Raw genomic sequence first — 57,671 nt, 5'->3', positions numbered from 1 at the left:
ATTCAGCAAGGGTTAAGCCAAGGTCAACCGGTCAGCGACATCATGAAGTCAATGACCGGCACAAAAGCGTTTAAATACAAGGATAGCGCAGTACAGCCTATCAAACGGCTTGCTGAAACGATTATACGAACAGGCCGACATCATATATCCAGTTTTGTGCAGCTTGCGGTTTACGAAGCGCTGGGTATCAAGGAAGTGATATGGAAGGCGCAACTGGAATCCTCAACCTGTAAGTTGTGCGCAATCCGTGATGGAACCATTTACCGTGTTGGTGAACGATACCCAAAGCCACCAGCTCATCCCAATTGTAAATGTGCGCTCATCCCTCTGTTACCCGGGGAATCATGGAGTGACGATAAAACACCTTCCTTTACTGAATGGTTCCGACAACAGGGAGCAACTTTTCAGAAGAATTGGCTTGGGATTGCACGTTATAAGTTGTACACGCAAGGAAAATACACATTGGATAGATTTGCAGATCCATCCGGCGAGATTTATACCCTAGATGAATTGAGGGAAATGGATAAATCGACGTTTGATACGATATTGGGTTAAAAATTTCATACATAACCACCTTCGGGTGGTTTTTTTATGCCTGTAAGGCAGGTTAATTCATCCCAAGGGGATAACAATGGCAGAAGAGAATCAGGAATCACAAGTCAACCTTGAGGACCCGACAATACAGGCGGCCATCCGTGAGGCGGTAGATGCTGAAGTTAATGGTTTGAAAAGCAAGCGGGACGAGCTGTTGGGTAAAAATAAACAGCTGGCTGAAAGTCTTAAGTCATTCGAAGGGTTTGATCCAGAAGAGTACAAAGCACTCAAACAGCAACATCAAGAAGCTAATGATAAACAGCTTATTGATGAAGGAAAAATTGAAGAGCTGGTATCTCAACGCGTCGAACGAATGAAGACGGGTTTTGAAAAGCAGCTACAGGAAGCGAATGATAAAGCGAGTCAGGCATCTGCATTTGCTGACCGTTTTCGTGGTCGAGTATTAAGCGATGAGCTACAAAAGGCAGGTTCTGAGCTTCATCTTTTGCCACATGCATTACAAGACGCCATCTATCGAGGGAATGACATTTTCACTGTAGATGATGAAGGGAATGTCATACCAAAAGAAAATGCTGGGCTGGATGCCAAGGGTAATGCCCTGACACCCAAAGCTTGGTTGGAGAGTATGCGCGAAACTGCGCCACATTGGTTCCCAGTACCCAAGGGGTCTGGTGCAACTGGAGCAAATGGCGGCAAGGCCAGCCTGAAACGCTCAACGATGAGCGCCTCAGATAAACGAGAGTTCATCGAGAAAAACGGGCAATCAGCCTATTTAAAACTTCCTAACTAGGAGAAAAGCCGCCATGGCTACCACCGTTAATTCAGATATGGTCATTTATAACGACCTTGCACAAACTGCCTATCTTGAACAGATTCAAGATGTTCTTCAGGTTTTTAATGCGGCATCTAATGGTGCCATCCTTCTTGATAACGAGCTGATCGAGGGTGATTTTCGTCAGCGTGCGTTTTACAAGATCGGTGGCGCCATTTCTCACCGAGATGTCAATTCGACAGACTCGGTCACCGGGCTGAAGATTGGTTCTGGCGAGATGGTTGGTGTCAAGGTGCCATTCAAATATGGTCCCTATGAAACTACCGAAGAAGCATTTAAACGCCGTGCGCGTTCCACAGAAGAGTTCTCTGTTCTTGTTGGACAGGATTATGCCGATGCACTAATGGCAGGGCGTATTCAATATGTGGCTGCCGCGCTCAAGGCTGCTATCGGATCAAATGCTAACCTCACGGTTTCGGGAAGCATTGAAACCGATGGCAAAAAGGTGCTGACACGTGGCCTTCGCAAATTTGGTGATCGTTTTAACCGTATCGCGCTATTTGTGATGGATTCTGCCAGTTACTTTGACATCGTCGATCAAGCCATTGCTGACAAGATTTATGGTGAGACCGATGTTGTCATCTATGGCGGTCAGCCTGGAACGTTAGGTAAACCAGTATTGGTATCCGATGAAATGCCGGCCAACACTATTTTTGGTTTGCAGGCTGGTGCTGTCACACTGACCGAGTCTCAGGCTCCCGGGTTCCGCTCATATCAGATCAATGATCAGGAAAACCTTGCCTTGGGTTTCCGTGCTGAAGGCACATTTAACCTCGATCTTCTGGGTTATTCGTGGAAAGAAAGCGCTGGCGCAAATCCTGACATTACTGCTATCGGGAGTTCCAAAAACTGGGCTAAGTATGCCACCAGCGATAAGTCTACTGCCGGTGTCATGATTAACCTGACGGGGGATTCCGGTTCCGATACTGGTGATCAATCAAACCCTTAACAGCCTCGCCGGGGGATAACACCTATCCCGGCGGGGAATCGTTCCCAGGTGATGGAGAATAACCATGGCTTACGAACAGCAAACATGGAAGGACGGTAAAGATGGCGGCACACCGATTACTGCTGATCGTCTTAACCACATGGAGGCCGGGATTGGTGCAACAGTTGGGCCGCAGGGGCCAAAAGGTGATACAGGTCCTGCAGGTAAGGATGGTGCAGCGGGGCCAAAAGGCGATAAAGGAGAAACTGGACCCGCTGGTAAAGACGGCACTACGCCTGATGCGGGTACAGCCGATCTTTTGAATGCTGGTACTGATACTACCTTGCGGTCATGGTCGGCAAAAATGATTGCGGATTATGTAGCATCGAAAATATCCGCAGCGAATAAAAGCAGTTGAAAACAGAGGGCGTCATGATTGAAGTCACTGAAGCACAAATTAATGGCGTCCTCGGTTCTAACTGGGCGTCAGGAGACGTTGCCACAGATGTGATGATAGCCAATTCGTGGCTCAATTCTCGTATTAAGGGATACATTCCCACCCCAACACCCGATCCTATCGTAAGAGCTGCTGCTTTTATCGCAAAAGACGCAGATTCCGGCCTGTTCAACCAGTCGAAAGAGCGGGAAGTAACTTCTGAAATGGCAAAGGCTGGCAGTGTGCAAGTGCAAACCAATTACACAGAAGGGTCTACCGATCTTACCGCAGGGGAATATCAGGCTCTGATATTAATTGGACCATGGGTCAGTAACGTTGGGTGCACGTTTTTATGGAGAGTGTGATGGGGTTGCGTGATCGAGTACAGGGACGGCTTGCCAAGGCTTTCGCAGGTCCTCTTGCTGATGCAGTTGAGGCTTTCACAGGTGAGCACAAAGACCCTTCGGCTGGGCACTATGATCCAGTCACAGAAACGTATACGGGTGGAACTACCACATACAAGGGGCAGGGCGTCTTCGACAATTTCGCGATCACCACGCTCGATGGCGTCAATCTGAAAGCGGGCGATCAGTTGCTTATCGTTCTCGCTAATCAGGTCGAACGTAAGCCAGAGGTCGGCGATACTATCAATGGCTACGACGTGAAAACAGTCAATGAAGATCCAGCAGCTGCGCACTATGAATGCCTGTTGAGGAAAGCATAATGGCCTTCGATAAAAACCTAATGGGTTTTATTGATGATGTCACTGATGACATTACAGAGCTTCAGCGCGTTATCTCCATGCAGGTTCTGGCAGAGGTGGTGTCGCTATCGCCTGTAGGTGATAGGACGTTATGGAAGATCAACAAAGAACGCGAGAAACGTGGTTTAAAAGGACTTCTTCCCAAAGGCTACATAGGTGGTGCTTTTCGCGCAAACCATATCGTCAGTCTTGGTACGCCGGACAATAGCTATAACGTTCAGAACAAGGACGAGGTAGGCAACAAGACGATTGCTGCCGGCAACGAAAAGATCGCAGAGAGCAGGCCGTTCACTGTCATCTACATTCAGAACAACATGCCCTATGCCGTAAGGCTAGAACAGGGATGGTCAACACAGGCACCTGCTGGATGGTTCATGACTGCGTTCGATAGGGTTGCGGAGGCTTATGCATGATGACATTCGAGCAAATCCGGCAAATTATTGCCGGACACATGGAAACGTGGGCGGGATTGCCAGCTGATTGTATCGATTATCCGAATGCTCCTACGGTTTTTGATCCCTCTGGAAAGAAGATATGGGCACGGTTGAACAATATTCCCACGGTATCGAGCGTCAGTGAGATTGGATCACGGGTATGTATTCGACGAACCGGTAATATCGTGATCCAGCTTTTCGCGCCAGTACATTCTGGGGTAAAGGCTTTATCTGAGGCAGCGAGCACCATTGCTGATCACTTCGAATACTACTCCGAGTCTAACCTGGTATTTACGACTGCCAATCTGGATGACTTGGGCCCAGATGAAAATGGGTATTATCAAATCAACGTAACAATTGGATACACAACGGTGTAATCCTTTGAAAATCACTACAGGCTGCCTTCATGGCGGCCTTTTTTTATGCCAGGAGAAAAGTATGTCCAATCCTTTCTATCGAATTCTTGTGCCGTTTTATAACCCTGATCCTCAGTATGTTTTCAATGACGCTAATAAAACTGCAGAGCAGAACAAAGCGGATGCTGTGGCAAAAGTCACCGACATGTTGAACCAGAATCCATCTCTTCAGCCATTGCTGGAGGAAGTCGATCAGGTCTGGCAGTACAAGGCATCGGTACAGGTATCTGCATCCCAACCCGATGATGACTCGGATACAAGCTCTTCTGGTTCATCTGACTCATCGTCTACTACGGATTCCACTGACAACTCATCTGATTCTGGCGCAAGCAATTCCAGCCAGTAGCTTCTGAGTTGTAACCAAGTTAAGCAATAAGCCGCCACAGCATGGCGGTTTTTTTTCGCCTCAAGAAAAGGAAATAGCCATGTCAAGCGGTGCTAAGGTCACAACGCTTTATGCGCGTGAAACGACTGTCGGACAATTGCCATCAGGACCATTCAATGTTTTGCGCCGAACCTCATTCGGCGTTAAGCCTACTCATAACACAACGCAGAGTACCGAAATTGGTTTGGATAGAATGTCAGAAGGAAACATTCTGACAACGACTGATGTGGGCGGTGAAGTCGGTACATTGTTCCGCTATGGTGCATTGGATTTGATGTGGGCGTCATGTTTTGGCTCTGATTGGAACAACGACACCCTAACTGTTGGTGATGAGCGCATTACTATGGCGCTTGCAAAAAGCTTTGATGACATCAATGTCCAGGGTATTGCACTCGGTCAGCAAGTTACTCAGATGCAATTGACGGTGCCGGGTGACGGTCAAGTTACCGTCAACACGACTTTTGCGGGAACGGGATGGCAAGACAATAAGGACGGCTCATTCAAGCCACAGGTGAACGATGATGACGACAATCAGAACTACATGTTCAAGGATGTCACCCTCCTGACCATGGATGGCAAGACACTTGCTGGTGTGGCATGTGTTGAAACGTTCAACCTGACATTCGCCAATAGCACAAACACCCAGCGCTGTATTGGGTCAGATAATCCAGGGTTCCCCGGTGCGATTATCGTCGGTGAGTTTAGCGTAACCGGCTCGGTACAAATGGCTTGGTCGCCGACATCATACGACCTGTGGCAGCACTCCAAAGACCTGAGCACCGTTGCATTCCAGTTCACCATTGGAAATGCTGCTGGTGACTATACGTTTACCATCCCAGCAGTGCAGATCCTTGGCGATTGGCCGGATGCGGGCAAGAACGACATTGTGCAGGTGACATTGAACCTCACTGCCGCGAAGCAGAAACCCACCATCACTCGTAAGGCTGTCTCCCGCTCCACAGGTGGTTCGTCTTCCAGCACTGCTTCACACGATTCTCAAAGCGGAACAACACAAGCAGCCGCATAAAACAAAACCCCAGTAGCGCGGGAACGCTATTGGGGTCTCTGTCTCCACCTTGTCTACCCAAGGAAGAACATGTGTTCAATTTTACTCTATTGGTGAGGCTAATGGAAACGTGCATTGAGCGGTATGGGTTGTTTAAAACCGTCGCGTCATTCGTCTGCTGTTGCCTAGCTATTTCACTGGTCGCCTTTGTATGGCGCCTGCCCGATATTATTACTGCCTTACATTGAGGTCATCATGGCACTTAAACTTTCAGCAATTCCCACATTTAACAAAGACGGCCACGAATGGGTTGAAATAAAACTCAGCGATGATGAAAGCTTCAAGCTGCTCGTGGGCTCCACATACTCTTCTGAGTTTCGCAGTGCACAAGCCTCCCTGAGTCGTCACATCAATGCTGTATCAGCCGGTGAATTTATTGGTAGCAAGGATTTTAGCATTGAGAAAGCCAGTCAGGATGGCCTGGTTGAGGACGACCTATTGCGAAGCCTTGTTGCCAAGTGCCTAGTATCTGATTGGGTAGGAATTGTGGACGACAACGATCAGCCAGTTCCGTACACACCTGAGAAGTGTGAAGAACTACTTCTGGCATATCCTGACGTGTTCAATAAGGTCGTTTCTGCCGGGCGACAACTTGCCCAGAAAAAAGCCGAACAAGTGGCTGATACGGTGGAAAAGTAAAGGCCCTCGCGCAGTGGCGTATTGATGTCGGCGACGAAAAGAAACAATGGCAGCGTGAACAGCTCAATATGCCCTCGCTGGATCGGCCAGAGAGTAGCGCTGTCGTTGATTTCATAGACGGGTGCTACCATGGCATTGCCCGAATGCGGCGCTACGCTGAGGGCTTCCCTGTGCCGCTATCGCTGATCGAGATTGACCGGTACGTTGAACGCTTCCCAATCCTCATTGATCGCGACGAGTTCGATTCAGCGATCTATGCCATGGATGAAGTGATGCTTGATAACATGCAAAAGGAAAGGGATGAAAAAAGCCCCACTTAAGTGGGGCAGAAATGGTCAACGATTATATTTAATCGTAATCGAATGACCCAAAGTATTCTCAATGCCATTCAGAATGGTTTTAAGATAGCCTCTATAGTCTTGCAGAGCTGATCGGATGGCACTGAATTCAGCTAAACATGCATCTACCACATAGCCAGCAGATTCAAGTTTGCGTAGGGCGAGAAGAGTGGGTGAATATTGGTTGTCCATGGTGATTGTCATAGCTGGATTTATCAGCATCTGATCCGGTGGAAGAAAATCCTGATATTTTTCAAAGAATGGATGATCTTCACGCTACTTTGAAATCGGGAAATGAATATCCAGTTCAGGTTTGGGTTGCGCCTCAATCCACTCTCCTTCGAGTGGTGCAGCATGAACAGCGGCAAGCGCTTGGGTGTAATCACGATCAGGAATGTCTTTGTAGCTTCCGACCTCAAACCTATTCTTCAGGTAGCGATGGATGGCTTTGAATGCTTTAGGTCGATTTGATTCATCTTTTACGCATTCGTAAACCCTGACACCGATTTCTTTTTGAATACCCAGTTGATGAGCTGGTGTGAGTGGTGATGGTAGGGCTTGTTGTTGATCTGCTTCAGCTGCTTTCAACTTACCCATTCGGTAATCGAGAAATACTTGATTCACCTGCAATTGGAATTTTGGGCTGATCCAGCCAGCATAGGAAACTGCAAGGAGATCAATGGCGAATGTTCCTGGATGGCTCCCGCCGCGGTATGCCTCAACTGGAGCAAAGCTGGAATTCCTGCTTTGGGATGCAACCTCATTAATCAGTTCTTTGGCTTGCTTGTTCTGCATCCACATAGATGGTCTATTTTTCGCTTCCCCTCCAGAAGCCTTATGTATAGCATTGAGGTTAAATCGCCCATGCTCATCAATGGCGATCTCATGACCTGCTATTACAGGTAAAACGTTGCTAGAAGTTTCAACAGTGGTAGAATTGCTCATGTCAGTTATTTCCTTGGTAGGGTTTATCTGATTTGAAGCCTCAACGGTTGCCGCCGCTGGGGTTTCTTCGTTTTTAGAAAATGTTTTTTTCATAACGTTCTCTATACTTGAAACCATCTTCGACTAGAAGAATTAATTCGGAATTAAGACTTCTTCTTGATTTTCCAGCCATCCTTTCAACTGTAGATCTCAAACCATTCGGTAAACGTAGAGGATAAGGATGAACTTGTTTGTTATTACTCATATATCGCCCTCCTTGATGGGGTAGATTCATTTTGTATCTATTTTTGTGTAGAGTCAATATGAATCTTTGATTCTTTTTGAAACTGAGTGCATGATCCTTCCAAAAGGAGGGATTGATATGAGTGACAATAAGCAACAAGCTAGGCCGTATCCGATTAGAATGACGGAAGAGATGCGCAGCTATTTAGAGGAAAGGGCTTTCTCAAATAAGCGTTCTTTGCATGCGGAAATCATGAAAAGGATTGAAGACTCTATCGATAGAGAGAAAATGATTGAGGGAAGTTACCAATATGAAGACATAGATGAAGATCATTTTGATCATGATTTCAACGAAAATTTTGTTCTTGATATTGATGCTAATCATTTAAAAAAAATAATTGAAAAATCAAACAAAAAAATATTACAAGAAATAACTGAAAAATATGGAAGGAAGCCAGCAGAAGGTGAATTTGACTAATCTAAATCGATAGCCCCTATTATTCTTACTGAAATATTGAATGGAACCCTACGGGAATGAAAGTATTAGGCATTATTTTAACTATCATCGGTGTAATCACTATTATTGCCAGTTGCTCTATGGATACTTCGGTACCTGTTGGATTGACGGGGGAGCGCGTCAACAATATTGGTCTTATGCGCGATCAGAGCAATTACATGCTGATCGGTGGCATTTCATTTATTGCAGGGATAATTCTCTGGTCTATAGGTTCTTTCAGAAGAAAAAAATCGATACATTATGGAGCTAATGCCAATGCAGAATATCTGATTGCCCTTGGTAAATTGGCAGATTTGAAGGATAGAGGAGCCTTAACCGATGAGGAATTTAAACAGCAAAAGAAAGAGTTATTAAACAATCAAATCGCTTCACCTGAAAAGCTAATAGAAAATAAAAAATCTGGGATAGAAGAAAGAAATAAGTTGTCACCGCAGGAAGTTAAGAGTGTAAGAAGATCGGCCGGAATTGGTGTAGCTATCATTATATTTATAATAGCAATAGCCATAATCGCATTGACAGTCATCCATTTTAATAGCTCACAAGACAAAACTATAGCAAGCAATACCAACCCTGTATCTAAAAAAATCGATGGCCATATGTCATTCAGCGCGATGTGTAAAAAAGCGGTGATGGCTGGGAAAGCTTCTGCTATAGATGGCAAACATTCTCCAGATCATAGCTTTATAACATCTGTGGGTGATTTATCTGCCAATGACAATTACGTTTCTACGTTAGAGCTTTATGAGCTACAAGCCTTCAATGATCAGAATCAACAACCGAAGAAACAAGGTCAAAAAGATACTTCTCTTGGCGATGAAGTAAAAACATGCACTTCAGATATGTCAAATATGTAGATCATTGCCAGAGACTTAGAAAATCGACTAATTCCCGCTTCGGCGGGTTTTTTATTGCCTAAAAAACGAAGCCCCGAAGATGCGCGAACATCGTCAGGGCCAAAATAGAAACCTTGCTAACTCAAGGAATCATGAATGGATTTTAGCAAAATATTGGAGGTGTTGCACAACATGTCTGCAAATCCTCATTCTCGACGACTGGCATGGGGCGCAGTAGCCGTCGCAGCTATTTGGGCCGTAGCAAAACTGATAGCTGCTATAGCGCCCTCTGGCCTTATCCACTAGCCATAAACATTCGCATCACATCCACCGCCATTGAGCGGTTTTTTTTCGTCTGGAGAAAAGTAGATGACTGTTAAAGAATCCCGTCTCTCTATCGTTATTGATTCGATGAGTGCGCAGCAGCAGATTGACGGATTGCGGGCTCGATTAAAAACGCTCGAAGAGGCGGGATTAAGTGTCTCTCAGTCGATGAACAGCGCTGGGTCATCAACCGGCAATGCCGGGCAAAAAGCGCAGTCAGCATCAGTGGAAATGAATAAGCTTGTTGCTGAGATGAGAGCGAATGCAGCAGCTACAGCAGAGCTGACAAAAAATGTTCTGGGCATGAACAACTCGATCGATAAGCTAGCTACAAATACCTTGCGTGAAAGTCAGCGCCAAACAAAAATGTACACGGATGCTATTAACAGCCTCAATAAAAGCAGCCGCACAACATCAGTAACTACAGCCAACGCTAACGATTCGCTGGAAAATCAAAGCGAAGTTTTTAACCGGTTAGTAAACCAAATTGATCCAGTTATTGCTCGTCTTGATAAATTGGATCAACAAGAAGAGCAACTGCGCGTTCATTTCAAAAATGGGATAGTGGATACTGAAACATTCGACACTCTGAAAGCAAAAATCGACCAGTCACGCGAATCGCTTGGACGCTTTGGTAATACCAGTCGTTCGGTAGCAAGTGCAGAAAGAACACTGGCGCGTGAGACCGAAATGGTGGCACCTCAGCTTACAGATATTTTCACTAGTCTTATAGGTGGTGAGCCGGCTTACCTTGTTGCAATCCAGCAGGGCGGCCAGTTGCGTGATATGTTCGGTAGTATCGGAGAGGCTGGTACAGCCACAGCGCGTGTTATTGGAAGCATGGTTAACCCTTATACTTTAGTCGCCGCAGCTATAGGAGGATTAGCAGTTGCAGCCTATAAGGGCGCCAATGAAATGGATGGTCTTAATAAGGCCATAATTTCGACAGGACAGGGTGGTATTGGAAGTTCTGATGTTTTATCTGGTATGGCTGACAACATCGCCAAAATATCAGGTGTGACTCGTGGGGATGCTATATCAGCCCTTACTCAAGTGGTTCAAACAGGAAAATTTGCCCAGAACCAGTACCAGCAAATTGCTCAGGCAGCCGAAGAGTACAGCAGGGCATCAGGTCAATCAATACAAGACATTGTTTCCCAGTATGCATCCCTAGAGGGAAATCCAGTTCAAGCAATACAGAAGCTCAATGACCAATATCATTTTCTAACCACTTCTCAATTTGAAGAGATTGATGCCCTGCAAAAATCAGGCGATGCCATGGGAGCCACGCAGGCCGCCATGAATGCATTAGAGCAGGTTCATGAACAACGCTCCAAAGAGATGCAGCAACAGGCTGGGTACGTTGAAAGAGCATGGGAAGGTGTTGCAGGAACAGTTTCTAGCGTCTGGGAAAAGATAATGGGGTTGGGTAGAACGACACCCCTTACCCAGCAAATAGCTAGTGCTCAAGCTAATCTAGCTGCCACAACCCAAGAAATCCAGCGGATGAGGAGTGTTGGTTATTCAGATAATGGCAGCTCGGTAGGTATATTCAATCCACTAGGAGCGCAATTGAGATATGCCGAGCAGGAAAGACAGCAAATTGAAAACCTCCGGAGGCAACTTAATGTTTCAACCGGATATGATGCTTTTACTCAGAATCAAAAAGCGCTAAATGACATTAACATTAATGCCATTAACACATGGGATAAGCTATCAGAAAGCACAAAAACATATGCCCAGCGAGTAGCCGACGTAACTAAGCAAACTCGCGAACAAATAGAATTGGCACGTAACGCTGGGAAATCAATATCAGCAGCCCAAGAGCGTAATGCAATCAATGCGGCTGTCGGTAAGGTTCCGGGAGCCCCACATCACACACGCTCCAGCCACTCAGCAGTTAACCAACAAATCGAACAGATGATGCGCGAGCGTCAGACAATCTCAAGTCTGATCACTCCTTACAACGCGCTGGATGTCGCACAGGCCAAGTATCAAGGCCAACTCGCTGATATTAGCCGTGCCGTAAAAGACGGTAGCAGTAACGAGATTGAGGCCACTGTTGCCCGGGTAAATGCCGCTGCGTCGTATCAGAAAGTCGCCGACTCCATCCATTCTACGTCAGATAGGTTGAAAGAGTACCAAGCCACACTTGATGCCCAGCGTACGACACAGCAACAGCAGAACATGCTGCAAGTGGCAGGTGTTGGGATGGGTAGCCAAGAATTTCAACGCGCTCAGCAGCTTCTTCAGACACAGCAGCAATTCCAGCAGCAGGTCACTCAGCTTGAGCAACAACGTTCGCAGACACACAATCTGGATCAACAAAATTACATCACTGGTGAGATAGCTGCACAGCGCAAAATGATGGAATTGACGCTTGGTGATCAGCAGGACATGTACAAGCAGTTGGATGCCATGCAGGGTAATTGGAAGAATGGTGCCAGTTCGGCATGGCAGGATTACCTTGATCAGGCGAAGAATACTGCTGACATGACCAAGTCGTTATTCAGCAATGCGTTCAGTTCAGCCACCAACGATCTAGCAAATTTTGTTGCCACTGGAAAACTAAATCTTGCTGATTTTTCACGAGAGATTGTTTCTGACTTTGCCAAAGTAGCAATTCAGCGTTCAGTTCTAGGATTGACCAATCTCTTTGGTGGTTCTTCAGGCGGTGAAAGCATTTCTTCTGGCGCATTTAAAGGTATATCGGATGTAGTTGGGCACTCGGTCGGCTTCTCAGCTGGCGGCTATACCGGTCATGGCTCGAAATACCAACCCGCTGGTGTCGTTCATGCGGAAGAATACGTTATTCGCTCGGAAGTCACCCGGCAGCCCGGTATGCGTAACTATCTTGACAACCTCAATCGTGGTTATGCCAACGGTGGCTATGTATCTCCTAGAACATATTCATCTGCGCAATCAGCTCAACCTTCAGATAATTCGAAAAACGGCGATGTTCATGTCCATTACTCGCCTGTTTTACATGTTGATGCGCGCGGTGCCCATGATCCTCAAGCAGTACAACAAGCTTCTTACAATGGGGCAAAGCTAGCCTATCAGCAGATACAGCAGGATATCAGAAGTAACGGACCAATCCTTCAATCAATCCGTAGAGGAATCAAGTAATGGCAATATTTACGTGGCCTCTTGATTTTAGGCCACAAAGCCAAGTGTGGCGGATGAACTACAACAACTTTGCGTTTACGTCTGTGCTGTCAAACTCTCAGGATGTGTACGGTTACCCTGGCTCATATTGGTCATGTGATATGACGTTCGACACCATGAAGCAAGACGTCGAGCGTCGCCTTACTGTTATGCTTGGCCGCCTACAGGGTATGCAAGGAACTTGTCTCATCCCTGACTTTGTTCGCAATCGTAAGGCGCAGGACTTGGGGAAAGTTACCGTCACTGACGGCAAGGCACAATCCGTCAATCTTGTTGTGACTGGACTACCAAAGAGTAAGGCATGTTTTCAGGCAGGGGATTATGTGAGCGTGAATGGCGAAATGTTTGAGATATTGGAAGATATTGCAAGTGGTAACGATGGCACGGCCAATTTGCCTCTTAACCGCCGCTTGCGGGCTAACATTGCCTCTGGGCAGCCAGTGGAATATTTCCGTCCGGCAAGTGAAATGCGGCTCACCACTGATCAGTATTCAATCAATCGGCAACCGATCATATCGTCAACTACGATCACCTTCAGGGAGGCGTTCTAATGCAATATGCGCCTTTTTCCGAAAGCGTTCTACAGCTTCTCAGCACGGAATCGCCACTCATTGCCATGGCTGCAGAACTGGATTTTCAGGATGACCCTGCTTACCTGCATACTGGTACTGGTGAAATCATTGTCGATGGTAAAACCTACTACGGAGTAGGGCAATTCGGCACGATAGATGCAGCGCAGGAGTCGTTTTCCGACCAGTCGAGTAAAACCATCAATCTGACCATATCGGGCTTAGACAGTCAGATGATTCGATCAACTATGGTAGAAAAGTGTCGTGGTCGCTTTGGCCGCCTGTTGATTGTTGTATTCGATAAAGATGGAAATTATGCCAGCGATATTCTGTTTTCTGGCCGTATGGATGCCGCTAAATACGAATATGGCGGTAATCAGGGGGACAACAAGATAACAGTCCCTCTTGTGGACCGCATGGCAGAGTGGAACCGGACAGGAACCGAGAGATGGACTGATGAAAGTCATCGCGCCCGTCATGACGGTGACCGGTTCTTTTACGCAGTGGCACAAATGGCAGACTGGCCCCTTTATTGGGGACAGAAACAGGATGCACAACCCTTTAACTATTCAAACTAATGCGCAGGCCCACATGGGCCGCTGACCTTCATACTTACCTTTCTTCGCATTTAGACACACCTTTTCAGTGGGGCACCTTCGATTGCTGCATCTTCGCGGCAGGCATCTGCATGTCTATATGTGGTGTAGATCCGATGAAACCCTACTACGGAAGATATTCAACCGAGTATGAAGCAAAGCGGCTTATCCTCAAAGAACCAGGCTCATTAGAGGCAGTTTGGGACGCTTGTTTCACCCGCATTAATCCCCTTAACGCACAACGTGGCGACATTGTGGCCTTTAGAGGACCGCAAGGACTGTCCATGGGCGTTGTATGGGCAAACAGTATCTTCGCCACATCGGATAGTGGCATCACGCGAATAAATGTAACGCCAGTTATGGCGTGGAGAGTAGAGTAATGGGAAAGGTCGTAAAATCAGTTGCAAATATTGCAGTCTCTGCAGGAGTAGGTTTTGTTGCGGGAGGCCCTTGGGGCGCTGTCATTGCAGCCTCTGCTGCAGCATTCAATGATTTTGAGAGCAGCAAGCTTTCCAATAATGGTTCTACGCCGAGCGCCCAAACTGTTCGTTCATCTAAAGCGCCCATCCGTTTTATCCTTGGCCGCGCCTCTACTGGTGGTGTACTTGCATGGGCACAGGAAGACCATACTGTCTCTTACAAACACGAATGGCTGCACCTGGTTTACGTATTGAGCGAAGGCGAGATAACGGGTGTAGATGAAATCTATCTGAATGAAAAACTCATCACTGAGTATCCATCAGAAGATTACAGCTATGAAGTTCGTATCAATGAAACAGAGCCAGACCAATTCCTTATGGCACGCTGCCCCGATTGGAAAGATACTCAGATTGGTCGCGGCATCAGTTACCTTCGTCTATCTCTTCGCTATGACCCTGAAGTATTCACAAGCATTCCCACTGTGCGGTGTGTTGTTCGTGGTCTACCTCTATATGATCCTCGAAATGGTAAAACTGAGTACAGCGATAATCCGGCGCTTATGACGCTCTGGTATTTGCGTAATCGCTGCAATGTACCTGATGACGAAATCATCATGGATGCATTCTCAAGCGCTGCCAATGTGTGCGATGAGACTGTTACCAATCCAGATAAGTCAACCTCAAAACGGTACACCGCTGCTGCCGTTATTGGAGCTGACGAAAAGCGTACTGACGTGCTGCAAAAGCTTGAAACCACAATGGCAGGTAATCTGATCCTTTCAGGGGGGCGTTGGGCGCTTCAGGCCGGCGCCTATTATGGACCCGCTACATTTACAATTACCGAGCCAATGGTGGTCGGTCCCGTTTCGGGCAGTACTGAGGTTGATAATGCAGACGCCGTGAATGTCATGACCGGCACTTTTATTGATCCCCAGTCTAGTTGGGCACAGACAGATTTTCCCTCAGTCTATATGCAGGATTGGATCACTGCCGATGGAGGAGAGCAATCTTCATCTCTTACGCTGGACTACGTGACTGATGCTTATCAAGCACAACGCTTGGCAAATATTGCGCTGAAAAAGAACCGTGGTGCCCACTCTATCAGCATGACACTGAATTTGAGCGGCTATGCCTGCCGCCCTGGAATGATTGTCACTCTTGATCTGCCAAGTTTGAATATGACGTCCGGAGAATTTGTCGTTAATGACTGGAAATACGATCCTAGTCAGGGGATTTCCGTCACACTGCAAACAACCGATAGCGGTATCTGGGATGATGCAGTCGGGCAGGCATATAACCCCTTCGGATATATTTCTTTGCCGACTGGTGGAATGGATATTCCTACAGACCTGAAATGGTCCGTTCAGACCTATGGCGATAGCGTTCAGGGCGTCCTTTCATGGGGTGCTGTAGCTATGGCTGATAGTTATGTCATCCATGTGCGCACACAGTCTGAAAATCCCGCCGATGTCTACTCTGTTGACGTTCCGGCGACATCCACCCGTGTCCAACTGCATGGTCTTGTGGCGGGCAGATACAACATGTCCGTGGCCGCAAAAGGAGGAAGTTACACATCCGGTGAGGCAACTATCGGGGTTGAAATCAATGTGCCGCCGGTACCCATCAGTGTCAATGTCTCGACTGGTAACTATGAAGTGTCACTAACCCCTGTGCTTGGCGATGATCAGACGCTGGGGGGCGGCACGTGGGAATATTATTACGACCAAACCGGATCGATTGCCGATAGTGAAGTTGCGGGTAAAGCAACGTATTTGGGGCAAGGTCTCAGCTATACCCAGGTTGGGCTTGAAGCAAACACAATTTATTATTACTGGGTGCGGGGTCGCAATGCATATGGTGTGGGTGACTGGTACAAACTACAGGCCCAGACACAGAACAATGCTGACCAGATCATGCAGGTGATCTCCGGTAAGATTACCAATTCTGACCTGAATAAGGATCTTCAGTCCGACATTGGGAAAATATCGGGCGATGGTGACGGCTCAGTAAATCAGCGCATTGATGATGCAAAGTCTGATCTGAATCAATCTATAGCTTCAGCTGATAACGATGCCAAAACAGCACAGGCAGCAGCAAATAAAGCCCAAACAGGGGCAAATAATGCCCAAAATTCGGCAGATAATGCTCTGAATGCCGCTAACAAGGTACAGAGCAATCTTGATTCTGCAACAACTCAGATCGATAGTGATGTTCAGAAAGCACAAACATCAGCCGATAATGCGCAGAAAACAGCTGACAAAGCCAGCTCAGACCTGAAAGACTCCACCGATTCATTGAACATTGAGGTGCAGCAGGCCCAAGCCTCGGCTGACAAAGCGAATACTGATCTCAAGTCTGCCACAGAATCTCTGAACAACGATATTGATGGCTTGAATCAGCAGGTAAGCGCAAATAAAAACGGTATCACTACTCTGACCAATACCGTTAACACTAATAATACTGCGACAAATAAGCGTATTGACGGTTTGAACAGCACTGTCGGTAGCGTATCGTCTAACCTTGCTTCAGAAGAACAAACCCGTGCGAACGAGGATTCGGCACTCAGCAAACGTATAGACACAACCAATACCAGCGTTGGCAATGTATCAGCAGCCTTGAGCCAAGAACAGCAAGCACGCGTGGCGGGAGACTCGGCCAGTACGAAAGCTATCAGCAATCTTGAGGCATCGCAGACTACTGGTTACAACCTGATTCCGAATCCAACCTTTAGCAATAATGCTTATGGCTGGTCAACACAGAACGGCAGCCTGGGTATTAGCACTTGGAAAGGACAATTTTCTCTTAATGTAAATAGGGCAAGCAATAGCGGCGTCTGCCTAGTTGAGACCCCTCTATTTAATTTGAGTGCGTTTGACTCCTTTAAAGCTTCTGTCGATGTTCGTAATACATCAGATAAAGATATAACCGTATATTTCGATCACTACGTAGTGATCGATACCACGAATAAGAATAAACAAGAAGCTTCAGGCGGCACTAATGCAGTTGTACCTGCAAATTCATGGAAAACAATCACTTTCACAGGAAGCGATACTGATGACTCCTCCCAAGGCTTGATCCGCGTATATTGGTATGACACTTCTGTTCAATCTCTTCAAACAAATAACTGGAAATTTGAGTATATAGGTCCAGCTACGCAGGCCGCCGTATCTGAAGAGCAGCAGGCACGAATTGATGGAGATGAGGCAAATGCTTCTGACATAAAGAAACTGGATTCTCGTATTACGCAAAACAGTGCAAATATCACTGATTTCGAGCAAACACAGGCGACTACTAACAAGTCACTTACGCAGCAAATTTCAACGGCCAAGAGTGCTGCAGATAACGCGCAGAGTACTGCTACACAAGCACAACAGACTGAAGCTCAGCATAACAGTGCCACCAATAGTCGTATCGATGGGTTGGCAACGACTGTCGGCGACAACAAGGCGAACGCTGACCAACAGTTCAAAACCCTCTCTACGCAGCAATCTGCTCAAGCAAGTGATATAAAATCACTTACGGCGAATACTCAAAAAAATGCCAGTGATATTCAATCTCTTAGCCATGTGCAAAGCACCGACAATGAAGCTCTATCCCAGAAAATAGAAGATGTCGCAGCATCTTTCGGAAGTGGCTTTAACCTGGTCCCTAATTCGAATTTTTCAAATAATGCACTCGGTTGGTCGAGTTATGGTGGAGTAAGCATTTCAGCAGTTGAGAATGCGCAAGGTGAGTGCATACAAGGTACTGGATTTGGTGGCAGTAAATGGCAGGGGATTCAGTCAAAACGCTTTGCAGTGACTCAAGGTCGTAAATTCAGCGCAGCTATTGCTGTATATTTTGATTGTGATGATACTGTACTTGCCTCTTTGGAGTTGTATACCTACCCAAATGCTACTGATATTAATGATGTAGCCGACATCAATAAGTATGCGTCTATCCCACCTCGCAAATGGGTATCCATGGGACTGTCGGGCAACATTCCCGATGGGGTATCTGCTGCCCAACTGTGGCTGACAACGACGAACGCACCCAATGGACTGAAAGTACTGACCACAAACTGGCAATGTGAAGTACAGGGTCCTGTCCTTGATGCTGCGATACAGAGTGAAGCTACCGCTCGGGCAAATGATAAAGAAGCCCTGACACAGCAGATCAATACCGCAAAGTCAGCAGCGGATAATGCACAGAGCACGGCGACGCAAGCACAAAATACAGAAGCGAGTCATAACAAGGCAACCAATGACCGTATTGATGTTGTTACGACAAAGGTTGATAACAATTCCACAGCTATTACCCAGGAAACCAGCGCTCGGCAGGAGGGGGATACTGCAAACGAGAAGGCCCTCCAGCAGCTATCGGGTAAAGTTGAGGGAAATAGCTCCGCCATCACGGCAGAGGCTTCTGCACGCCAGACAGCAGATAGCGCCAATACCAAGGCGCTGAATGATTACAAGTCCCAGACTGATAAAAGCTTGAGCGGCATTATAAGCCAGCAGTCAACCCTGGCCGATGCCCAAAATGCCCAGGCCAACAGTTTGAAAGACTTGTCGGCTTCTTTCGGTTCTGGTTCCAATTTGATACCCAACAGTGTTTTTGATGACAATGCAAGAGGGTGGACAACTCAAAGGGGCACGCTCGCGGTATCGTACTGGAATGGTCAACAGTCCCTCAAAATCAATCGTATGGATGTGGGGACTGGGTCTTCTGTTTGCTTGGTCGAATCGCCACTTTTCAATGTTACTACAGGGCAATTCACTGCCTCTGTTGATATCCAGAATAACGGGGATTCGGCGGTCACCGCGCATTTCGACCATTACATTGTTGTTGACCCTAACAATAGCAGTAAACAGCAATCAGTAAACGGAACAAGTGCGGTTATCCCTCCCAATAGCTGGATGACGTTAACCTTTTCTGGACAAGAAAGTGATAGGGGCTCTCATGGCCTAGTTAGAGTGTATTGGTATGAACAGCGAGTATCTTCCATCAATACTAATAACTGGAAGTTTGAGATTATGGGTCCGGCTACAAATGCCGCGATCCAAGATGAAGCCACGGCTAGGGCAAACGACAAGCAAGCTCTGACGCAACAGATTCAGTCTGCACAATCGACAGCTTCCAACGCTCAGAGTGCTGTTATATCGTTACAAAATACCGAAGCGCAGCACAATAGTGCCACGAACAGTCGTATTGATGGCTTGAATACCTCCGTCAATAACAACAAGGCTAATGCTGACCAGCAATTTAAAACTCTATCCAGCAATCAATCTGCTCAAGCGACTGAGATAAGCAATGTCGCTGCATCCTTTGGAAGTGGCTACAATGCTGTCGTCAATCCTACGTTTGCCAATAATGCTTATGGATGGTCAACACAGAATGGGACTCTGAGCGTTAGCACATGGCAAGGGCAATTCTCTCTCAATATAAATAGGGTCAACAGCAGTGGGGTGTGTCTGGTTGAGAGTCCATTGTTTAATTTGAACTCGAATGACGCATTCAAGGCTTCAGTTGATGTGCAAAACACCTCTTCAAAGGCTGTAACTGTCAATTTTGACCACTATGCTGTCGTTAACACTATTAATACCAGTAAGCAGCAACCGGTGAATGGAACAAGTGTAGAGATACCTGCCAATACTTGGAAAACCATCACTTTTACGGGTACAGAAACCAACGATTCTTCCCGAGGTCTCATCCGCGTATATTGGTATGACACTTCTGTTCAATCTCTTCAAACAAATAACTGGAAGTTCGAGTTCCTTGGCCCAGCAACTTCTGCTGCGATTCAAAGCGAAGCCACAGCTCGTGCAAATGACAAGGAAGCACTGACTCAGCAGATTCAATCAGCGCAATCGGCAGCTTCCAATGCCCAGAGCTCAATTACGTCTCTGCAGAATACAGAGGCGCAGCATAACAGCGCTACCAACAGCCGTATTGATGACCTTTCAACAACCGTGGGTGAGAACTCATCCAAAATTCAACAGGAGTCGCAGACTCGCACTTCGCAGAATGCCGCGGTGACGAAACAACTCAATCAGCTTTCCACAACGGTCAGTAATAATCAGTCTGTCGTGCAAAATGATTATTACACGAAGTCACAGACAGACAGTGCCGTTGCAAATGCAAAACAGACCGTACAAGCCTCTTCAAATAAGAACGCCAGTGATATTGCATCTACTCAGCAATATCTGAATGCTGGGGTAAAAGACGGCAATGTATGGGCAGGCTATACACTTAAGCTGAATGCGAACGGACATGCTACTGGGTTTGGACTTTACAATAATGCCCGCTCGACACAGGCAATATTTGACGTAGATAGTTTCGCGGTGGGTTCAGGCCAGACTGGGGATACCTACCCATTCATGATTAGCGGCAACACCGTTTACATCAAGAGTGCGATGCTGGGCAGTGCTGAAATTACCAATCGACTGTGGTCTCCTAACTACTGGTGGAATACGGACACTGATTGGGGCGGAATGTGCCTGATGTTTGACCAAGGGAAAATTTTCTGTGATCAGGCGTACATAAAAGGGCAAGTTCACGCAACGACTTTCAGCGCCTCATCAGGAACTTCTGGTGCGAGAACTGAAATGACTGAGCGGGGCACTCGGGTTTACGATGAAAATGGACAAATAAGAATAAAACTAGGGAATCTTTCATAATGTCATATGGACTTGAAGTTTATGATGCCCAGGGCAATCTCATAGTAAGTCCCGACATAAACATGTCCATCATCCTCGGATACATAACTACTGGTACCGAGGATGGTAGCCACACCGATGGCAATCTGAATATGTCTAAGGGCTTTGCCGTTTCTTGCGGTTATACACAAAATGATTCCGATCCGGATTATTTAAGGAAAAACCCTCCTCACATCACCGTCGATGGAGATACTGTCAGTTGGACGTTTGGAAATATGGCTACTGAGAATCGGGCCAACATCCAAGTAATGTATGGAGTATGCGGTCTATGAGTTACGGGATCGAAATTTACTCTAATACTGGAAAGTTACAAATATCGGAAAACTTCAAAAACTTAGCGCTCATAAGCAAAGGAACTTTGAATTTTTCGAATAATGGCGGCCAGTACCAAGCTACTGTTAAAAAGGTTCAGGGACAATTTGTTGCGTTCCGTTGTAATGCAAAATCCATTATTGCAAACAATGGCGAGAATTGGATTGTCTCATCCTTTAACGAAAAAAATGTCTCCATTGGTGGTGAATATTGGGTATTTGGTGATCCCAGCCAAGGACAACGATACGACAATTCGAATTGGGGGCTTGAGGTTTTAGGCGCGGGAGGTGAGATTTGTTTCGACTCTCGCATGAAATATATGCGAGTAGTAGATTTCATCTCGAAGAAGCTAGGCGATTCTGACGAACAGGTTTTCTCATCATACGGCAGGACGTATGCGATGGCAGTAACATCAACCTGGTATATACAACAAGCGGGCGCAGATCCCTCTGGGCATTACATGCAAGTTATTAGTGCTTGGGGAGCATTTCAAAACGAAGGGATTGGTGTGAAATATACTACATTCAGCACCGGTCAAAACGTGGATGGCACTTCCGCAATGCTTCCCGCACTTCCGAGTGACTATGAGTTCTCAGGAATCGTTATCGATGTAACAAACCTCTAGCTTCGCCAGGGCAGCGGCCTAATAAGACGACCCGTTTTGCCGGGCTTGCAGTGTCTCCACACAGCTTGCCCAGTTCGGTGGTGATAAAAATAATCAGGCGTGCCCGGTGTATTTATCTTCGTGATATCACGCTCTGCACGTCCTGAGTGGAGTTGGCCTCTATAGATGGCATGATATTCATACATGCCTGTAGCGGGAGGCTTGGCTCGGCTATAGCTGATCCAGCCTTTGCGCTCCATGCTTTTCCGCCATTTGATAGCGAGGTATTCGTCATCCATGTGGTTGCTGTTTGGTTGCTGACTCATTCGACTGAACCCAACTGTATAGACTCAATAGAATATGCCAAATCCACTAACATCGCTGTATCCCGCGGTGCAGGCGCGGTAAATATTTACACGTTAGTGGATTCAAAATCCACCGGAGTGACATTTGTGCCAGTTCGAGTCCGGCCGCTGGCACCACTCTTAGGTCTTGAAAAGACACTCCCCTTCTGTAGACAAGCTTACTACTCGGCATCAGTCGCCTGTAATATCCCCTTTTCCTGCCTCATACATGAATTCTTGTGATTGCTCTAACATAGCCAGATCTGCTCTATAATCGTAGCATCCCTGAATCCTCCTTAACTCATTGAAATTAAGGCATAATTTTGAGCTATTCCGGTTTCAACGCTTATTGATGATTTGATATTCTTACGCGCTTTTTTAATATCAAGGGATCATAATAAGTGAAAAAAATCATTGCGTTGGCTATGTTGTCTTCTTCAGCGTTATTGACAGGGTGCGCCTCTATTGTGGGAGACGAACAACAAAATATTGCCATTACCAGTTCGCCCTCACACGCACATGTCACTATTACCGATGAATCCGCGAAAGATATTTTCGAAGGAGATACGCCAACCACCGTATCACTTGAAAAATCTACCGGGCATTATTGGGGTAAAAAGAGTTATAAAGTTGTTATCTCCAAAGCTGGCTTTACATCCAGAACGGTTGAGATAACAGCACATGCGAATGGTTGGTATCTGGCGGGTAATTTGGTATTCGGTGGTCTGATCGGGTGGTTTGTTGTTGATCCATTCAATGGAAAAATGTACACGTTGAGCCCTGATCATATTGATGCAACATTGGGAGAAAATGTATCACGTGTCGATGGTAAAACATCTGGAATGCATATTGTTCTTCTACAGGATGTGCCGTCGAAACAACGTCAGCATTTGAAGTATATCGGCACCGCCAGTTAAGAAAGGTGCTATTCGAAAACGCCAACCCTGATCAGGCTGGCGTTTATTTGTAGTTATCATTTTTCTGTCGTTATTGTTTTTCTACAGTCATCACTCTTTTTAATGCATGCAAACCCACGTCGGACATACACCAAAAAGCCCTGACCCTTACAGACGACTTTTGATCATCTCTGCCAGTTTCTCTGTGTCTCTGTAGAAACCATGAATACCCGCCGCCAGTTGCGCATTGGCCATTGCATCTGATGCATGCTGCCAACGGAACTCGGCTTCGGTCAGACGGGGCGGTTGAGGTTCCGTCGCTTTGGGTGAAAATACTTTTTGCTCAACACTGCCTTCAGTCTCGTACAGCTCATTCAACAGGTCAGCAGAAATGGTCAGGCGATCCAGTCCGGCTAGCGCAAGCACTTCCTCTTTATTGCGGAAACTGGCGCCCATGACAACCGTTTTGAAATCATGTTTCTTGGCAAAATCATTTACGCCACGTACGAAAATCACACCCGGATCTTCTTCGGCAGTGTACTGTTTACCTGTCTGTTTACTGTACCAGTCCATGATACGCCCCGCATAAGGGGAGACCATTGTCACGCCCGCCTCAAAACAGGCTCGCGCCTGAGCATCACTGAACAGGAGTGTCAGGTTGGTTTGAATACCTTCTTTTTCAAGCTCTTCTGCTGCCTGAATACCTTCCCAAGTGGAGGCAATCTTGATAAGTACCTGATCACGCGGAACGCCGGCTTTTTCGTATAGGCCCACCAGCTTGCGCGCCTTTTCGATATTTTTGGCTTTGTCATATGAGACATGCACAGCCACTTCTGTCGACATGTATCCCGGTAGGTATTTGTGTATTTCTACACCCATCGCGACAGACAAGCGGTCGATGATATGTTCCATCTGACCTTCGCCCGTAACTTCCGAGGCCGCTTCCTTGATGGTAGTGCTGATCAGTTCTTTATAAGCAGGTAAATCGAAAGCCTTGAGGATAAGAGAAGGGTTGGTGGTTGCGTCGACAGGTTTGAATTTTTTGATGGCTTCAAGATCGCCAGTATCAGCTACCACTTTGGTCAGCTCTTTCAATCCCTCTAACTGAGATGTCATTCCCGGTCTTCCTTATGAATAGTTTTAAAGTGTTTTCCGATCATTGTGACTGATGGGAGGACTTACTATTTGCCAGCTCGTTCAGGGATCACCTGAAGACGGCGTGCATAACTTCATTGTGTGAAGGTAATGCATGAATTGGGAAACAGACTCTGGTTTGAGAGGAAGTGCTCTTCTCACCAGGCGATTGAATTACGTTCCCAGCTTTAGATTCGTTAGCGGTCTGCTCTGCTGGCTAACTCTGATTAGAGACTGCAAGCAGTTATTAGAAGTATCTGTAAAATGTAAAAGTAGAAAGAGATGAAATGTATACGGTTTCATTCATTTAAATGCTTCATAACAAGATCCTGTTTTATGGTACGCCTTCAATAGATGGGTTGAACTAGACCTTTGTCTGAGTGAGCCTTCAATTCAGTAGCGCACGTCAAACATTTCCTGCATTGAGTGTTTCTGTATTTATTTCTCTCTCACGGGCAGCTTACAGACGTGCTCAGCGTGATATGATTTTCAGTCACTCATGTCGTTCCTATAGGCGCGAATAGGCGACAAAATAATAATGGTTAATCATTATCATGTTGTGATGGCTTCGCGGGGCTCCTGATGGCAATAAGTACAACGCTCCGGATTAGACGCGTCTTTTATCTCATCTTGAGAAGTGGCACACAGCGAGTGAGTGCTATAGGTGCACTTTCTTGGTTGGGATGTCACTTATTGTCAGTTCATGGTTGTAAATAACGTAGGTAAATATATGCAGTCTCCACAAGGCTCTCCCGAATTCATGATCATTGCTATTATCGCCGGGTTAGTGCTCGCTCTACTCGGCTATCTTCTTGCGATGGTGTTACAAGGACGTAAGGTTACTGAATATCAGGGGCGATTGCGTCAACTTGAAGAAGCTTTAGCCGATACCCATGCCAAAAACCAGCAACAACAGGAAGAAGTCACTCGCCTGAATAATGCGCTACACACCCGGCAGTTGTCGGAAAGCCGATTACAGCAGCACGTCGAAACAGCACAGCAAACCGAACAACGTTTGAATGCGACGATTGCCGAATACAGGCAGGAACTCCAGAGCCGGCAACAAACTCTTGAAAATGCCCGGAATGCATATCATCAGACGGTGACACAGCTGGAAACAGTACAGGCAGATCACCGCGCGACAAAAGAGCGGGTAGAGGAACTTTTGGAACGTCTGACAAAAAGCGAACAAGTAGTTCAGCAGGAGCGGGCATCCATTCATCAGCTCAATGAAAAACTGGCTAATGAGGGCAAAAAAGCTCAGGAACTATGGGCTTCCAACAAGGATGCACGTGAGCAACTTCTGGAACATAAACAGGCATTCGACGCGAAGGTGGGGCAACTTGAGAGTCTGCAAAAGCGCCACCTTGCATTGAATAATGAGTACACCGAGCTTAAAACCACGCTGCAACGCAAGGAAGAGCATTTCAAGGAGCAGATGCAGCAATTGGGTGACAGCCGCCAGTCGTTGACCAAAGAGTTCGAGAATCTGGCCAATAGAATTTTCGAGGAGAAAGGCAAAACGTTTTCACAGGCGAGTCAAAGTAGTCTTGATCATCTTCTCAAGCCTTTCCGTGAACAGATCGAAGGATTCCAAAAACGCGTAAACGAAGTACACGATGCTTCACTGCGTGGTAATACCAACCTCAATGCCGAGATCCGCAAAGTACTGGATATTGGTATGAAGATGAGTAAAGAGGCGAATAACCTGACCTCTGCATTGAAAGGGGATTCCCAGCAACGAGGGGCCTGGGGTGAAGCACAGCTACGGCGCACGCTTGAAATGAGTGGGTTGATGGAAGATGCTCATTATGAAGTACAAAGCGCGTTCCGGGATGCTGAAGGAAAACAAAAGCAGACCGACTATCTGATCAAGCTACCGGATGGAAAGCACATCATCATTGATAGCAAGGTGTCCCTGAATGCCTATGATCGGGTTGTGAGTGCAGAAACGCCGGAAGCGTATAATCTTGCCTTGAACGAACATGTCCGAGCGGTCAGAAGGCATATTGATGATCTGGCGTCGAAGGATTATACCAGTGTCGTAGGGCGCAGCCCGAATTTTGTGCTGATGTTCATGTCCATTGAGCCTGCTTATATTGAAGCGCTCAAAAATAACAGGGATCTTTTCGAATACGGTTACAAAAAGAACATTGTGCTGGTATCCCATACTACCCTCATCCCTATTCTGCGAACGGTATCCAATTTGTGGATGATCGAAAACAGTAACGCAGAAGCGCGTGAAATCAGCGAAAAGGCCGGGGATATCTACAACTCCGTGTGTACGGTGGCGGAACGATTAAGCAAGTTGGGCGGTACATTGAATACCGTTAGTAATCACTACAACAGTACTGTAAAAGCGTTGGCGGGTCAGCAGGGGCTTTATGGCAAGGTAGATCGTTTTAGTCAGCTTTCTTCTCGGGCAAGCAAAACATTGCCGGTCATGGAGGCATCACATGTGGATTTTGAAACCGAGCGTTTGTCTCTGATTGTGGAACCGATCGAAGAGCCCGCTGATGATGCGTCTATCCGCTCTCTGTCCGAATTACCCGAGGAAGATGAACCAGAACATCATCCAGATAAAGGTCAGGATAGCATCTCTTGAATTCCGATATCCTGGAGGTTGGGTATTTGGAGTTGAGCGCATTACAAAAAACGCCAGCCTCTAAAAAGAGAGCTGGCGTTTTTATTATAGCCTCCTGCCACGGCATTATTCCGTGAGAGATTCAGGAGGCTGGCCGACGTTTTACTTCTGACTATCCTGTGCAGCCTGAGGTGCAGGTTTGCCCATCATCGGCGCGCCGGAAATGTGCAGGCGTGCATGGGGAGCAGGGCGTGTCAGGCTCTCGAACGCAGCGACCTGTTTGGCATTCAAGACTTTGCTCAACGATGCATTACGCTGTTTCAATAGAGTAGCCAGTGCTGCGCGGTCACCCGGGCGATGCTGATGCAAGCCTTTCATGAATGTGTCCTGCGCAGCAAATACTTGCTCTTTGGCTTTGGCGTTCAGATTCCAGCTATTCAACAATGGTGTGAAGCGTGCATGGAATTCACGCGGGCCAATTGCGCGAACGTGCGGGCGCGGTGGATGATTCAGCTGCATAAAGGCGCGCGTTTGTGCAGGATTCAGCACTTTACTGACAGCGGCTTCATACGTTTGGTGAGCCTTGTCGAAAGCAGTACGGCGTTCTGCTGGTGTCTGATTGGCTTTATGGTCGTTAATGAGTGTCTGGCGGAATTGCTGAGATGCTTCATGCAATGCCTTGGTCTGATCAGCGGAGAGGTTCCAGCTCTGAACCACTGTGTTCAGTAGCGGATTACCATGCGGTGGCAGGGCTGGGCGAGTGGCTGTTTGAGGCGCAGTTTGCGCAGTAGCCTGCTGCATCATGGCCAGTGGGGTCAGAGAAGTAGCTGCAATAGCAAGCGCGATTAATGGTTTTTTCATTTTAAAGACTCTCTTTTAGTAGTGAGTGTTTCTACTTACTAGATGGGGATCATTGCGTCCACATCAAGTTGCCGTGAAAGTAATCATGTGGTGCATCCATGCAAATAAAATGCAGGCTCTGTATAAAAATGCATTTATGTGTTGGATTGGACAGCAGCTTGGACGAAATGTGCAGAAATCAATATCTGGATATGTCACATCAAGACAAATGTGGCAGTTTTGTAGTCGGATAAGGAGAGGGTAATACTGGAAAAAAGCATCTTTGGATGGAATTTTCAGACGCTACAGAATCATGACGACTAAAAACTGTCTTTTGGGAGATAACATTTTTCAATAAAGTGCAGTTAGATAATTGCTGCAAAGATGCCCCGCTGAAGACATTTCATGCCTTCAGCGGCAGTGTCGGTAACCGCCTGTTTCAGATAGGTTCAGGCATGTATTTATAACCCACACCATAGACTGAATGGATGATCTCGCGGTCAGGCCACGCATCGGCAATCTTCTTGCGCAGCTTTTTGATATGACTGTCGACGGTTCGTTCAGACACAATACGATGGTCACGATACATCTGCTCCATCAATTGTTCGCGCGAATAGATACGCCCCGGGCTATTCATCATGACGGTCAACAGTTGAAACTCGATGGCTGTTAGCCCCAGATCATTACCATCTGCCATTGCGCGCCAACCTTCGCGGTCAACAACCAATCCCTCAACGTCATGCGCTTGAGTCAATACACCCTCACTTCCTTCAGGTTGTGTGACTCGACGCATGAGTGCCTTGACTCGCGCCACGACTTCACGAGGGGAAAAAGGCTTGCAGATATAGTCGTCTGCGCCAATTTCCAGCCCAAGTAAGCGGTCGATCTCTTCGACCCGAGCAGTCAGCATGACAATCCCTGTATTCGGGTATTGTTGGCGAATTTCCCGGCAAAGCTCAAGTCCATCACGCCCGGGCAACATGACATCCAGTAACACTACATTGACTGGATTATCTTCGAGCCAGGGCATGACCGTATCCCCATTGGTCAGATGATGCGTGCTATAGCTATTGCTTTTGAGATAGTCGGCGACCAGTTCAGCAATCTTGGGTTCATCTTCGACGATTAGAATGTCGCTCACTTGCTGTCTCCCTATCCAAATATTAAGACGTTGACCAACGCTATGTTGACTGTAGTATGGGTCCAAATGTTGAATACCTTGCTGAAAGAAAACCACACTGCCAACATGCGACATTGTCGAGTGCCTGTCTCGCACTCCGAGAGGTCATGTGTTCTTTCATTTTCATGGCCGGTATCCGATATGCTGAACGTCTGCGATCAGGCGGTCTCTCTTTCGACATGATCCCGAGTGACGGATTACTTTAGCGCTTGCCTGATTGCGTACTGCAAAGCGGAAATTTGATTACCCAGCATAGTCCACCCAAATCCGAGTGGCGAGGTTCCATCGTACCATCGTGCATTTGTACCAACGCCTGCGCAATGGAGAGCCCCAGCCCATTACCACCACTTTTGCGATTTCGCGAAGGATCCAGGCGGAACAATCGTTCCGTCAGGCGCTCCAATGCTGCATCTGGCACACCGGGCGATGAATCTTCCCAATGTACCTCGGCATAGCCATTTTTCTGTTTCAATGTGACACGAATGCTGCCAGGGGCATCGGTATAGGCAATCGAGTTATCCAGCAGGTTACGCCATAGCTGACGCAGGCGATAGCGGGCGCCCTGAATAAAGACGCCCTGCTCGATATCCACATTGAGCTCAAACCCCTCATTCAGTGTCGCGGCGCGGCGATCTTCGAGCTGTGTGTTGAGCAGATAACCTATATCAAGCCGCTCGAAAGGTGCATCCAATCGGTGGCTATCGGTTTGTGCCAGCAGGCGAAGATCGTTGACCAACCGGCTAAGGAGCTCGACTTCCTGCAACAGAGAACGCAGGTTATCGGCATTCATGGGGCGCACGCCGTCCTGCATGGCTTCGAGTTCCCCTTTCAGAATAGCCAATGGCGTGCGCAATTCATGTGCGATGTCGGCTCCCCAGCGCTGGCGAGCCGCACGGTTTTGTTCAAGAGTTCGCGCCAGTGTATTGATATCGCTGGAGAAACGTGACAGCTCGTCCTGCCCGTGAGTAGGAAGGCGTACGCGATAGTCACCCGATGTGAGTGACTGTGTCGCCAATGCCATCATCCGTGCACGTCGACCCAGCCATAAGGCAATCCAGCCAGCGAGAATCAGAGAGGCCGGGAAGAGCGCGAACAGGATAATGGCGAGGTTACGCAGCTGGTTTGTCAGGAAGAAACGATCCAGCGTGCTGGAGAGATGGTGTGGCGTCGAATACCCCAATTGCCCAACTGTTTCACCATCCACGATGATGGGCACGCGCCGCATATCCGGTGGCGGATGGTGACGCCCCTGTATTCTGACACCCTGTGCATCGAAGAGCACAAATTGGCGTGGGTCAGCCAGTGGAGGAATGAATTGGGTATCTGAATCCGGAGCACGAGAGGGGTCGAAAAAGGTTCCGTGACTTCCGCCAATGGAATCACGCAATACATGTGACCAGGCATCCTGCGTATCGAGCCAGTCCCAGCTCTGCTGCTGTTCCCACCGTTTGCTGAGGATATTGACAATCGTCACGATCTGGTGGCGTTGCCCTCGCTTGATATAGTCAAGGAAGCCACGATCAATACTGTGTGCTACGGAAAAGTAGATCACACTGCTGATCAGAATGTTAACCAGCAAAATCGTAATGAAAAGTCTGATACTTAATCGGTTAAGCATGGCCCGCACTATTGTCCTTTAGACACCTCATGTGTCTGTCATGATATTCGTTCCAGTCTACCTGAACCACTGTTCAGAGTGAGGGAATCAATGTGCAATTGCTGTGACGACATGCATCCGGAGTGTGTGCTGTTTTTCGTTGCCAATCTATCTGATTATTTGATTGAAAAGTGGTCACTTCTTCTAGGTTTTCAAATTCATATAGGTGTTTAAATTCATATAGGTGTTCAAACTTGACCGGAACAGGCTAATTTTCTCATCCGAGTTGTCCATATGAATTATAGAGAGACATATATGCATTCTACCCGTGGTTTAACCAGGCCATGTCCAGACTACCGGGCAAGCATGGGCAGTATCACCATCATTAGTGGACTGGCCAGCGATAATAAAAAACCACTGCACAATGCCAGAGGGAGTACGGCAATACCTCCCTGGCGGCGTATCAGCGGTAGGGTGACATCCATCGCGGTAGCTCCGCAGTAGCCGATGGCCATGGGTATCCCACGCTTGAAAAGGAAAGGCATCAGCATGATGGCAATGATTTCTCGGGCCAGATCATTACACAGTGCCAAACCACCATAATAAGGCCCCAGCAGATTATTCAGCATGACGGAAGAGAGCGAATACCAGCCGAACCCTGAGGAGAGCGCGACACTGGCCGCTAGAGACATATGCAGGAATGGCATGCTACAGATACCTGCCAAGGCCGAGCTGATGATCACAGCAACTGCCATGGAAACGCCGACACGGTTCATCAATAGACGTTTAAGTGAAACATTGGCATCCCTCAATTGGTGGCCGATCAGCAAAAGAAGAAGGTAGATCAGCAGGGTCACCATGGAAGAGGCTGCATGGGATAGGGGGCTGCAGGCTTCACCCAATGCAATACCCATCACGACCAACAGAACAGGAAGTAGCGCACTACGTAAAGAGCATATCACCCCCGCGCTTGCTTCTGGTTCAGCATTATCCCATGTTTCATCCGAATTGGCTGAAGCACTTGCAAAGGACATGGTAGATGAAGCTCCGGATATCGAAGAGCGTTTTACTATCTTCACGACTACCCATAACCCCAGCAGATTGAAGAAAAGTATCAATCCTGCCAGCACCACCGTCTGCCACCATAGCTGCTGCAACTGTTCCATCCAGTGAGGTAATGAAGTCAGACTTGCCCCCATCAAGACAAGGATGAGGTAAATTTCCATTCCAAGGATGTGGGTCAGGAGAGTTTCTATCCGTCGTGACAAGGGGGGAAGGCCATAGCCGATCAACAGCGGAAGTAGTAGTAATACCAGTTCCAGAATCATGATGAGAGCGTTTTCATTCGTTGTGTGTAAATTATTCTGCTGCCGTGAACGAGGGTTATACTAGGAAAGAGGATAGAGCGCCAGTTATGCACCTATGCAGAGAGGCGCTGACGTGTTTCTTCAATTCTTGCAAACAGGTTCCCTGTTCCAGCTGGATAGAAGCCCCGTGCTCAGTTGATACAAGGATAGTCAAGATCACGTCTGTGTCATTTTATTGCCATCCGTTGGCTGCTTGATTTTATAGATTGCTGAGCCGCTCGTTTGGTGGGTGCAGGCTTGAACGAGGTTAGGGTCATTACGCTATCCAGTTTGTCATTTCGGTAATAATCCACCTTGACCATTAATCCCGGGTAACGTGGATCCGAATAGAATTCGAAACGACGTGCCTTGTGTTGTGGCATAGTGACTTCGATATGTACGCTTGGCCACGCGCCCATGGCAGTCTGAAGTCGCTCTTTTCCCAAGATACGATAATGGACAATTTGCGGCTTCTTCTTATGATCAATATACGTAATGGTACAGGCTGGCTCAGTTGTCGATGTACAACTGGAGTGTTGCGTATTCAAGGCAATGTCCAACAACGCGGTTTGACGATCCGGAAGTGGGCCTACCTGTTGTGGGTCAAAACGAAAAGTCTTGCCGAATCCAAAAACATGGTACGTACTGTAAAAAAGATCGGGTACCAATCCTGATGATGCCTGCCTGAACTGGCTGTACTCCAGACCCGTTGCAAAATGTACGGAGCCATGCATTTGTGTCTTCCATTCTCCATCGGGAAGGGTGTTCAATGTTTGATCAACTATAGCCGTGGGCCAACCATCAGCTTTCAACTGATATTCCGCATTAAAAGGATAAAGTGTGGGCTGTAATGAGTGTGCCTGCTTTTGTGAAGACATTGTTTGTGAAGACATTGATTGTGAAGACATTGATTGTGAAGACACAGGCTGCGAAGATGAGGCGGGTGATAGTAGAGGATGAGGATTAGCCATCACTGGCATACTAATCGCGGCAGAAAGCCCCAATGTGAAAGTTCTTATTGAGAGCGTTTTTATGGGTACAGGGAAGAGCCATTTCATCAGTGTGCTCCCGATTGTTGGACACATGCACACACGACATTTTTTCGAAGTGAAATTGTTTCGAAGTGGATTTGTTTCGAGGGGAATGAAGACCGTCTGATTCGAAATGCTCGACACAATCCTATCCAGCAGTGTTTCATAAAGTATTTTGTAAATTACCTTGAGATGATGACATGACGAAGGGGCTCTCCTCTGTAAAAGGCGCGCACATTGGCAATCGCCGCCTGTTGCATGGCTGTTTGCGCTTGTTGTGTGTGGGGCGCCAGGTGCGGACTCAAAATAACCCGTTCATCGTTCAGGAGCGCTTTTGGAACGTGCGGTTCATGTTCGAAAACATCCAGCGCCGCACCCTGTAGTTCACCTGCCTTTAATGCGGCTATCAACGCCTTTTCATCAATGACATATCCACGCGAGATATTCACCACATAGCCTTGAGTGCCCAGACGCGCCAAGATGTCAGCGTTCACAGCATGTCGATTGTTGTCGCCCGCTCTCACGGCAACGACGAGTACATCCGCCCACTCTGCAAGTGCACTCAATGTTGAGAAATAAGGGTAGGGAGAGCCTTCATGCTGAGTGCGGCCATGGTATGCCACTGACATCTCCATGGCTGCCGCCCGTGTGGCAATGCGTTTGCCAATTTCGCCTAGCCCATAGATACCCAGCTTGCGCCCCACCAATCCTGGGGAGAGAGGTATGATGTTGTGGATACTGCCTGTCCAAAGTCCATCCCTAACAAAGGTATCGTTTTCTCGAACGTGTCTTGAGCCTGTCATTAGCATGGCCATCGCGTACTCGGCCACGGCGGAAGCATTGGCAGCGCCGGCATTGGTTAGCGTGATCCCGTGGCGACGTACCGCATCGAGGTCGATACGATCATAGCCTGTCCCATAGCAGTGAATAAGCTCAAGCGCAGGTAAGGCTGCCAGTAGCTCATCACCAATTGGCAGGCCGCCCTTGGTCATCATGACACGAGCGTTCCGTGCCTCAGGAGGCAACGCTTGAGGAGCCATTTCTGCCATGGGGCCAATAAAGTGATAATCGTCGCCAAGGCCTTTTTTCAACGAGTCGGGCAGAGCATACGTCATGAGAATAGGCGTTGACATAATAAGGACCTCTTGCCGGTCATGATTGTTTTTCTTCATGCTAGCGGAAATCCGGTGAAATTCGAACCTTTCAGAGTAGATGAAAGGGAATTTGCTCTCCAAACGTTGCTCATTTACCGGTTTTACGTTCTTGCCTGAATGAGCGTCTTGAATAAATGACCAGATGTTTAATACCCTCTTTTGGCGTGACAATTTGCCCTTCAATAGGGCGGATTGAAAATTGAGTCAGCGTAGAAAATCTGCTATTCTGATATCCCATCCAAGGCATGGTGTTTGCTCTGTGTTTTCTTCCGGTGCATTACCCTTAGCGCCTTTGGGATCGGTCAACGTCGATCCCCATTCATCCTGGCTTTCACAGCACTTTTATCCAACATCTCCCGCTAGCCTGTGTGCTATTGGGGGCTCGGCTTTTATGGGCTTTTCATGACTCGATACATCTTCGTCACCGGTGGCGTGGTTTCTTCCTTGGGCAAGGGGATTGCGGCGGCTTCTCTCGCAGCTATCCTAGAGGCACGGGGGCTGAAAGTAACCATCCTCAAGCTTGATCCCTATATCAATGTGGATCCGGGCACAATGAGCCCGTTCCAGCATGGCGAGGTATTTGTGACCGAAGATGGGGCTGAAACAGACCTCGATCTTGGTCACTATGAGCGTTTCATTCGTTCACGTGTTACCCAGCGTAACAACTTTACGACTGGTCGCGTTTATGAACACGTTCTGCGTAAAGAGCGCCGTGGCGATTATCTGGGTGGCACAGTGCAGGTGATTCCTCACATTACGGATGAAATCAAGCGCCGTGTGATTGCCGGTGGTGAAGGATATGATGTCGCATTGGTCGAAATCGGCGGTACCGTAGGGGACATTGAATCACTGCCTTTCCTTGAGTCCATTCGCCAGATGCGTGCCGAATTGGGAAGCTCACGGGCCATCTTCATGCACCTGACACTGGTGCCCTATATCAAGACCGCTGGTGAAACCAAGACAAAACCGACTCAGCATAGTGTGAAAGAGCTGCGTTCAATCGGTATCCAACCTGACATCCTGCTCTGCCGCAGTGAAGTGGATATAGAAGAAGCCGAATGCCGCAAAATTGCCCTGTTTACCAATGTCGAACAGCGTGCGGTTATTCCATTGGTAGATGCCGATACAATTTACCGCATTCCCATCATGCTGCATGAAAAAGGGCTGGATGAAATCGTTTGTGACAAGCTTCGTATTGATGCTGCACCGGCTGATCTTAGCGAGTGGATTCACGTTCTCGATGCCAAGCTCAATCCGTTGAAAACCATCAATATTGCGATGGTAGGCAAATACATGGATTTGCTGGATGCCTACAAGTCTCTGAACGAAGCCTTGATTCATGCGGGTATCCAGACGCGCGTCAAGGTCAATATTGAGTATATTGATTCCGAAGAGATCGAGCGCGTGGGTGTTGAGCGTCTTGAAGGCAAGGATGCCATACTGGTGCCCGGTGGATTCGGTTCCCGTGGTGTAGAGGGCAAAATTGCCACAGCACGCTGGGCACGTGAAAACAAGGTGCCATATTTGGGCATTTGTTTGGGTATGCAGGTCGCTGTGGTTGAATATGCGCGCAACGTGGCTGGTTGGGAAGATGCGGCGTCTACCGAGTGGACGTTCGACACCAAACATCCGGTCGTTGGGTTGATTTCCGAATGGATCACACCTGAAGGCAATATCGAAACCCGTGATGAAAGTTCCGATCTGGGCGGCACCATGCGTTTGGGCGCTCAGACCTGCCGCCTTGCTCCCGGATCCAAAGCCAGCGAGATCTATGGCTCTGAAGAGATTGTTGAGCGTCATCGTCACCGCTATGAAATCAATGACCAATTTGTGCCTGATCTTGAAAAGTCCGGCCTGATTTTCTCTGGGCGCAGTGTGGACAACTCATTGGTGGAAATGGTCGAGCTGAAGGATCACCCCTGGTATGTTGCTTGCCAGTTCCACCCTGAGTTCACTTCCACGCCGCGTGACGGCCATCCGCTGTTTACCGGCTTTGTGAATGCGGCGCTTGAACATCGTGCAGAGCGTCAGGCGCGTGCAACACAGCGGGAGACGCAAGAATAATGAGCACTTCCCATCAAGCACGAGCAGGCGTAGTTCAGCATACGATTGATGTGGCTGGATTAAAAGTGAGCAACGAATTACCCATTACCCTGTTCGCGGGCATGAACGTTCTTGAGTCACGCGAATTGGCCCTGGAAACCGCAGCAGCCTACAAGGAAGTCACTGAAAAGCTGGGCATTCCCTATGTATTCAAGGCGAGTTTCGATAAGGCGAATCGTAGCTCGATTACTTCGTTTCGTGGCCCCGGGCTGGAAAAAGGCTTGGAGATTCTGGCTGAAATTAAAGAACGCTATGATGTCCCGTTGATTACGGATGTACACGAGCCCTGGCAAGCAGCACCCGTCGCTGAAGTGTGTGATGTGATTCAGCTGCCTGCTTTCCTTGCACGCCAGACTGATCTGGTTGTAGCGATGGCGAAAACTGGCGCCGTGATCAATATCAAAAAGCCTCAGTTCATTGCACCGCATGAGATGAATCACATTATTCGCAAATGTGAGGAGGCAGGTAATAGCCGTATTTTGCTCTGTGAGCGTGGAACCAGTTTCGGCTACAACACGCTGGTCGTCGATATGCTGGGCATGGCTGAGATGAAAGAAACAGGCTTTCCTGTATTGTTCGACGTGACGCACTCACTGCAACGCCCCGGTGGCCGTAGTGACAGTGCAGGGGGCCGGCGTCAGCAAGTGGCCGAATTGGCGCGTGCCGGCGTTGCGGTAGGTATCGGCGGTTTGTTTCTTGAGGCACACCCTGATCCGGATCAGGCGAAGTGCGATGGTCCCAGTGCGTTACCGCTGGATAAACTTGAGCCATTTCTCTCTCAAGTGAAGGCATTAGACCAATTGGTTAAGGGATTTCCCCCTTTAAATGTGAAGTAAATGAAAAAGCCCCTCTCATGAGGGGCTTTTTTTTGGTATGTTGCTTTGACACGTTATTTTCTTTCACGGCTGATCCAAATGACATGTTTCAGAGAGTGTATTCAGTCGTGAAAGAGGGATAGCGAAACTGTCACGAGCACGTTGGTTCGCGACACTAGGGTGTTTTCCACCGCCCGATAGGCGTTAGTACATTAAGGATACGTTGTAATGGCAAAGATTGTTGATATTCAAGGGCTAGAAGTACTGGACTCTCGCGGTAACCCAACCGTATACGCAGAGATCGTTCTTGAAGGTGGCGTAAAAGCCAGCGCTTATGCGCCGAGTGGTGCCTCTACCGGTTCACGCGAAGCACTGGAGCTGCGTGATGGTGACAAATCACGCTATCTTGGCAAAGGTGTAACCAAAGCCGTGGGCGGAATCAACGGTCCTATCCGTGATGCACTGATCGGCTTTGATGCCGCTGATCAACGAGCACTGGATAAAAAGTTGCTGGAGCTGGATGGTACTGACAACAAGGAAAACCTTGGCGCCAATGCGATTCTAGCGGTTTCCCTGGCCGCGGCTCGTGCAACGGCACAGGAAAAAGGGGTCGAACTCTACGAGTATATCTCTGAGCTGTATGGTCAGCCGGGCAAGTACTCCATGCCATTACCGATGATGAATATCCTGAATGGTGGTGAACACGCAGACAACAATGTCGATATTCAGGAATTCATGGTACAGCCGGTGGGAGCCAAAACCTTCGCTGAAGGTCTCCGCGCAGGGGCTGAAATTTTCCATGCACTGAAAAAGGTATTGTCTGGCAAAGGTCTGGCGACCTCTGTTGGCGATGAAGGTGGCTTTGCACCCAACCTTGATTCCAATGCCGAAGCGCTTAACGTTATTGAGCAGGCTGTCAGCAATGCGGGTTATAAACTGGGTGAAGATATCACTCTCGCACTTGATTGCGCAGCTTCCGAGTTTTACAAGGATGGCAAGTATGTCCTGAGTGGCGAGAACAAATCCTATGATTCGGCTGGGTTCGTGGATTACATTGCCGAATTGGTCAACAAGTATCCGATTATCTCTGTAGAAGATGGGCTTGATGAATCTGACTGGGATGGCTGGAAACTACTGACCGAAAAACTGGGTAACAAAATCCAGCTGGTAGGCGACGATCTCTTCGTGACCAATACGCGTATCCTGAAAGAAGGGATCGAGAAAGGCATTGGCAACTCTATCCTGATCAAGTTCAACCAGATCGGTTCGTTGTCTGAAACGCTGGATGCCATCAAAATGGCACATGATGCAGGCTATACCTCTATTATTTCCCACCGTAGTGGTGAGACCGAGGATACTACCATTGCCGATCTTGCTGTCGGGACAAGTGCAGGGCAAATCAAGACCGGTTCACTCTCGCGCAGTGACCGTATCGCCAAGTACAACCGCCTGTTGATCATCGAAAAACAGCTGGGTGAAAAAGCCCCTTACAATGGTCGTAAGGAAGTGAAAGGGCAATAAGTACGGTGACTGTTTACCCGCCAAAAAAGCGTTCCATTACTTTATATAGGGAATGCGATATGAAGGCGTGACGTAAGCAGTTAAGGCGTAAAGCAAACGGGGAGCTCTTTGAGCTCCCCGTTTTTAGTCCCCTAAATGGTGGTTATATAATGGATATACAAGTAATTGCGATACAACCTAATGTAATTATATTGTATATGCATTTACCTTTTTCTTTATAACTTTTTTTTATCTGTGTTGTTCCTGTTACAAAGAAATAAGCAATGAATGCACCTATCAGTATTTTACCTAATACCATATCATCAATCATAGGCGACTCGTATTGTATTCAGTAGATAAGCTATGTGTTGCTGATGAGACTACTAAGTCCCTGCTAAGCGCTCCAGCGATTGCTCCGGCTGCAGCACCCCAGTGACTGCCTGTGCTTAGCCAACCAATAGTGGCGCCTTGTAAAGCTTTTGCCCAACCACCACCACTCACTTGCTCGACTTCTTTTTCTTCCAACACGCGCATGTGGATATCCTTTTTCAGAATAAAACGTGTTAGTCAGTGGAATAACCTATCGGGATAATTATTCCACATACTGATTTTTAGGATAGTGAAAAATATTTGTCAATAAATATTTTAATGTATAGGAATAGATATTCCGTATATATTTCTATCTACTTGTTTCTGTTTGGATTTATAATATTGATGTTCATATATTTATATTTAGCCATATACGAGCCATCAGTCATTTACTCTCAAATCCGTGTTGATTGATTCCCTGCCGCTAAAGGGCTGGACAAAAACAATGATCAGTCCCGTGTATTACCCTGACGCCCAGACAGTTTGAAATATGCATAGCCTATCAGCATAAATACAATGAAGATCAACGCTATTTCGAGGTTGAACCATACCATAGCGATCAGGCAGATCACTGAACACAGAAGCGCCAACGCAGGAATAACGGGATACCCCGGCGCACGGTAGCTACGCTCTAGATCAGGTGCTGTTTTCCTCAATTTGAAGAGGCTCAACATACTGGTCAGGTACATAACAATAGCGCCAAATACTGCTAGCGTTATCATGGCTGCTGTCAGGTTCATGCCTTCGATCGTGACTCCATCGCAGAGGATGGCTGCTATTCCCACGATACCTCCTGCAATGATGGCGCGGTGAGGTGTCTTGAAGCGCGAAAGTTTCGAGAGATTATCAGGGAGGTAACCCGCACGAGCCAGTGCAAAAAACTGACGGGAATATCCCAGAATGATGCCGTGAAAACTGGCTATAAGGCCGAACAGGCCAATCCAGACCAGCATGTGCATCCATATTGAATGAGCACCAATAACCATACGCATGGCTTCTGGAAGGGGATCATTGATATTGGAGAGGGTTCGCCAATCGCCCGAGCCTCCGGCAAAAAACATCACGCCCATCCCTAATATCAGTAGTGTCAGAATACCGGAAATATAGGCGCGAGGGATGGTGCGGCGTGGGTTCTTGACCTCTTCGGCAGCCATGGCCGCGCCTTCAATAGCCAGGAAGAACCAGATCGCAAAGGGAATGGCAGCGAATATGCCAGAGAACGCAGAGAGCGAAAAGTGGTCTTGACCAGCCCAGCCATGCACGACAAAGTTATGTACGCTGACGCCGGGCGAGACGACGCCCATAAACACAAATAACTCGATGACTGCCAGAATAGTAACAATCAGTTCGAAGGTCGTCGCAATCTGAATCCCCACAATATTCAGGCCCATAAAGATAATATAGGCTCCGATGGCAGCATATTTCGGGTTCAGTTCAGGAAATTGGACATTCAGATAAGCGCCAATCGCCATGGCAATTGAGGGCGGCGCAAAGACAAATTCAATGAGCGTAGCCATCCCTGCAATCAACCCTCCCATTTCACCAAAGGCGCGGCGACTATAGGCATAAGGCCCACCTGCGTGGGGGATCGCTGTCGTCAGCTCGGTATAGCTGAAGATGAAGCAGGTATACATGACGGCGATAAAAAGGGATGTCACCAGGAAGCCTAATGTTCCTGCGACGCCCCAGCCATAACTCCAGCCGAAATACTCACCGGAAATAACCAGACCAACGGCGATGCCCCATAATTGAAGGCTACCTATTGTGGGTTTGAGTTGTGCAGAAGTACCACTTGTTGAAAGTGGATCATGTGGACGTGAGTCACTGGTTTTCATTGTTATGCAACTTTTTATTATCTACAGATATAGTTATGGGTATATTGCCGTGAATATATTGTTAGCCAAGCGCAGAATAGTTGGAATGTCTGTGACATTTCGGATGGAAACAATAGTGAGAATATTTCAGGCAATTCGGGAGCATAGCCGTTGTTTGTTTTGATTATTGAACGGTTTTACTGTTGTAAGTGCTACGATTATGAGCATTGATGCCATGAGTACACCGGTAATGGCAGATAGCTCATGATGCATGCCTAGCGTACAAGGAATGAGCTGAGTACGCACCTCTTGAAAACACTATTTTCAATGGAATGCATCTATCATGATGAGGAATTTGATACATTCAAGTGCAGAAGAAGGCATGCAAGGCTGCTTCCAATAGTGTGTACATACCGCATAAGGTGAGGGAAGAGTACTTCGAATAATCGCCTGTAGATTGTATTGTTTGCCGGGATATAAAAAGAGCATTAGGCAGGAAGGTTGAGCGATGCTCTTGCGTATATATCGATGGTTAGCCAGCGTGTTAATCAACATGAGCTGGCTGCATCGATAGTGTCATTCAAACTGGCATTTAAAAATAGCGTTTAGAAACGGGCTTATTTTTCCAGATACTGGAATTTGTCCGGTTTTCCATCCCATTCTTCTGCATCGGGGAGGGGATCCGTTTGTTCGCTGATATTTGGCCACTCTTCGGCCAGTTCGGCATTCAGCTCAATGAAGTGCTCCTGACCCTTTGGCACTTCATCTTCAGAGAAGATCGCTTGTGCAGGGCATTCGGGTTCACATAGGGCACAATCAATACATTCATCCGGATGGATGACGAGAAAGTTGGGGCCTTCGTAAAAGCAATCCACAGGGCAAACGGACACACAATCCGTATATTTGCAGCGGATGCAGTTTTCAGTGACAACAAAGGCCATGTTGTTTTCTCCTCACAACTAAATATTCACGAGTACTGGTTTTTACAGGCTGTGATCGCCCATGAACGCTGAATTTTCACGCGCTATTATAAATCTATCCGAATTTATTTTATTGCCTGCCTTTCACGGCCCAGCGAAAGAGGCTCTTTTGGGGGCTATTCTAGGGGCTGACACGATTATCGTCGAGCACTTGATAAAATTACCCTTAAAGCAACCCTTTCAATTGATAGAGTAACTCCATGGCCTGCCGCGGGCTGAGGTTATCTACATCCACTGTTTCCAATGCATCTACTACTGGATGAGGGGGATGTGCGAATAGGTCATCCTGCACAGGTGCCGTATCATGTGATCTTTGCACGTTATCTGTTTCTTCCCGTGAACTGGCTTCCAAATGCTGAAGTTCTTCACGCGCGCGCTGGATCACGTGGCGAGGAACACCTGCCAGCTGTGCGACCTGCAACCCGTAACTCTGGCTGGCCGGGCCCTGCTCAACACGGTGCATAAAGACGATACCTTCACCATGTTCAGCGGCCGTCAAATGCAGGTTGGTGATACTCGGGTGTTGTTCAGCGAGTCGTGTCAGCTCGAAATAATGGGTCGCAAATAACGTGAAGGCACGCAGGCTAGCAAGCTCTTCAGCGGCAGCCCAAGCAAGTGAAAGGCCATCAAAAGTACTGGTGCCGCGACCAATCTCATCCATCAATACCAGACTCTCTTCTGTGGCATTGTGGAGAATATTGGCAGTTTCAGTCATTTCCACCATGAAAGTGGAACGGCCACCGGCGAGATCGTCGCTGGATCCGATGCGGGTAAAGATGCGATCAATGGGGCCAATATCCACACGCTCGGCAGGCACAAAACTACCGGTGTAGCTGAGCAGAGCAATCAGTGCATTCTGACGCATGTAGGTTGATTTACCCCCCATGTTGGGGCCAGTAATCACACACATGCGGTGTGTCTCATTAAAGATCAGATCATTGGGAACAAACGGCGTTGTAGACACATGTTCTACCACAGGGTGGCGCCCTTGAATGACTTCCATACCCGCTTCTTTCTGAAGGTTTGGTCGTGTGAAGTCCAGCGCAATGGCTCGATCCGCAAAGGCCGTAAGAACGTCCAGTGCTGACAATGAAGCCGCTGTATCCGTCAGTTCACGCAAATAGGTATTCAGCTGATCAAGCAACCCATCGTAAAGCAGTTTTTCACGCGCCAATGCCCGGGACTTTGCGGAGAGGGCTTTGTCTTCAAACTCTTTGAGCTCTGGAATAATAAAGCGCTCGGCATTTTTCAGAGTCTGGCGGCGAATGTATTCGGGGGGAGCTTCCTGTGCCTGACCGCGGGGAATTTCAATGAAATATCCGTGCACTCGGTTATAGCCGACTTTCAGGCCACTTAGCCCTGTCCGTGCCTTTTCCCGGGTCTCGAGGGAGACCAGGTAATCCCCCGCGTGCTCGCTCAAGCCGCGGTATTCATCCAATTCTGCATCGTAACCGGCCTTGATTACGCCCCCGTCACGGATCACAGCGGGAGGTGTTTCGATAATCGCGTTTGCCAATGTATCAGCCAGTTCAGGATAGGGGACGATATGCTGGCGTAATTCATCGAGGATGCTTCCCGATGCGAAATTGGCAAGGGACTGGGCCAGTTCAGGCAATTCTGCCAGTGCATCGCGTAATCGGGCCAAATCGCGTGGACGAGCACTTTTCAAGGCCACACGGGCGAGGATACGTTCGATATCCCCGATCCGTTTTAGAGGGCCATGAAAAAGATCAATGGCATCCGCTTCAATCAAGGCAGCGACGGCGGCCTGACGTGCTTCGACACGATGTTGCTGGCGCAAAGGCCTATTCAGCCATCGCCGTAAAAGGCGTCCGCCCATAGGGGTTGCCGTTGTATCCAATACTGATGCCAGTGTATTGGTGCCGGTGCCCCCCAGATTGATGTCGATTTCAAGGTTTCTTCGGCTGGCTGCATCAATCACAACCGCTTCATCTCGCTGTTCCACACTCAGTTGCGTCACATGGGGAAGGGCGCCACGTTGCGTGTCACGCGCGTAATCGAGCAATGCCCCGGCTGCACGTATGCCATCGGTCAAATGGTCAGCGCCAAACCCTTTAAGATCCTGTACCTGCAATTGATCGCACAGCATGCGTTCAGCGCTTTGGAGATCAAATAGCCAGTCGCTCTGACGACGCAAGCCCTGACGCTTTTCCAGTCCTTCAGGTAAAGGTAGGGTTTCCGGCACTAAAAGCTCTGCAGGATTCAATCGTTGCAACTCAGCCAACAGCTCAACATCGCCGGTGACTTCGAGAGCACCAAAACGACCACTTGCCAATTCGAGCCAAGAGATACCCCACTGGCGTGATTCAGTAGGTACGCCCTTGTCTGCCGGGCGGCTGGAGATCGCTACCAACAGATTATCGCGGCTCGCATCCAACAGGGCTTCATCGTGCAGCGTTCCCGGTGTCACAATGCGGACAACGCGGCGCTCAACAGGTCCTTTACTGGTGGCTGGATCACCGATCTGTTCACAAATGGCAACGGATTCGCCCATTTTTACCAGGCGGGCAAGATAGGATTCCGCACTATGGAAGGGAACTCCTGCCATGGGAATCGGTGCGCCATTGGAGCTTCCCCGCGCGGTTAACGTAATATCCAATAGTTCTGCGGCCCGTTTGGCATCATCGAAGAAAAGCTCATAAAAATCCCCCATCCGATAAAACAGCAGCACATTACGATGTTCGTGCTTGATTTTCAGATACTGGGCGATCATGGGCGTATGCTGGGATGAAGAATCGCTGGAAGCCACGGTCTCGCTGAACTCCTGATGTGGAACATTGAGGTTGAAATGACAGGAACGGATACGTGAAAGCCCAATCGTCGTTAATGGGATAAATATGTACCTGTCCGGAGGTCATAAGAGTAACACGAAACCCTGAATGACATGGATGCACCTGTTATAAAATGGACGTCTTTATCATTCTTTTTTACCTGATGTATTTATATGATCCATGTTTCAACAGGGTATTTGTCGTATGTGAATGTTGTATGTGAATATCGTATTTGAAGCCGCTGGGCTCATGCATAAAAAAAGTGCCTGATGGGCAATGTCCATATGAACTACCTCTATGAGGCTCCTCCTGAATTCGCATGATCCTGTTTTGAGGGATAGCTTTTTAGTCAATGACTTCCTGTATAGCCTTCTTCTGCCCAGTAGTGGTATGAACAGTAATGGTACGAACGGTAGTTTTCATGGATAGTAGTTTTCACGAAAGTCGTTTTTTATAAATAGTGTTATGCACCGAGGGTTTATGACTTGGGGTTTTATGAACAGGAACAGAATTCCACGTGAATGCTGATTTTCATCGAGGGTTCCTCCTCACGCGCCACTGGCGGGATACCCCTCAGGGAGTCGTGGTGAGCGCCTGGTTGGCTACCGACTACGGCCCCGTTCACGTTGAACTCAAACCTGCCGAGTGTGTGGCTTTTATTCCCGAACACCAACTCTCACAGGCCGAGCCTCTCTTACAGTCATTTCAGGGGGGTTCGCTGCGTCCATTGACGTTGAAAAACTTCGAAGGCCAGACGGTAATGGGGCTTTACAGCCTTCGGTATCGCACCTTGCTGCAGGTGACTCGACAGTTGAAATCCGCCGGTGTTCGTGTTTACGAAGAGGATATACGCCCGGCGGATCGCTACCTGATGGAACGGGGAATTACGGCACCTGTTCGATTTATCGGGCACCGGTTATCTTCTGAGCGATGGAGCAATGTGCAGTTGCGGCCTGACCCCGATTATCGTCCCCCTTTAAGAATGGTATCGCTGGATATTGAAACCTCAGGAAAGGGTGAACTCTATTCGATTGGCGTTCAAGGGGGCAGTGAGCGCCATGTTTTTATGCTAGGGCCACCCAGTGGTGAACTGACGCGTCAGGATATGTCCCTGCATTATGGTGACACTCGTAAAGCTGTTATTGAATCCTTTGTCGAATGGCTTCAGGGCTATGATCCGGATGTTCTGATTGGCTGGAATGTGATTCAGTTTGATTTGCAAGTGCTGATCAAAGAGGCCAAAAGAGCTAATGTCCGGCTGGCCCTGGGGCGTGATGGCAGCGAGCCGGGGCTTCGAAAAGGCGGGGCGGGGGGTAAAAAAGTCTTTGCGGACATTGTTGGGCGTTTGGTCATTGATGGTATAGATGCCTTGAAAAGTGCGTTCTGGCACTTTCCGTCATTTAGTCTCGAAGCAGTGTCACAGACGTTATTGGGGGACGGCAAGGCGATTTCGACGCCCTATCAACGGTTGGACGAAATTCTGCGATTGTTTGCTGAAGACAAGGCCTCCCTTGCCATGTACAACCTGAAGGATTGTGAGCTGGTGACGCGGATTTTTGAACACACGGCGTTAATCACTTTTCTATTGGAACGGGCCAGTGTGACCGGGCTTGAAGCAGACAGAATGGGTGGTTCCGTTGCCGCTTTTTCTCATCTTTATTTACCGAAGATGCACCGTTTGGGCCGCGTTGCGCCGAGTGTAGGGGAGCAGGAAATCATGGCAAGCCCTGGTGGTTTTGTCATGGATTCGCGCCCCGGGCTTTATGATTCAGTGCTGGTGCTTGATTTCAAGAGCCTGTATCCCTCAATCATTCGCACCTTTTTGATTGATCCTGTTGGTTTGGTGGAAGGGCTGGCTACGGTACACGGCACGCAGAAGGCGGATGCAGGTCAGGAGGATCACGCCGAACTATCGATGACAACGGTCGAAGGGTACCGAGGGGCGCACTTTTCGCGTACGCATCATGCATTGCCTGCCATTATCGCGCAGTTATGGGAGGGGCGTGAAGAGGCCAAATCACAAGGTAATGTGCCTTTGTCGCAGGCACTGAAAATCATCATGAATGCATGTTATGGCGTGCTGGGCTCACCCTCTTGCCGTTTTTTCGATACGCGCCTGGCCTCTTCAATCACTTTGCGTGGACACGAAATCATTCAGCGAACCCGTGATTATATTGAAAGGCAGGGCGTCGATGTCATTTATGGTGACACGGATTCGGTATTTATCTGGCTAAAACGCCCGTACAGCGAAGAAGACGCGATGGTCTACGGCAAGGAACTGGTAAAGAAAGTCAATGCATGGTGGAAACAGACGCTGGCCGAAGAGCTTTGTGTGGAAAGTGTTTTGGAGCTTCAATATGAACGTCATTTCAGCCGTTTTTTAATGCCAACAATCAGGGGAACAAACGAAGGCAGCAAAAAACGTTATGCAGGGCTGGTGAAGCCACTTAACGCATCATCTGATGTCATTTTCAAAGGTCTGGAAACGGTGCGCAGTGACTGGACACCGCTGGCCCAACGCTTTCAACGTGAGCTCTATGCTCGAATATTCAAAAAACAGCCATATGTAGACTATGTCCGGGAATTCGTCGATCGTACCCGCCGCAGCGAATGGGAGGAGGACATGGTCTTCCGTAAGCGTATTCGGAGACCTCTATCCGAGTATAAACGCAATGTGCCACCTCAGGTCAGAGCAGCGATCATGGCGGATGAATACAATGTTGCCCATGGACGTCCTCAACAGTATCAACGCGGAGGCTGGATCAGTTATGTCATGACCGTCAATGGACCAGAGCCGCTGGAATGTCATTCTTCACCTCTGGATGTTGAATTGTATGTCATGCGCCAACTTAAACCTGTTGCTGACGGGATTTTACCATTTGTTGATGAGGACTTTGATACTCTCATCTCCGATCAAATCACGCTGTTGTAGCCTTATAGTTTTGCCGTCTTGTCGTGTTATAACCTTGTAGCTCTTGTTACCCAGTACTGAAGCGCACAGAATTTCCAATATCGTTGGATCCGTTAAGGCATTATTTTGCAAGTGGCACCAATATGGTTCATATGCATCAAAAAGAAGCGTACGCTTAGACTATCATTCGGATAACATCCAATTTTTGAAATGGCAATAAGGAATACATTATGAGCAATCCTATAGGCACACCCTCTTCATGGAAGTGGACACTTGGTATCGGCATCATCATGCTGATCATCGGTATTATCGCGATGGGGAATCTGGTCGCCACTACTGCTGTTTCCATCTACATTGTGGGAATTTTCATGTTGGTGGCAGGGGTGTTGCAGATCATTCATGGCTTTCAGCAACACAGCCATCGTGTTTTCTGGATTGTTGCCGGTCTTCTTTATGCCATAGCGGGCATATTGGCACTCAGCAATCCACTTGTATTTTCATCAGTCCTGACACTGTGGCTGGGAATCATGTTGATCTTTTCCGGTATTTCCCGATTATTCTCCCTGGGTGCGGTTCATAACAATCGAGGCTGGGTTATTGTCTCCAGTATCATTACGGCACTTCTGGGGATCATGCTGGTAGCGGGCTGGCCTGTCACTGGCCTCTGGGTTATCGGTATGTTCCTTGCATTTGACCTGCTCTTCCAGGGCATTAGCTTCATTCTGTTGGGATTATCCTTGAAGTCACGTTTCTGAAGCACAATGTCGTTATCTTCATGGGGCAGTTCAACGATCTAATCCTCTTGCGCACCCGTTTTCAGGTGTGAGTGCACGGGAGGGAGGTCGTAAGTGCTGTTGAATGCCTGATCGCATGCACGATTGTGTGAGATCAAGAGAATGCCTGGTGCGCATCGATTTCTGTGGGCAGGGGTGAGCTGGCATTTGTCTTGTATTTTCCCTGCTCACCTGATTCGCCCTAAAATTCTTTTGTTTGCTGCCGATAAAAGAGAGGCTGATAAGAAAGCATCCATAAGCGGGATTCAATGAAAGAGCAATGAAAGAGAAATGAAAGAGAAATGAAAGAGAGTAGACATGACATCGCCAGATACAGCAGATTCCACCCGGCTTATTGCCTTTCTACAGCAACACGCTGCTTTGGCTACGATAGTAGGGCAGCTCGCTTCGGATAAACAGTGGCAATTGACGACGGCTGAATCCTGTACCGGCGGCTGGGTTGCTGAGGCTATTACGGCAATCAGTGGCAGCTCTCAATGGTTTGAAACGGGCTACGTTACCTATTCCAATGCCACTAAACAACGTTTACTTGGTGTTAACGAATATGCTCTTGCAACCAAGGGAGCGGTAAGCGCCGAAGTGGTGGAGCAAATGGTCAAGGGGGCTTGTGAAGAAAGCGGTGCCGATCTGGGGGTTGCCATTAGCGGTATAGCAGGCCCAGGGGGAGGCTCGGTTGAAAAGCCCGTAGGCACAGTCTGGTTTGCCTGGGGCAATTGTTATCATCAGACATCCAGGAAATATCTTTTCGAAGGTGATCGCACAGGTATTCGTGCTCAGGCTGTATGCGTAGCTCTTCAAGGTTTCATTGAGTATTTGAAGCGCTGAAACAATGATTGGCAACATGAGGAAAATGGGGTTACAATGCTGTATATAAACACATGTATATAAACCCTGTTTCTCCTTCATCAGGATAACATCATGAAATGCACCGCTTGGCGACCGTAATAAGCGGTTAATGACAATAAGCGGTTGATGGCGCAGATAACAGCAATAGCTGATAGCTGATGCAAAATCGCCTGTTGCTATCGGCACAATGCGATAACGCTTTCAGGTATTCACTTTATCTCTCAAGTAGTTACTTTGTTTGTCAGGTAGTTACTTTATATAGTTTACGATCTTTTTATTACCGATCTTCATTACGGATATAGCACATGGCACAGGACGAAAATCGTAGCAAAGCGCTCAATGCGGCATTGTCGCAGATTGAAAAACAATTCGGCAAAGGTGCTGTCATGCGCATGGGAGAAGCGCCGCGTGTGACCATCCCTTCGGTTTCTACTGGCTCGCTTGGGCTGGATGTCGCGCTGGGAATCGGCGGCCTCCCGTATGGCCGTATTGTTGAAATTTACGGGCCTGAATCTTCTGGTAAAACCACGATTACTCTGTCCGTCATTGCACAGGCACAAAAGCAGGGTAAAACCTGTGCCTTCATTGATGCTGAGCATGCATTGGATCCCACCTACGCAGAAAAGTTGGGTGTCAATCTGGACGACCTGTTGATGTCTCAGCCAGACACTGGTGAACAGGCACTCGAAATCTGCGATATGCTGGTGCGTTCCGGTGGGGTAGACGTCATTATCGTTGACTCTGTAGCAGCACTAACACCACGTGCCGAAATCGAAGGCGAAATGGGTGATTCCCATGTGGGCTTGCAGGCACGTTTGATGTCTCAGGCACTGCGCAAGATTACCGGTCATATCAAGAGCGCCAACTGTCTGGTCATGTTTGTTAACCAGATTCGTATGAAAATCGGTGTCATGTTCGGTAGTCCCGAAACTACAACTGGCGGTAATGCGCTTAAATTTTATTCAAGTGTACGTTTGGACATTCGCCGTATCGGTTCAGTCAAGCAGGGCGATGAGGTTGTTGGTAATGAAACCCGCGTCAAAGTAGTGAAAAACAAGGTTGCACCTCCGTTCCGCCAGACAGAATTCCAGATCCTGTATGGACAGGGAATCTACCATGCCGGTGAGGTTGTGGATCTGGGTGTACAGTGTGGCCTGGTAGACAAGGCAGGTGCCTGGTACAGCTATAAGAACAACAAGATTGGTCAGGGGAAGGCTAATGCGGCGCAGTTCCTTACCGATAATCCCGAGATTATGGAAGAAATCGAGCAGCAGATTCGTGCTCAGCTATTGAATACGCCGAGTACGGAAGCGGAAGAGCAAGCCGATGTTGCTGATCCAGCTCTGAGCGAAGATCAGGATTCACTGCTGTAACGCTTTCGCCTTTCATTGTCGTGAAGGGAGATATGAGAGCTTTCAAAAAAGCGGCTTCACGACGAAATTAAAAAGCGTTGCCCAAAACGGAGTCTGTATGGCTCCGTTTTTGTATCTTTCTACCGCCCAAAGCATGCATTTTCATTTGTGGTCGTTTGGGTCTTGCTGTTTATTTTCAGACAGGGCGGCCTTTGATGAAGTTTTACAAGGTTAGCTCCGTCATCGTTTGATTGGTTGTTTCTTTTCTGAGAAACCGGACACAAAGCAAGTGGGACCAAATAGAGATAATGACGGATGAGGCATGAAGGCCACTATGTCTCTACGTAGATGTCTTGGATACAACAAGCGTCTGGACGGATAGGTCATGATGAAAAGATCATCGGAGGAGGTTAGATGAGTATAACAACGGAAAAGGATGAATTTTACCGGAATAATGATGTTAAAACCTCCCCGGAAGAGGATTTGTTTGTTACTGAATCAGCCCCAAGAAGAGCCTTGAGTGATGAGCGAGATCAGCCTTCTGCCTATGACCGAAGCATTATGCTGCTGGCACCGCGTGAACATTCGGTATTTGAACTAAAGCGAAAACTGAAAACGCATGCATATCCAGAGGCAGACATTGATGAAGCCATTGCGATGCTACAACGGGATGGGCTGCAATCGGATGAGCGTTTTTGCGAGATTTTTGTCAGGTCACGAAGTGCGAGGGGGCAGGGACCGATCAAGATAGAAGCCGGCCTGCGTGAGCGTGGTGTGTCATCAGCATTGATCTCAATGGCGATTGAAGCCGCCGAAGTTGATTGGCAAATTCTGGCACGAGAAGCGCTGGAGAAAAAATTCGGTCAGCCGCCTGCGTCATTGAAGGAAAAATCAAAACAGCTTCGATTCCTCGCGGCGCGTGGCTTTTCCGCAGAGCAAAGCTACGCGGCTTTGGCACAATTGACTTGAAGCCAACGAAGCGTCATCCCTTAGGTAGGCATGGGGGAAATGCCTTACGCCAACCCCGAATAGGGGCTCAGCATGGGGCTGTATAAGATTTTTTTTGCCGTGGGTGTTGTCTTGCCAAACGATCAATGTCATAACATCCCATTAATCATTGTGCGATCCCCCTTTATACGGTCAGTGCAACAGGTATACTATCGGTCTCTTTTATATTATCGGTCTTCTTTATCGTGTCGATAAGTGTCTGTTGTGGGATGTTAGGATTTAGTTACCCTTCAGCAATCGGTTCCCGCTTCTTCCACACTTCTGTCAGGGTCGATTCGGTTAGATACACACGATAGCGACCACACGAATCAACCATGGAATAACGATGAAAAGCGCAGAAATTCGCCAGGCATTTCAAGATTTTTTCGTAAGCAAAGGGCATACCCGTGTGCCTTCCAGCTCTTTGGTACCCAATAACGATCCAACACTGCTGTTCGTTAATGCCGGTATGGTGCCTTTCAAGGATGTATTTTTGGGTCAGGATAAACGTCCTTACTCACGCGCGACCTCTGTACAACGTTGTGTGCGTGCGGGCGGTAAGCATAATGATCTGGATAATGTGGGCTATACCGCGCGCCACCATACCTTCTTTGAAATGTTGGGCAATTTCAGTTTCGGCGATTATTTCAAACGTGAAGCTATCCACTTTGCGTGGGAATTCCTGACTGAAGTGCTCAAGCTGCCCAGGGAAAAATTATGGGTCACTGTTCACTATACAGATGATGAAGCGGCTAAGATCTGGATTGATGAAATTGGTGTTCCCGCTGACCGTGTAGCGCGTTTGGACGAAGACAACTTCTGGCAGATGGGCGATACCGGCCCTTGTGGCCCTAGCTCGGAAATCTTCTATGATCATGGGCCAGAGGTCGCTGGTGGCCCTCCGGGAACGCCAGAAGAGGACGGGGATCGCTATATCGAAATATGGAACCTCGTCTTCATGCAGTCCGAGCAGAATGCCGACGGTGAACTGCATCCTCTACCCAACCCTTCCATTGATACAGGGATGGGGCTGGAGCGTATTTCTGCCATTATGCAGGGCGTGCACTCCAACTACGATATTGATCTCTTCCAGAATCTTCTGAAAGCTGCGGCGCAGCTGACTGGGCAAAGTGAAATCAATCAGCCATCCTTGCGTGTTATCGCCGACCACATTCGCTCGTGTTCATTCCTGATCAGTGATGGAGTTTTGCCGAGCAATGAAGGGCGCGGTTATGTGCTACGTCGTATTATCCGTCGTGCCGTGCGTCATGGCCATAAACTGGGTGCACGAGAACCGTTCTTCTATAAGCTGGTCGATGCGCTGGACAAAGAGATGGGCGAGGCCTACCCAGAGCTTCACGATGCTCGTGAACAGATTGAACGTGTTCTTCTTAAAGAGGAAGAGCAGTTTGCTCGTACACTCGATAATGGCATGCGTTTGTTGGATAACGCCATCGAAAATCTGAAGGGCGATACTCTGGATGGTGAAACCATTTTCAAACTGTACGATACCTATGGTTTCCCCTATGACCTTACTGCTGATATCACACGTGAACGTGGTTTGAAACTGGATGAACCCGGTTTCCAGCGTGAGCTGAATGCCCAACGTGAACGTGCCCGTGCCGCTAGCCACTTTTCGACCAATGAAACGGTAGCACTGGATATAGAAGGGCAGACGACCTTCACCGGTTATGACCACCTGAAGGACAACGGCAAAGTTGTCGCTATCCTGAATGATCAGAATGAATCCATCGATATGCTGGCCTCGGGTCAGCATGCGACTGTGGTTCTGGACCGCACTCCCTTCTATGCCGAAGCGGGTGGCCAGGTGGGTGACCATGGTTGGATTACTACGGACAATGGGCGCTTCAAGGTCACGGATACACAGAAGCAGAAAGGTATTTATCTCCATCAGGGGGTAATGGAAGAAGGCGTGCTGAATGTCGCCGAAGCCATATCTGCTGAAGTAGATGACAGTCGCCGTGAGCATGTCATGGCAAACCACTCGGCAACGCACTTGCTGCACGAGGCATTGCGTCAGGTACTGGGTGGTCATGTTCAGCAGAAAGGCTCATTGGTTAACGATGAACGTCTTCGTTTCGATATCACCCATTTCGAGCCAATCACCGATGAGCAACTGGAACAGGTTGAGCGTATCGTTAATGAACAGATCCGTGCCAATACAGTGGTCACTACTCGTTTAATGACGCTGGATGAGGCCAAGGCTCTTGGTGCACGTGCCCTTTTCGAAGCCAAATACGGCGAGCAGGTGCGCGTATTGACCATGGGCACCGATGATTTCTCCATTGAGCTTTGCGGGGGGACCCACGTGGCTCGCACCGGTGATATCGGTGTCTGCCATATTGTGGCAGAAGCGGGTGTTGCCGCAGGAGTACGTCGTGTTGAAGCCTTGACCGGGCAGGCGGCACTTGACGAAATGAAACAGTCTCAAGTGCGTCTAAACGAGGCGGCAGCACTGCTGAAAACGCGTCCTGATCAGTTCGAACATCGTCTTGAAACGTTGGTACTCAGGAATGCCGAGTTGGAACAGGAACTTGAGCGATTCAAGGCCAAATTGGCGAGTCAGCAGAGCGCTGATCTATTGGCAGAAAAAGAAGAAGTTGCTGGCGTTTCCGTTCTGGTGAAACGTCTGGACGACGTCGCAGCCAAGGATCTTCGTGGCATGTTGGATCAGCTCAAGCAAAAACTGGGCTCGGGCATTATTGTTCTGGCCAGTGTCGCTGCGGGGGACAAGGTGAGCCTGATTGCAGGTGTTACTTCCGATTTGGTGAAGCGTGTCAAAGCGGGTGAGCTGGTGAACTATGTAGCCCAACAGGTAGACGGCAAAGGTGGTGGTCGTCCTGATATGGCACAGGCGGGTGGTTCCAATCCGGCAGCCCTGAATGGCGCTTTGCAGAGCGTCACTGGCTGGCTTGAAGAACAGTTGTCCTGATCGCCTACATACGTTCAGGAAGACATACACACTCTCATAGTAGGGATGAGACAAGGCATCATGGCGCTGTACGTACAAAAATTTGGTGGTACATCCGTAGGCTCTGTGGAGCGTATTCAGGCAGTTGCCGCCAAAGTAAAAAAATTTCGTGAACAAGGACATCAGGTCGTTGTAGTAGCATCCGCCATGAGTGGCGAGACAAACCGCCTGGTCGGGCTGGCAGAATCCATTAATGAAGAACCGAGCCCGCGTGAACTCGACATGCTGCTCTCAACGGGGGAGCAGGTGACGGTCTCCCTGCTGGCGATGGCGCTGCAAACTCTGGGTGTCGACGCTACCTCCTACACGGGGGCGCAGGTAGGTATCCATACGGATAGCGCACATACCCGTGCACGTATCCAAAAGATTGATACGGATGAAATACGTGGGCAGCTCGATAAAGGGCAAGTGGTCGTTGTTGCCGGCTTTCAGGGTGTCGACGACGAGGGCAACATTACTACGCTGGGGCGTGGTGGCTCTGATACAACCGCGGTGGCCTTGGCGGCTGCACTGAACGCCGATGAGTGTCAGATCTATACCGATGTTGATGGCGTCTATACGACAGACCCTCGTGTTTGCTCACGTGCGCGCCGTCTGGACACCATCACCGTTGAAGAAATGCTGGAGCTGGCAAGTTTGGGCTCCAAGGTGTTGCAGATTCGTTCTGTTGAATTTGCAGGAAAATACAATGTGCCGCTGCGAGTGCTCTCATCTTTTGAGGATGGCCCCGGTACACTGATAGTTGCAGAGGAAAACGCATTGTCACAGCATATGGAAGAAGCGCTGATTTCTGGGATTGCCTTCAATACGAACGAAGCCAAGCTGACTGTCTTGAATACACCGGATATTCCTGGTGTTGCCTCCAGGATACTGAGCCCTATCGCTGATGCGAACATTGAAGTGGATATGATTATCCAAAATGCATCCGCCAGTGGTGAGCAAACCGATTTCACCTTCACTGTAGCGAAAGGTGACTACAAAAAGGCGTATCGTATTCTGGAAGAGCAGGTTCTGACCGAATTGGGCGGTGAGGTCAAAGGTGATCTGGACATTGCCAAGGTCTCGCTGGTCGGCGTGGGGATGCGATCCCATTCAGGTATAGCGAGCAAAATGTTCCAGATTCTTTCACAGGAAGGCATTAATATTCGCTTGGTATCGACGTCTGAAATCAAGATTTCTGTCGTGATCGATGAAAAGTTTATCGAGCTGGCGGTGCGTGCGCTTCATACTGGATTTGGTCTTGATAAGGTAGATATCAGCGAAGAAGCTTAATCCTTGCATGAACACTGCCTGTCAGATATTTCACAGGGGCGCTTGCCATCGGTAAGCGCCCCTGATATTTGTTATCCTAAGCACCGTCCCAGTGTCATTTATTTCCCTTCCTTTTTTTCGTCAACGAGGCTGTCTTTCAGTCACGCATTACCCTGACGCATTTTGCCTGTTCTAACGTATATATCTGTATGAGTAATGATTGTCATTGCCCAATACCCCCACCCAATTTCTCCGGAATTACCAATAGGTTAGTCACTTGTATCAGCCTATATTGCAAATAGCATGTTTGCAGGGCATGCCCCACATCAGGCGGAAATTGATTCAAGGTATCTTTATATACTTCGCTATTGTGCTATTTTGAGCAGGGGAGAATGGATAGATAAAGCGGTAACTATCCATCTCTTTTCCTCTTTAAAGACTGTACTGAGCTTATTGAAAGATTGTAAAGAGTGAACCCATCAAGGCTTATGAAGTCCAAAGATGGGTGGTGTACCCGCCCATACTGGAATGCAGGTGAAGAACCCTCTTGCCATGATGACCCGGGGCGGCAAATTACAAGCAGCACCTGTGGCGGAATTCGGTTATCGATTGCCTTTAATCAGGGTTCTACTGCCCTTGGATCATGAATGATACTGACGCTTGGAGTCCTTTTACGAGGCGTTGGTGCTCATCATGTGTAGTTTTTACCTTTATGGCAGGTAATCCCTTTATCCGGGTAGTTATTGAGGGAAGATGATTCGCTAGGGCGTGGATGCCGGGGTTCATTTACCTGCTTGTACAGTTACCGACGACACTGGATGTCGAGTACGATATGGAGGTCATATGCTTATTTTGACGCGTCGTGTTGGTGAAACGTTAATGATTGGGGATCATGTCTCAGTCACTGTTCTGGGTGTAAAAGGGAATCAGGTTCGTATTGGTGTGAATGCTCCCAGGGAGGTAGCGGTTCACCGTGAGGAAATATTTCAACGTATCCAGGGTGAAGACTCTGCTCTTGATGAGAAAGAAAGTGGGTTGGAAAGTACATTCGCTGCTTCACAAAATCCAAAGAGCGATGACGACCAAGAAGAAGGAAGCAAGAGCACATGAATATGCGTATGAATGGAGGCATCGATTTAGGTGTTTCAATAAAATTATCCTGATGGGGTAGACATTTAGGCGCTGACGGGATAATATGCGCGCCGTGCTTTAGGAGAGGTGGCCGAGTGGCTGAAGGCGCTCCCCTGCTAAGGGAGTATAGGGTTTATAGCCCTATCGAGGGTTCGAATCCCTCTCTCTCCGCCATAGCACTTTCGCTTATTTTGTAATAAAGCTTTCGCTTTTTATAAAGTAAATGCAAAACATCACAATTCGATGATCATTCCAAGATCATATACGCGCCCGTAGCTCAGCTGGATAGAGTACTTGACTACGAATCAAGGGGTCAGAGGTTCGAATCCTCTCGGGCGCGCCATTCTGTAAGATCTCCCCGAACAAATACTTCTTTAGCTTTCCCTTTATTCCATTTTTTATTCTTGCGGTCTTCGCGGTGTTATTTTGCACATGGACTATTGATCGTGGGCGTATAGGGTGGTTGAAAGCGCTTGTTATATGAATGCTCGATAGGGTGACTGGAATTGGCGTGTTAATTCATTTGGTTTCCAAAAAATCCTTTACAAACGGTACATTAACCATGTACTATATGCACCGCAATTGAGGGCGAGCCAATCAAGCGCCCCATGTGACATGATATTCAATTGCCACTTCGATATGCGCCCGTAGCTCAGCTGGATAGAGTACTTGACTACGAATCAAGGGGTCAGAGGTTCGAATCCTCTCGGGCGCGCCATTTTTTAAAGTCCAGATTGCTCTATGCGGTCTGGACTTTTTTTATGTCTGCTTTTGGGCCATCCATCCATCAAGTATGAGCTATGGTGTTTCCATCGTTTCTTCAGGTGTTGTTACACTCGCTGAGTGATGTAGCGAATACGACGATGGCAATCGGCGAAAAGACAGGGGCGATCCAGCGGCCGCGATAAGAAGTAAAGCCATCCCATGCT

General features: G+C 48.0%; 47 protein-coding genes, 3 tRNA genes and 1 pseudogene (2 of these 51 running past the window's edge). 37 read left to right on the top strand and 14 right to left on the bottom strand.

Annotation, left to right across the window (positions count from 1 at the left end):
- From LMG33818_RS04415 to LMG33818_RS04360, 12 genes are all read left to right on the top strand, one after another.
- Window positions 1-555: the 3' portion of a minor capsid protein gene (locus LMG33818_RS04415; protein WP_442322129.1), read on the top strand. The gene continues 492 nt to the left of window position 1, outside the view; 555 of the gene's 1,047 nt are visible here — the last part of the coding sequence; the start codon falls outside the window, past its left edge; the stop codon is at window positions 553-555.
- Between the two features lie 76 nt (window positions 556-631).
- Window positions 632-1,345 carry a hypothetical protein gene (locus LMG33818_RS04410; protein WP_442322128.1) on the top strand — a complete coding sequence of 238 codons (714 nt, stop codon included), beginning with the start codon at window positions 632-634 and terminating at the stop codon, window positions 1,343-1,345.
- 13 nt (window positions 1,346-1,358) lie between these two features.
- Window positions 1,359-2,336 carry a major capsid protein gene (locus tag LMG33818_RS04405; protein WP_442322127.1) on the top strand — a complete coding sequence of 326 codons (978 nt, stop codon included), beginning with the start codon at window positions 1,359-1,361 and terminating at the stop codon, window positions 2,334-2,336.
- 64 nt (window positions 2,337-2,400) lie between these two features.
- Window positions 2,401-2,733 carry a hypothetical protein gene (locus tag LMG33818_RS04400; RefSeq protein WP_442322126.1) on the top strand — a complete coding sequence of 111 codons (333 nt, stop codon included), beginning with the start codon at window positions 2,401-2,403 and terminating at the stop codon, window positions 2,731-2,733.
- 14 nt (window positions 2,734-2,747) lie between these two features.
- On the top strand, window positions 2,748-3,116 hold the full coding sequence (locus LMG33818_RS04395; protein ID WP_442322125.1) for a hypothetical protein: 369 nt from the start codon (window positions 2,748-2,750) through the stop codon (window positions 3,114-3,116).
- Complete coding sequence (locus LMG33818_RS04390) at window positions 3,116-3,475, top strand: hypothetical protein (RefSeq protein WP_442322124.1); 360 nt, start codon at window positions 3,116-3,118, stop codon at window positions 3,473-3,475. The genes LMG33818_RS04395 and LMG33818_RS04390 overlap by 1 nt, the downstream gene beginning before the upstream one ends.
- Complete coding sequence (locus LMG33818_RS04385) at window positions 3,475-3,927, top strand: hypothetical protein (RefSeq protein ID WP_442322123.1); 453 nt, start codon at window positions 3,475-3,477, stop codon at window positions 3,925-3,927. The genes LMG33818_RS04390 and LMG33818_RS04385 overlap by 1 nt, the downstream gene beginning before the upstream one ends.
- The gene (locus tag LMG33818_RS04380) at window positions 3,924-4,325 is read left to right on the top strand and encodes a phage tail terminator-like protein (protein WP_442322122.1); all 402 of its coding nucleotides are present in this window, start codon (window positions 3,924-3,926) and stop codon (window positions 4,323-4,325) included. Before LMG33818_RS04385 ends, LMG33818_RS04380 begins: the two co-directional genes overlap by 4 nt.
- A 61-nt stretch (window positions 4,326-4,386) precedes the next feature.
- On the top strand, window positions 4,387-4,710 hold the full coding sequence (locus tag LMG33818_RS04375) for a hypothetical protein (protein WP_442322121.1): 324 nt from the start codon (window positions 4,387-4,389) through the stop codon (window positions 4,708-4,710).
- Window positions 4,711-4,789: 79 nt separating this feature from the next.
- The gene (locus LMG33818_RS04370) at window positions 4,790-5,776 is read left to right on the top strand and encodes a phage tail tube protein (RefSeq protein ID WP_442322120.1); all 987 of its coding nucleotides are present in this window, start codon (window positions 4,790-4,792) and stop codon (window positions 5,774-5,776) included.
- A gap of 234 nt (window positions 5,777-6,010) precedes the next feature.
- On the top strand, window positions 6,011-6,454 hold the full coding sequence (locus LMG33818_RS04365) for a phage-derived protein YdaY family protein (protein ID WP_442322119.1): 444 nt from the start codon (window positions 6,011-6,013) through the stop codon (window positions 6,452-6,454).
- 68 nt (window positions 6,455-6,522) lie between these two features.
- Window positions 6,523-6,774, top strand: coding sequence for a hypothetical protein (locus tag LMG33818_RS04360; protein WP_442322118.1), 252 nt, complete (start codon window positions 6,523-6,525; stop codon window positions 6,772-6,774).
- A 294-nt stretch (window positions 6,775-7,068) separates the two neighbouring features.
- On the opposite strand, the gene LMG33818_RS04355 is transcribed toward LMG33818_RS04360, so the two are convergent.
- Window positions 7,069-7,830, bottom strand: a complete 762-nt coding sequence (locus LMG33818_RS04355) for a KilA-N domain-containing protein (protein WP_442322117.1) — start codon at window positions 7,828-7,830, stop codon at window positions 7,069-7,071.
- Entirely contained in the window at window positions 7,811-7,981 is a 171-nt protein-coding gene (locus LMG33818_RS04350) for an Arc family DNA-binding protein (RefSeq protein ID WP_442322116.1), read from the bottom strand. The genes LMG33818_RS04355 and LMG33818_RS04350 overlap by 20 nt, the downstream gene beginning before the upstream one ends.
- A gap of 117 nt (window positions 7,982-8,098) precedes the next feature.
- Between LMG33818_RS04350 and LMG33818_RS04345 the strand changes: the two genes are divergently transcribed.
- From LMG33818_RS04345 to LMG33818_RS04305, 9 genes are all read left to right on the top strand, one after another.
- A complete protein-coding gene (locus tag LMG33818_RS04345; protein WP_442322115.1) occupies window positions 8,099-8,437 on the top strand; it encodes an Arc family DNA-binding protein in 339 nt (112 codons plus the stop codon).
- Window positions 8,438-8,493: 56 nt separating this feature from the next.
- On the top strand, window positions 8,494-9,330 hold the full coding sequence (locus LMG33818_RS04340) for an SHOCT domain-containing protein (RefSeq protein ID WP_442322114.1): 837 nt from the start codon (window positions 8,494-8,496) through the stop codon (window positions 9,328-9,330).
- A 348-nt stretch (window positions 9,331-9,678) separates the two neighbouring features.
- On the top strand, window positions 9,679-12,762 hold the full coding sequence (locus LMG33818_RS04335; protein WP_442322113.1) for a phage tail tape measure protein: 3,084 nt from the start codon (window positions 9,679-9,681) through the stop codon (window positions 12,760-12,762).
- 155 nt (window positions 12,763-12,917) lie between these two features.
- On the top strand, window positions 12,918-13,352 hold the full coding sequence (locus LMG33818_RS04330) for a hypothetical protein (RefSeq protein WP_442322112.1): 435 nt from the start codon (window positions 12,918-12,920) through the stop codon (window positions 13,350-13,352).
- The gene (locus tag LMG33818_RS04325) at window positions 13,352-13,948 is read left to right on the top strand and encodes a hypothetical protein (RefSeq protein WP_442322111.1); all 597 of its coding nucleotides are present in this window, start codon (window positions 13,352-13,354) and stop codon (window positions 13,946-13,948) included. The genes LMG33818_RS04330 and LMG33818_RS04325 overlap by 1 nt, the downstream gene beginning before the upstream one ends.
- Window positions 13,948-14,346 (top strand): DUF6950 family protein, encoded by a 399-nt coding sequence (locus tag LMG33818_RS04320; protein ID WP_442322110.1) that lies wholly within the window; start codon window positions 13,948-13,950, stop codon window positions 14,344-14,346. The genes LMG33818_RS04325 and LMG33818_RS04320 overlap by 1 nt, the downstream gene beginning before the upstream one ends.
- On the top strand, window positions 14,346-21,044 hold the full coding sequence (locus LMG33818_RS04315) for a phage tail tip protein J-related protein (protein WP_442322109.1): 6,699 nt from the start codon (window positions 14,346-14,348) through the stop codon (window positions 21,042-21,044). Before LMG33818_RS04320 ends, LMG33818_RS04315 begins: the two co-directional genes overlap by 1 nt.
- A complete protein-coding gene (locus LMG33818_RS04310; RefSeq protein WP_442322108.1) occupies window positions 21,044-21,355 on the top strand; it encodes a hypothetical protein in 312 nt (103 codons plus the stop codon). Before LMG33818_RS04315 ends, LMG33818_RS04310 begins: the two co-directional genes overlap by 1 nt.
- Window positions 21,352-22,020, top strand: coding sequence for a hypothetical protein (locus LMG33818_RS04305; protein WP_442322107.1), 669 nt, complete (start codon window positions 21,352-21,354; stop codon window positions 22,018-22,020). The genes LMG33818_RS04310 and LMG33818_RS04305 overlap by 4 nt, the downstream gene beginning before the upstream one ends.
- Here LMG33818_RS04305 and LMG33818_RS04300 read toward each other — a convergent pair.
- Window positions 22,017-22,325, bottom strand: coding sequence for a hypothetical protein (locus tag LMG33818_RS04300; RefSeq protein WP_442322106.1), 309 nt, complete (start codon window positions 22,323-22,325; stop codon window positions 22,017-22,019). The two genes, LMG33818_RS04305 and LMG33818_RS04300, sit on opposite strands and share 4 nt — an antisense overlap.
- 419 nt (window positions 22,326-22,744) lie before the next feature.
- On the opposite strand from LMG33818_RS04300, the gene LMG33818_RS04295 reads away from it, so the two are divergent.
- The gene (locus LMG33818_RS04295) at window positions 22,745-23,260 is read left to right on the top strand and encodes a putative periplasmic lipoprotein (RefSeq protein WP_442322105.1); all 516 of its coding nucleotides are present in this window, start codon (window positions 22,745-22,747) and stop codon (window positions 23,258-23,260) included.
- A gap of 147 nt (window positions 23,261-23,407) precedes the next feature.
- Here the strand turns inward: LMG33818_RS04295 and tal are convergent, their stop codons facing one another.
- Window positions 23,408-24,355, bottom strand: a complete 948-nt coding sequence (tal, locus tag LMG33818_RS04290; RefSeq protein ID WP_442322104.1) for a transaldolase — start codon at window positions 24,353-24,355, stop codon at window positions 23,408-23,410.
- A 748-nt stretch (window positions 24,356-25,103) separates the two neighbouring features.
- Between tal and LMG33818_RS04285 the strand changes: the two genes are divergently transcribed.
- Complete coding sequence (locus tag LMG33818_RS04285; protein ID WP_442322103.1) at window positions 25,104-26,978, top strand: DNA recombination protein RmuC; 1,875 nt, start codon at window positions 25,104-25,106, stop codon at window positions 26,976-26,978.
- Between the two features lie 141 nt (window positions 26,979-27,119).
- Here the strand turns inward: LMG33818_RS04285 and LMG33818_RS04280 are convergent, their stop codons facing one another.
- The 6 genes from LMG33818_RS04280 to LMG33818_RS04255 form a co-directional block, all read right to left on the bottom strand.
- The gene (locus LMG33818_RS04280) at window positions 27,120-27,818 is read right to left on the bottom strand and encodes a hypothetical protein (RefSeq protein ID WP_442322102.1); all 699 of its coding nucleotides are present in this window, start codon (window positions 27,816-27,818) and stop codon (window positions 27,120-27,122) included.
- A gap of 418 nt (window positions 27,819-28,236) precedes the next feature.
- On the bottom strand, window positions 28,237-28,938 hold the full coding sequence (locus LMG33818_RS04275) for a response regulator (RefSeq protein WP_442322101.1): 702 nt from the start codon (window positions 28,936-28,938) through the stop codon (window positions 28,237-28,239).
- A gap of 241 nt (window positions 28,939-29,179) precedes the next feature.
- Window positions 29,180-30,595: an ATP-binding protein gene (locus LMG33818_RS04270; protein ID WP_442322100.1), complete on the bottom strand. Its 1,416-nt coding sequence runs from the start codon at window positions 30,593-30,595 to the stop codon at window positions 29,180-29,182.
- 332 nt (window positions 30,596-30,927) lie between these two features.
- A complete protein-coding gene (locus LMG33818_RS04265) occupies window positions 30,928-31,902 on the bottom strand; it encodes a LysO family transporter (protein WP_442322099.1) in 975 nt (324 codons plus the stop codon).
- Between the two features lie 206 nt (window positions 31,903-32,108).
- The gene (locus LMG33818_RS04260) at window positions 32,109-32,978 is read right to left on the bottom strand and encodes a hypothetical protein (RefSeq protein WP_442322098.1); all 870 of its coding nucleotides are present in this window, start codon (window positions 32,976-32,978) and stop codon (window positions 32,109-32,111) included.
- Window positions 32,979-33,133: 155 nt separating this feature from the next.
- Window positions 33,134-34,084 carry an NAD(P)-dependent oxidoreductase gene (locus tag LMG33818_RS04255; RefSeq protein WP_442322097.1) on the bottom strand — a complete coding sequence of 317 codons (951 nt, stop codon included), beginning with the start codon at window positions 34,082-34,084 and terminating at the stop codon, window positions 33,134-33,136.
- Between the two features lie 423 nt (window positions 34,085-34,507).
- Between LMG33818_RS04255 and pyrG the strand changes: the two genes are divergently transcribed.
- The 3 genes from pyrG to eno all read left to right on the top strand — a co-directional run bounded on the left by pyrG (window position 34,508) and on the right by eno (window position 38,544).
- Window positions 34,508-36,169: a CTP synthase gene (gene pyrG, locus LMG33818_RS04250; protein WP_442322096.1), complete on the top strand. Its 1,662-nt coding sequence runs from the start codon at window positions 34,508-34,510 to the stop codon at window positions 36,167-36,169.
- Window positions 36,169-37,044, top strand: a complete 876-nt coding sequence (kdsA, locus tag LMG33818_RS04245; RefSeq protein ID WP_442322095.1) for a 3-deoxy-8-phosphooctulonate synthase — start codon at window positions 36,169-36,171, stop codon at window positions 37,042-37,044. The genes pyrG and kdsA overlap by 1 nt, the downstream gene beginning before the upstream one ends.
- A gap of 207 nt (window positions 37,045-37,251) precedes the next feature.
- Window positions 37,252-38,544 (top strand): phosphopyruvate hydratase, encoded by a 1,293-nt coding sequence (eno, locus tag LMG33818_RS04240; RefSeq protein WP_442322094.1) that lies wholly within the window; start codon window positions 37,252-37,254, stop codon window positions 38,542-38,544.
- 797 nt (window positions 38,545-39,341) lie between these two features.
- Here eno and eat read toward each other — a convergent pair.
- The 3 genes from eat to mutS form a co-directional block, all read right to left on the bottom strand.
- Entirely contained in the window at window positions 39,342-40,727 is a 1,386-nt protein-coding gene (gene eat, locus LMG33818_RS04235) for an ethanolamine permease (RefSeq protein WP_442322093.1), read from the bottom strand.
- A 596-nt stretch (window positions 40,728-41,323) separates the two neighbouring features.
- Window positions 41,324-41,647, bottom strand: coding sequence for a ferredoxin FdxA (gene fdxA, locus LMG33818_RS04230; protein WP_442322092.1), 324 nt, complete (start codon window positions 41,645-41,647; stop codon window positions 41,324-41,326).
- Window positions 41,648-41,852: 205 nt separating this feature from the next.
- Window positions 41,853-44,420 (bottom strand): DNA mismatch repair protein MutS, encoded by a 2,568-nt coding sequence (gene mutS, locus LMG33818_RS04225; protein ID WP_442322184.1) that lies wholly within the window; start codon window positions 44,418-44,420, stop codon window positions 41,853-41,855.
- A 575-nt stretch (window positions 44,421-44,995) separates the two neighbouring features.
- On the opposite strand from mutS, the gene LMG33818_RS04220 reads away from it, so the two are divergent.
- From LMG33818_RS04220 to LMG33818_RS04170, 11 genes and pseudogenes are all read left to right on the top strand, one after another.
- Complete coding sequence (locus LMG33818_RS04220; RefSeq protein WP_442322091.1) at window positions 44,996-47,410, top strand: DNA polymerase II; 2,415 nt, start codon at window positions 44,996-44,998, stop codon at window positions 47,408-47,410.
- A 209-nt stretch (window positions 47,411-47,619) separates the two neighbouring features.
- Complete coding sequence (locus LMG33818_RS04215; protein ID WP_442322090.1) at window positions 47,620-48,144, top strand: HdeD family acid-resistance protein; 525 nt, start codon at window positions 47,620-47,622, stop codon at window positions 48,142-48,144.
- Window positions 48,145-48,480: 336 nt separating this feature from the next.
- On the top strand, window positions 48,481-49,008 hold the full coding sequence (locus LMG33818_RS04210; protein ID WP_442322089.1) for a CinA family protein: 528 nt from the start codon (window positions 48,481-48,483) through the stop codon (window positions 49,006-49,008).
- 326 nt (window positions 49,009-49,334) lie between these two features.
- Window positions 49,335-50,402, top strand: coding sequence for a recombinase RecA (gene recA / locus LMG33818_RS04205; RefSeq protein ID WP_442322088.1), 1,068 nt, complete (start codon window positions 49,335-49,337; stop codon window positions 50,400-50,402).
- A gap of 393 nt (window positions 50,403-50,795) precedes the next feature.
- On the top strand, window positions 50,796-51,350 hold the full coding sequence (locus tag LMG33818_RS04200) for a regulatory protein RecX (RefSeq protein ID WP_442322087.1): 555 nt from the start codon (window positions 50,796-50,798) through the stop codon (window positions 51,348-51,350).
- Window positions 51,351-51,714: 364 nt separating this feature from the next.
- Window positions 51,715-54,321 carry an alanine--tRNA ligase gene (gene alaS / locus LMG33818_RS04195; RefSeq protein WP_442322086.1) on the top strand — a complete coding sequence of 869 codons (2,607 nt, stop codon included), beginning with the start codon at window positions 51,715-51,717 and terminating at the stop codon, window positions 54,319-54,321.
- A 60-nt stretch (window positions 54,322-54,381) separates the two neighbouring features.
- Window positions 54,382-55,632 (top strand): aspartate kinase, encoded by a 1,251-nt coding sequence (locus tag LMG33818_RS04190; RefSeq protein WP_442322085.1) that lies wholly within the window; start codon window positions 54,382-54,384, stop codon window positions 55,630-55,632.
- Between the two features lie 822 nt (window positions 55,633-56,454).
- Window positions 56,455-56,622 (top strand): annotated as a pseudogene (gene csrA / locus LMG33818_RS04185) (carbon storage regulator CsrA); the annotation flags it as partial.
- A 201-nt stretch (window positions 56,623-56,823) separates the two neighbouring features.
- Window positions 56,824-56,916: transfer RNA gene (locus LMG33818_RS04180), tRNA-Ser, on the top strand.
- A 92-nt stretch (window positions 56,917-57,008) separates the two neighbouring features.
- Window positions 57,009-57,085: transfer RNA gene (locus LMG33818_RS04175), tRNA-Arg, on the top strand.
- A 298-nt stretch (window positions 57,086-57,383) separates the two neighbouring features.
- A tRNA-Arg gene (locus tag LMG33818_RS04170) sits at window positions 57,384-57,460 on the top strand.
- 112 nt (window positions 57,461-57,572) lie between these two features.
- On the opposite strand, the gene LMG33818_RS04165 is transcribed toward LMG33818_RS04170, so the two are convergent.
- Window positions 57,573-57,671: the 3' portion of a phosphotransferase family protein gene (locus tag LMG33818_RS04165; protein ID WP_442322084.1), read on the bottom strand. It continues 924 nt past the right edge of the window; the window shows 99 of its 1,023 coding nt (coding positions 925-1,023); its start codon lies beyond the right edge, outside the window; it ends in the stop codon at window positions 57,573-57,575.

Origin of the sequence: Cernens ardua, assembly GCF_051251085.1 — a bacterium.
Classification (GTDB): domain Bacteria; phylum Pseudomonadota; class Gammaproteobacteria; order Pseudomonadales; family Halomonadaceae; genus Cernens; species Cernens ardua.
Note: the sequence above shows the minus strand (reverse complement) of the source record. Positions and strands in the feature narration are given on the sequence as shown.

What these genes read in the sequence shown, in the direction of transcription:
- LMG33818_RS04335 (WP_442322113.1), top strand. Translation starts at nt 9,679, where the DNA reads ATGACTGTTAAAGAATCCCGTCTCTCTATCGTTATTGATTCGATGAGT.
- LMG33818_RS04360 (WP_442322118.1), top strand. Translation starts at nt 6,523, where the DNA reads ATGCCCTCGCTGGATCGGCCAGAGAGTAGCGCTGTCGTTGATTTCATA.
- LMG33818_RS04405 (WP_442322127.1), top strand. Translation starts at nt 1,359, where the DNA reads ATGGCTACCACCGTTAATTCAGATATGGTCATTTATAACGACCTTGCA.
- LMG33818_RS04410 (WP_442322128.1), top strand. Translation starts at nt 632, where the DNA reads ATGGCAGAAGAGAATCAGGAATCACAAGTCAACCTTGAGGACCCGACA.
- LMG33818_RS04340 (WP_442322114.1), top strand. Translation starts at nt 8,494, where the DNA reads ATGAAAGTATTAGGCATTATTTTAACTATCATCGGTGTAATCACTATT.
- recA (WP_442322088.1), top strand. Translation starts at nt 49,335, where the DNA reads ATGGCACAGGACGAAAATCGTAGCAAAGCGCTCAATGCGGCATTGTCG.
- kdsA (WP_442322095.1), top strand. Translation starts at nt 36,169, where the DNA reads ATGAGCACTTCCCATCAAGCACGAGCAGGCGTAGTTCAGCATACGATT.
- LMG33818_RS04320 (WP_442322110.1), top strand. Translation starts at nt 13,948, where the DNA reads ATGCGCAGGCCCACATGGGCCGCTGACCTTCATACTTACCTTTCTTCG.
- eat (WP_442322093.1), bottom strand. Translation starts at nt 40,727, where the DNA reads ATGAAAACCAGTGACTCACGTCCACATGATCCACTTTCAACAAGTGGT.
- LMG33818_RS04330 (WP_442322112.1), top strand. Translation starts at nt 12,918, where the DNA reads ATGAAGCAAGACGTCGAGCGTCGCCTTACTGTTATGCTTGGCCGCCTA.
- LMG33818_RS04345 (WP_442322115.1), top strand. Translation starts at nt 8,099, where the DNA reads ATGAGTGACAATAAGCAACAAGCTAGGCCGTATCCGATTAGAATGACG.
- LMG33818_RS04355 (WP_442322117.1), bottom strand. Translation starts at nt 7,830, where the DNA reads ATGAAAAAAACATTTTCTAAAAACGAAGAAACCCCAGCGGCGGCAACC.
- LMG33818_RS04315 (WP_442322109.1), top strand. Translation starts at nt 14,346, where the DNA reads ATGGGAAAGGTCGTAAAATCAGTTGCAAATATTGCAGTCTCTGCAGGA.
- LMG33818_RS04215 (WP_442322090.1), top strand. Translation starts at nt 47,620, where the DNA reads ATGAGCAATCCTATAGGCACACCCTCTTCATGGAAGTGGACACTTGGT.
- LMG33818_RS04300 (WP_442322106.1), bottom strand. Translation starts at nt 22,325, where the DNA reads ATGAGTCAGCAACCAAACAGCAACCACATGGATGACGAATACCTCGCT.
- LMG33818_RS04285 (WP_442322103.1), top strand. Translation starts at nt 25,104, where the DNA reads ATGCAGTCTCCACAAGGCTCTCCCGAATTCATGATCATTGCTATTATC.
- LMG33818_RS04310 (WP_442322108.1), top strand. Translation starts at nt 21,044, where the DNA reads ATGTCATATGGACTTGAAGTTTATGATGCCCAGGGCAATCTCATAGTA.
- LMG33818_RS04375 (WP_442322121.1), top strand. Translation starts at nt 4,387, where the DNA reads ATGTCCAATCCTTTCTATCGAATTCTTGTGCCGTTTTATAACCCTGAT.
- LMG33818_RS04200 (WP_442322087.1), top strand. Translation starts at nt 50,796, where the DNA reads ATGAGTATAACAACGGAAAAGGATGAATTTTACCGGAATAATGATGTT.
- pyrG (WP_442322096.1), top strand. Translation starts at nt 34,508, where the DNA reads ATGACTCGATACATCTTCGTCACCGGTGGCGTGGTTTCTTCCTTGGGC.
- LMG33818_RS04270 (WP_442322100.1), bottom strand. Translation starts at nt 30,595, where the DNA reads ATGCTTAACCGATTAAGTATCAGACTTTTCATTACGATTTTGCTGGTT.
- LMG33818_RS04370 (WP_442322120.1), top strand. Translation starts at nt 4,790, where the DNA reads ATGTCAAGCGGTGCTAAGGTCACAACGCTTTATGCGCGTGAAACGACT.
- LMG33818_RS04390 (WP_442322124.1), top strand. Translation starts at nt 3,116, where the DNA reads ATGGGGTTGCGTGATCGAGTACAGGGACGGCTTGCCAAGGCTTTCGCA.
- LMG33818_RS04265 (WP_442322099.1), bottom strand. Translation starts at nt 31,902, where the DNA reads ATGATTCTGGAACTGGTATTACTACTACTTCCGCTGTTGATCGGCTAT.
- LMG33818_RS04190 (WP_442322085.1), top strand. Translation starts at nt 54,382, where the DNA reads ATGGCGCTGTACGTACAAAAATTTGGTGGTACATCCGTAGGCTCTGTG.
- LMG33818_RS04400 (WP_442322126.1), top strand. Translation starts at nt 2,401, where the DNA reads ATGGCTTACGAACAGCAAACATGGAAGGACGGTAAAGATGGCGGCACA.
- tal (WP_442322104.1), bottom strand. Translation starts at nt 24,355, where the DNA reads ATGACATCTCAGTTAGAGGGATTGAAAGAGCTGACCAAAGTGGTAGCT.
- LMG33818_RS04365 (WP_442322119.1), top strand. Translation starts at nt 6,011, where the DNA reads ATGGCACTTAAACTTTCAGCAATTCCCACATTTAACAAAGACGGCCAC.
- LMG33818_RS04385 (WP_442322123.1), top strand. Translation starts at nt 3,475, where the DNA reads ATGGCCTTCGATAAAAACCTAATGGGTTTTATTGATGATGTCACTGAT.
- LMG33818_RS04255 (WP_442322097.1), bottom strand. Translation starts at nt 34,084, where the DNA reads ATGTCAACGCCTATTCTCATGACGTATGCTCTGCCCGACTCGTTGAAA.
- fdxA (WP_442322092.1), bottom strand. Translation starts at nt 41,647, where the DNA reads ATGGCCTTTGTTGTCACTGAAAACTGCATCCGCTGCAAATATACGGAT.
- LMG33818_RS04350 (WP_442322116.1), bottom strand. Translation starts at nt 7,981, where the DNA reads ATGAGTAATAACAAACAAGTTCATCCTTATCCTCTACGTTTACCGAAT.
- alaS (WP_442322086.1), top strand. Translation starts at nt 51,715, where the DNA reads ATGAAAAGCGCAGAAATTCGCCAGGCATTTCAAGATTTTTTCGTAAGC.
- LMG33818_RS04380 (WP_442322122.1), top strand. Translation starts at nt 3,924, where the DNA reads ATGATGACATTCGAGCAAATCCGGCAAATTATTGCCGGACACATGGAA.
- LMG33818_RS04280 (WP_442322102.1), bottom strand. Translation starts at nt 27,818, where the DNA reads ATGAAAAAACCATTAATCGCGCTTGCTATTGCAGCTACTTCTCTGACC.
- eno (WP_442322094.1), top strand. Translation starts at nt 37,252, where the DNA reads ATGGCAAAGATTGTTGATATTCAAGGGCTAGAAGTACTGGACTCTCGC.
- LMG33818_RS04260 (WP_442322098.1), bottom strand. Translation starts at nt 32,978, where the DNA reads ATGAAATGGCTCTTCCCTGTACCCATAAAAACGCTCTCAATAAGAACT.
- LMG33818_RS04210 (WP_442322089.1), top strand. Translation starts at nt 48,481, where the DNA reads ATGACATCGCCAGATACAGCAGATTCCACCCGGCTTATTGCCTTTCTA.
- LMG33818_RS04305 (WP_442322107.1), top strand. Translation starts at nt 21,352, where the DNA reads ATGAGTTACGGGATCGAAATTTACTCTAATACTGGAAAGTTACAAATA.
- LMG33818_RS04395 (WP_442322125.1), top strand. Translation starts at nt 2,748, where the DNA reads ATGATTGAAGTCACTGAAGCACAAATTAATGGCGTCCTCGGTTCTAAC.
- LMG33818_RS04325 (WP_442322111.1), top strand. Translation starts at nt 13,352, where the DNA reads ATGCAATATGCGCCTTTTTCCGAAAGCGTTCTACAGCTTCTCAGCACG.
- mutS (WP_442322184.1), bottom strand. Translation starts at nt 44,420, where the DNA reads ATGATCGCCCAGTATCTGAAAATCAAGCACGAACATCGTAATGTGCTG.